This window comes from Georgenia sp. 311 (assembly GCF_006151955.1).
Classification (GTDB): domain Bacteria; phylum Actinomycetota; class Actinomycetes; order Actinomycetales; family Actinomycetaceae; genus Oceanitalea; species Oceanitalea wutianyii.
In genome coordinates, this window is sequence record NZ_VDFS01000038.1 from 104665 (window position 1) to 159803 (window position 55139).

Here is a 55139-nt window from a genome sequence, read left to right on the forward strand (position 1 = left end):
GACGTGGATGGCGGTGACCGTGTAGCCCGCCTCGTCGACGGCGGCGCGCAGCGCGTCCTGGTCCAGGACGGCGTCGGACACGACGGTGACCTCCGAGGTCCCGCCGTTGCGCAGCAGGACGCTGACCGTGGAGACGTCCTTGACGTCCTCCAGCTCCTTGGTCACCGCGGACACGCAGTGGGAGCAGGTCATGCCCTCGACGTCCAGCACGGTCGTGCGGTCGATGGGCGAGGGGTCGGTGCTCATGGGGTTCTCCTTCAGGGGTGGTGCCGCCCGCGGGTGCGGACGGTCAGGAGCGCACGAGCCGGGCGATCGCCTCGCTCGCCTCGCGGACCTTCTCGGCGCCCTCCTCGTGGGAGGAGCGGGCGGCGTCGACGACGCAGTGGCCGAGGTGCTCCTCGACCAGCCCGATGCCCACGGCCTGCAGGGCCTTGGTCACCGCGGAGATCTGGGTGAGGACGTCGATGCAGTAGACGTCCTCGTCGACCATGCGGGCGATGCCGCGGACCTGGCCCTCGATCCGTCGCAGACGGCGGGCGTAGTCCTCCTTGGTGCCGCTGTACCCGGCCATGCGGGCTCCTTTCGCTCCGGCCCAGGATATACCCCTAGGGGGTATCCCTGCGAGCGGGCCGCGTCACGGGAGCAGCGACGTGCCGTACTTGAGGATGATCGCGACGACGACCAGCCCCAGCCACCCGAGGACGACGACGCCGTCCCAGCCCGCGCGGATGAGCTCCACCGCCCGCTCGTGGGCGCGGGGGCGCAGGTAGAGGTTGTTCTCGCGCAGGTTGTAGTGGAGCAGCGTGGCGAAGACGAGCGTCGTCGAGAGCGTGACGAGCAGGCACCACGGGCACAGCGCCCCGATGTTGAACATCGACTGGTAGAAGAGCCAGTACGCGAAGACGAGGCCGAGGGTGTAGACCACCTGCGCGGCGCACATGAACCAGCGCGGGAAGCGCACCCCTCCGAGGCCGGCGACGGCGATCGTGATGACGACCGGCTCGGCGACGAGTCCGAGGAAGGCGTTGGGGAAGCCGAAGAGGCTCGCCTGCCACGCCGAGCCCACCGCCCCGCAGCTCAGCGTCGCGCTGATGTTGCACGACAGTGCGGCGTTCGGGTTCGCCGCCAGCTCGACGGCGTCGATCGCCAGCACGAAGGAGGCGAGGAGACTGATGCAGGCCGACAGGAGCATCGTGCCGAAGATCCAGCCGTCGGTGTGGCGGAGCTGCCGTAGGCCCGTGCGCGCGGTGGTGGTGGTCACCCGGTAATCGTCCGGGCGATCCGGACGTTTCGCCGCGGACCAAGGTCCCCCACGACACCCCCTCCCCTCCCTCAGCCCTCACCCCTCGCCGAGAGCGGAGTTCCGCACGAGAGCCGAGTTCCGCACGACACCCCTCCCCGCCGAGAGCGGAGTTCCGCACGAGAGCCGAGTTCCGCACGACACCCCCTCCCTCGCCGAGAGCGGAGTTCCGCGCGAGAGCCGAGTTCCACACGACACCCCCTCCCCGCCGAGAGCGGAGTTCCGCACGAGAGCCGAGTTCCACACGACAGCGCAGTTCCTTGCCATGCTCGCGCGGACTGTGCGCAAGTCGGCTCTCGCGCAAAAGTCCGCTGTCGCGCGCAAGTCGGCTCTCGCGCAAAAGTCGGCTGTCGCGCAAAAGTCGGCTGTCGGCGAGGGGGAGGAGCGGGCTGGGGGGGAGCTGGGGGGAGCTGGGGGTAGAGGGGGCGGGTGCTCAGTCGTCGAGGTGGGTGACGAGGGAGGCGGCGAGGCCGGTGTAGGTCGCGGGGGTGAGGGTGAGGAGCCGCTCCTCGACGTCCTTCGGCAGCCCGAGGCCGGCGATGAGCGCGCGCATACCCTCGGCGTCCACGCGCCGGCCGCGGGTGAGCTCCTTGAGCCGCTCGTACGGGTCGGCCATGCCCTCGGCGCCCGCGACGGACGCCGCGCGCATCGCGGACTGCACCGCCTCGCCGAGCACCTCCCACGAGTCGTCGAGGTCGCGCTGCATCGCGTCGGCGTCGACGTCGAGGCCGGCCAGGCCGCGGCGGACGTTGTCGAGGGCGAGCAGCGAGTGCCCGATCGCGACGCCGATGTTGCGCTGCGTCGTGGAGTCGGTGAGGTCGCGCTGGAGGCGGGAGGTGACGAGGGTGGCGCCGAGCGTGTCGAGCAGCGCGGAGGAGATCTCGAGGTTCGCCTCGGCGTTCTCGAACCGGATCGGGTTGACCTTGTGCGGCATCGTCGAGGAGCCGGTCGAGCCCTGCGCGGACAGCCGCTGGCGGAAGTAGCCGAGGGAGATGTAGGTCCAGACGTCGGTGCACAGGTTGTGCAGCACGCGGTTGAACCGGGAGATGTCGGCGTAGAGCTCGGCCTGCCAGTCGTGCGGCTCGATCTGGGTGGTGAGCGGGTTCCAGGTGAGCCCGAGGCCCTCGACGAAGGAGCGCGACACGGCCTGCCAGTCGGTGCCCGGCACGGACACGGCGTGGGCGCCGTACGTCCCGGTCGCGCCGTTCATCTTGCCCATGAACTCGGCGGTCGACACGCGCCGCAGCTGGCGGCGCAGGCGCGCGGCGAGCACGGCCAGCTCCTTGCCGAGCGTCGTCGGCGTCGCGGTCTGGCCGTGGGTGCGCGAGAGCATCGGCACCTCGGCGGTCTGCCGCGCGAGGTCGGCGAGGTCCCCGGCGAGGGCGAGGGCGGCGGGCAGCCACACCTGGCGGACGGCGTCGCGGACGGTCACCGCGTAGGAGAGGTTGTTGACGTCCTCGCTCGTGCAGAAGATGTGGACGATCTCCCCGACGGCGGGCAGCGGGCTGTCGGGCCCGACGGCGTCCGCGGCGGCGGCCAGGCGCCGCTTGAGGAAGTACTCCACGGCCTTGACGTCGTGCCGGGTCTCGCGCTCGATCTCGGCGAGCTCGGCGATCTCCGCCGCGCCGAAGGAGTCGACGACGCCGCGCAGGTAGGCGACGTCGGCGTCGCTCAGCGTCGGGGCGCCGGGCAGGGCGCCCGTCGTCGTGAGGTGGATGAGCCAGGAGACCTCGACGTCGAGCCGGGCGCGGTTGAGCGCCGCCTCGGAGAGGTGGTCGACGAGGGGGGCGACGACGGAGCGGTAGCGGCCGTCGAGCGGTCCGAGCGCGATGGGCGGCTCCAGCTCGGCGAGGGAGACGCGGTGGCGTCCGGGAGCCGCGCCGGCGCCCCCTGCCGTGCTCGCGGAGGACGGGCTGCTCAGGTTCTCGCTCATGGTCCCCCAGTGTCCCAGAGCCGCCGGGCGCGCGGTGCGCCGTCTCGCCGTGCGCCCGGTGCTCAGCCGGCGAGCGCCAGCTCCTCGCGCAGGTGGGCGACGACGCCCTCGCACGCCGGCAGGACCTCCTCGTAGGTCGTGACGAAGTCGGCGTCCTCCCCGAAGTACGGGTCGTCGACCTCGAGGGCGCCGGCCGCGACGGCGGCGGGGTCGAAGCTGCGCAGCAGCCGCACCTTCGCGCGGTCCTCCTCCGTGGGGGCGAGGCGACGCAGGATCTCCTCGTGGCCGCGGTCGAGGGCCAGGACGAGGTCGACCTCGCTGAAGCTGTCGCGGACGAACTGCTGGGCGCGGTGGGCGTCGCCGTCGAGGCCGAAGCGGCGCAGGGTGCTCAGTGCCCGCGGGTCCGCCGGCCCGCCGACGTGCCAGTCGCCGGTGCCGGCCGAGACGACGCGCACCCGGTCGGCCAGCCCCTCCCGCTCGAGGAGGTCGCGCAGGACGACCTCACCGATCGGGGAACGGCAGATGTTCCCGGTGCACACGAAGGAGACGACGAAGGGCGACATGACGGCATTCTCGCCCGCCCTGCAGGCGAAAGCCACCAGCCCTGCGCAACAGGCGCCCGCCGCGTCCCTCCCGTCCCCAGCGGGTCGGGCGACCCGCTCCGCACGACGGCGCGGGCACCTAGCGTCACCGCCACCGAGCCGAGGAGGGCGTGATGAGTGGGTCGAGCTGTACCCCGGTCGTCGTGGACGGGTGGGGAGGTGCCGGGGACGGGTGCGTCGCCGTCGGGACGGCAGGGCAGGTGCTCGGTGAGATCGAGGACGCCGTGCGCGCCGCCTTCCCCGAGGACTGGCAGTCGACCGCGGCCGACGAGTTCCGCGCCCGGCTCACCGACCTGCTCGGCCTCGCCGACGGCCTGCGCGGGCTGCTCGAGACGGCCCAGGAGCGGGCGGCCGCGCTGTCCGCCGCCGTGGCCGTCGCGTGGGGCGAGCAGTGACGGCACGGATCCACGCCCACGACGCCGACGGCGCGGCGGTCGCGCGCGACGGGCGCCTGCGCACCACGGTCCACGTGCGCGGCGGGGTCGGGGCGACCCGGGTGGACCTCGAGGAGCTGCAGGCGATCGACGTCCTGCTCGAGGGCGTCGTCCGGGAAGCCGGCTATCTCGAGTCGGCGCTGGACGCGGCGAGGCGCGCCCTCGCACTGGACGCCGGGTGGGCGCCAGCCGAGGCGGCGAGCGCGGAGTCGGCGGTGGACGAGGCCGTCCACGGCGCCCGCGGGGTGCGCCGGCTGGGGGAGGAGGCCTTCGCGCTCCTCATGTCCGTGCGGTACGCCCGCATCCTCTACGAGGAGGCCGAGCTGGCCGCCCGCACCCAGCTCGCGGCGCCGTCCTGGTGGGGCTTCCTGCGCGTGCTCCTCTCCCCGCAGGCCGCCGTCGGGGCGGTCGCCGACCGGCTCACCCTCGTGGGCCGCATCCCCGGCCTCGAGCCGAGCGGACCGGCCGGCGTGCTCGTCGACGGGCTCGCCGAGCTCGTCAACCTCGCCCACGGCGACGACGACCTGCCGCCCGACGGTCTCGCGCTCGACGTCGCGGTGCGCGAGCTCGGCGAGCAGGGTCAGTACCTGCTGCCGTGGGCGCTGCTGAGCGGGCCCTTCACCTACGACGGGCGGCGCATCGACCCGGACGGGCTCATGGCGGCCCAGCGGCTGCTCGTGCCGGTCGTCCTCACCTTCCACCGCCTCACCGGGCGCGGGCCGGCGCACACGCGCGAGCTCACCATCGCCGTCTCCCCGCCCCGGCTGGTCGCGCCGTCGCGGGACGTGGCGGCCGTCGTCGACAGCCTGCGCACCGTCCACCAGGACCACGGCGCGGAGCCGGGGACGGTCGAGGTCAGGCGCACCGACCACCCCGACGGGCGGCGGACCTGGACCGTCCTGCTGCCGAGCACGCAGGCGATGGTGCCCGGCGGGAGCAACCCGGTGGACAACCTCACCAACGGCGAGACCTACAGCGGGCTGGTGAGCGACGTCGAGATCGCCGCCGCCCGCGCGATGACGCTCGCCGGGATCGCACCGGGGGAGGCGGTGGCCGTCGTCGGCTTCAGCCAGGGCGGCCTGGTGGCGATGCGGCTCGCGGCCGACCCGGTGGTGCGGGCCCGGTTCGACATCCGTGCCGTCGTCACGGCCGGCTCACCGGTGGCGCACCTGCCCACCCCGCACGGGACGGAGGTGCTCCACCTCGAGCACCTCGAGGACCCGTTCATCGGGCTGGACGGCACGACGAACCCCGCGTCCCCCGAGCGCACGACGGTGAGCCGGTCGCTCGCCACCGGGACCACCGGTGAGGTGCGCTTCGAGGTGCCGCCCGGGGAGTCGCACTCGGTCGTCGAGTACGGGCGGACGGCGGCGCTCGCCCTCGCGGCGGGCGAGCCGTCGGTGGTCCATGCCTCGCAGCGGCTCGCCGAGATCACCGGCGGCGCGGGGGCGCGGGTGACGGCGACCGCCTACACGGTGGAGCGTGGATGAGCGGCCGGGCGGCTCAGTCGTTGGCGAGGACGAGGTTGAGCACCCAGCTGATCACCGAGATGATCACGCTCCCGATCAGCGCCCACCAGAAGCCGTCGACGAAGAGGCCGAACTCGGTGGTCCTCGTGAGCCAGCTCGTGAGCAGGAGCATGAGGGCGTTGATGACGAGGCTGAAGAGCCCGAGGGTGAGGATCGTCAGCGGCAGCGCGAACAGGTGCACGATCGGCTTGACGACGAGGTTGACCAGCGTGAAGACGAGTCCGACCACGACGACGACGCCGACCTGCCCCCACCCCGTCCGCTCGCTGAGGGAGATCCCGCTGAGCAGGAGGGAGGCGAGCCAGATGGCGACCGAGTTCACCGCGAGCCGGACGAGGAAGCGCATGCCGACATCGTCCCACGAGGGGTCCGCGCGGGGTGCGATCATGGGCGCATGGCTCCAGCGTTCCGCTTCCGCGCGGAGATCGACTCCCTGCCGGCCTACGTCCCGGGCCAGCGCCCGCCGGCCGGGCGCCCCGCCTACAAGCTCTCCTCCAACGAGAACCCGTTCCCGCCGTCGGCCGCTGTGCTCAGCGCCGTCGCCGACGCGGCCGCGGACCTCAACCGGTACCCGGACATCCACGCCACGGGGCTCGTGGCGGCGATCGCCGCGCACGTCGGGGTGGACGCCGAGCGCGTCGTCGTCGGCAACGGGTCGGTCGCGGTGCTCGAGACGGTCCTCCGAGCCGCGTGCCGTCCCGGTGACGAGGTGGTCCACGCCTGGCGCTCCTTCGAGGCCTACCCCATCGCGATCCAGGTCGCGGGCGCCACCGGCGTGCCGGTGCCGCTGCGGGAGGACGGCGGGCACGACCTCGCCGCGATGGCCGACGCCGTCACCGAGCGCACCCGCGTCGTCCTCGTGTGCAGCCCCAACAACCCCACCGGCACGGTCGTCCACGAGGACGAGATGCGCGAGTTCCTCGCCCGCGTGCCCCGGCAGGTGCTCGTCGTCCTGGACGAGGCGTACGTCGAGTTCGTCCGTGACGACGCCGCGGCCGACGGGCTGGCGCTGGCCCGCGAGTTCAAGAACGTCCTCCTCCTGCGCACCTTCTCCAAGGCCTACGGCCTCGCCGGGCTGCGCGTGGGCTACGCCGTGGCCCGCCCCCGGCTCATCCGGGGGCTGCGCACGGCCTCCACGCCGTTCGGGGTCAACGCCCTGGCCCAGGCGGCGGCGCTCGCGGCGCTGCGCGAGTCCGACGAGGTCGCCGCGCGCTGCGAGCGCATCGTCCAGGAGCGCACCCGGGTGCTGGCCGCGCTGCGCGAGCAGGGGTGGACGGTGCCGGAGTCGCACGGGAACTTCTACTGGCTCGACCTCGGGCGCCGGGCGACGCCCTTCGCCCGGGAGGCCGCCGCGAGCGGCGCGACCGTCCGCGCCTTCGACGGCGAGGGCGTGCGGGTGAGCATCGGCGAGATCGAGGGCAACGACGTCGTCCTCCGCCTCGCCGCGGACTGGGGCCACTTCATCGAGCAGCTCAGCCCGGCGACCCTCTAGCCCCGGCTCGTCGCCCCGCCCCCGCTGCCCGCGGCTCGCCTGCCGGCTCGTCCCACTGCCGCGCCCAGCAACCCTCTGGGACACCCCGTGGCGCCACTCGGACACCCCGTGCAGCACGCGCGGCGGCCGCAAAGGGGCGTCCCGGAGGAGGGGGGTTGTCCGGACCCGCAGGGTCCGGGCCGTGCCCGCACAACGAGGGTGCCGTCGTTCTGTAGGTCTCCTACAAGCGAAACTTACGGTTCCGTAGCCTACGCTGGCGTAGGTTCGGGGCCCGACCCCCCGGGCGCGAGGAGGCAGGACCGATGGAGGTGGTCACCACCATGGACACACTGACACCGCGACCGCAGACGAGCAGCACGGTCGATCCCGACACGCTCGTGCAGCTCCTCGACCCGGAGGGCCGTCGCCTCGACCACAGTCGTTACGACGCCTGGGTCGCCGACCTGGGTCCCGCCGAGCTCCGCGGGCTGTACCGCGACATGGTCCTGGCCCGCCGCTTCGACGCCGAGGCGACCGCGCTCCAGCGCCAGGGCGAGCTCGGCCTGTGGCCGCCGAGCCTGGGCCAGGAGGCCGCCCAGGTGGGCTCCGGCCGCGCGCTGCGCCCCCGGGACTTCGTCTTCCCCTCCTACCGCGAGCACGCGGTCGCGCACACCCGCGGCCTGGACATGCGCCGGCTCCTGCGCGTCTTCCGCGGGGTCGAGCACGGCGGGTGGGACCCGGCCGCGCACAACTTCCACCTCTACACCTTCGTCATCGGTTCCCACACGCTCCACGCGACCGGCTACGCCATGGGCGTCCAGCGCGACGGCGACGTCGGCACCGGCGACCCGGACCGTGACCGCGCCGTCGTCGTCTACTTCGGTGACGGCGCCACCTCCCAGGGCGACGTCCACGAGGCGATGGTCTTCGCCGCCGTGACCAAGGCGCCGGTGGTCTTCGTGTGCCAGAACAACCAGTGGGCCATCTCCGTGCCGACGAGCGGACAGACCACCGTCCCGCTCGCCCGCCGCGGCCCGGGGCTGGGCATCCCCTCGGTGCGGGTGGACGGCAACGACGTCCTCGCGAGCTACGCCGTCACCGCCGAGGCCCTCGAGCGTGCCCGCAGCGGCGGGGGCCCGACCTTCATCGAGGCCTACACCTACCGCATGGGCGCCCACACGACGTCGGACGACCCCACCCGCTACCGAACGAGCGCGGAGGAGGACTACTGGCGCGAGCGTGACCCGATCGCCCGCCTGCGGACCTACCTCACCGCGCAGGGCCACGCGGACGAGGCGTTCCTCGCCGAGGTCGAGGCCGCCGCCGAGGAGCTCGGGGAGTCCACCCGCGAGTACTGCCGCGCCCTCACCCCGCCCCCCGCCGAGACGATGTTCGACCACGTCTACGCCGCCGCGCACCCGCAGGTCGAGGCCGAGCGCGCGTGGTTCACCGAGTACCAGGCGTCCTTCGCGGAGGGGGTCCGGTGACCGCGACGACCGCCACCGCACCCATGCCGCTCGCCAAGGCCGTCAACGCCGGCCTGCGCGCCGCCATGCACCGCGACCCGAAGGTCCTCCTCATGGGTGAGGACATCGGCGCGCTGGGCGGCGTCTTCCGGGTGACCGACGGGCTGCAGAGCGAGTTCGGCCGTGACCGCGTCGTCGACACCCCGCTTGCCGAGTCCGGGATCATCGGCACCGCGATCGGCCTGGCGATGGCCGGGTACCGGCCCGTCTGCGAGATCCAGTTCGACGGGTTCGTCTTCCCCGGCTTCGACCAGATCACCACCCAGCTCGCCAAGCTCGCCTACCGCTCCCAGGGCCGGGTCCGGGTGCCGGTCGTCGTCCGCATCCCCTACGGCGGTGGCATCGGGGCGATCGAGCACCACAGCGAGTCCCCCGAGAGCCTCTTCGCCCACACCCCGGGCCTGCGCGTCGTCTCCCCGGCGACGAGCGCGGACGCCTTCACGATGATCCAGCAGGCGATCGCCTCGCCGGACCCGGTGCTCTTCCTCGAGCCCAAGGCCCGGTACTGGGACCGCAGCGAGGTGGACCTCGAGGCGCCGGTGGACCTCGGCGAGAGCGGCGTGACCACGGGCCTGCACTCCGCGCGCGTCGTGCGCCCCGGCCGCGACGCCACGCTCGTCGGCTACGGCCCCACCGTCAAGACACTCCTCGCCGCGGCCGACGCCGCCGCCCAGGAGGGCCACGAGCTCGAGGTCATCGACCTGCGCTCGGTCTCCCCGCTGGACGTGCCCACCGTCGTGGCGTCGGTGCGCCGCACCGGACGGCTCGTCGTCGCCCACGAGGCGCCGACGTTCCTCGGTCCTGCCGCCGAGGTCGCCGCCCGCGTCACCGAGGAGTGCTTCTACCACCTGCAGGCGCCCGTCCTGCGGGTCGGCGGCTTCCACACCCCCTACCCCGCGTCCGCGCACGAGGAGGAGTACCTCCCCGGTCTCGACCGTGTGCTCGACGCCGTCGACCGCGCACTCGCCTACTAGGAGACCCGTTGCCGAGCTACCAGCAGTTCAAGCTCCCGGACGTCGGGGAGGGCCTCACCGAGGCGGAGATCGCCGAGTGGCGGGTCGCCGTGGGTGACACCGTCACCGTCAACCAGACGATCGTCGAGATCGAGACGGCGAAGTCGCTCGTCGAGCTGCCGGCCCCGTGGGCCGGCGTCGTCACCGAGCTGCTCGCCCAGGAGGGGCAGACCGTGCCGGTCGGGACCCCGATCGTCGTCATCGACGTCGACCCGGGCGGGGCGCCGTCCGACGACTCCGCCGCCCCCGCGGCGGAGACGAGCGGTGACGTCCTCGTCGGCTACGGGACCAAGGAGGCGCCGGCGGCCCGGCGTCGCCGGTTCGCCGCCGACGGCGCGGCGACGGCCGTCGCGACGGCGCCCGCTCCAGCTGCCCCGGCCCCGGCCCGGCCCGCTGCCGACGTGGCGCGCGCCGCGGCCACCGGCGGCAACGGCCGCAGCTCGACCTCGCCCGCCGTCCTGGCCAAGCCGCCGGTCCGCAAGCTCGCCAAGGACCTCGGCGTCGACCTGACGGCGATCGCCGCGACCGGTCCGGGCGGGATCGTCACCCGCGAGGACGTCCTGGAGCACTCCCGGCGCTCGCAGGCCGAGGAGCTCGCCACCTACCCCGGCGACGACCAGCCGTGGCTCGCCGACGGCACGGTGTCGGCCAACGGGCGGCAGACCCGCGTGCCGGTGCGCTCGGTGCGCCGCCGCACCGCCGAGGCGATGGTGAACTCGGCCTTCACCGCCCCGCACGTCACCGTCTTCCACACCGTCGACGTCACCCGCACGATGCGGCTCGTCGCCCGGCTCAAGGAGGACCGCGCGTTCGCCGACGTGCGCGTGACGCCGCTGCTCCTCGCGGCCAAGGCGCTCGTCCTCGCGGTGCGCCGCCACCCGCAGATCAACGCCTCGTGGGACGAGGCCACCCAGGAGATCGTCTACAAGCACTACGTCAACCTCGGGATCGCTGCCGCCACCCCGCGCGGGCTCGTCGTGCCGAACATCAAGGACGCCCATCGCCTCGACCTCCACGAGCTGGCGACGGCGATCGCCGGGCTCACCGCGACCGCCCGGGAGGGCCGCGCCACCCCGCAGGACATGACCGACGGCACGGTGACGATCACCAACGTCGGCGTCTTCGGCATCGACACCGGCACCCCGATCATCAACCCGGGGGAGGCGGCCATCCTCGCCTTCGGCGCGATCCGCAAGCAGCCCTGGGTGCACAAGGACAAGGTCAAGCCGCGGTGGGTCACCCAGCTCGCGCTGTCCTTCGACCACCGGCTCGTCGACGGCGAGCTCGGCGCGCGGGTCCTCTCGGACGTCGCCCGGGTGCTGGAGAACCCCGACATGGGGCTCGTCTGGTCCTGAGGCTCAGACGGGCAGCACGGAGACCGAGGGGCGCGGCGCCCAGCTGAGCAGCACGACCGTCGCGTCGTCCTGGAGCGCCCCGTGCTGGTGGTCGACGATGTCGCGCACGATGAGCCGCAGCGTCTCCGCCGCCGGCCGCTGGTCGGCGCCGTGCTTGCGGACGAGGGCGGCCAGGCGGTCCACGCCGAAGAACTCCCCGTGCTCGTCGCGCGCCTCGGTGACGCCGTCGGTGTAGAGCACCACCTGGTCGCCCGGCTCGAGCTGGATCCGGGAGACGGACGCCTCCCGGCCACCGAGCCCGAACAGCGCCCTGCCCGAGCGGGTGAGGGGGTCGAGTGCGCTGCCGTGGCGCAGCAGCAGCGGGTGGGGGTGCCCGGCGTTGAGGTACTGGAGCTCACCGGTGCTCGTGTCCAGCCGCAGGAGCACGCCGGTGGCGTAGCCCGCCCCGTCCGTGTGCGTGGACAGCACTCGGTCGACGGCGCCCGCGCAGGCCACGAGGTCGTCCCCGCGCCGCCGGTGGTTGCGGTAGGTCGCCAGCACGACCGAGGTGAGCAGGCCCGAGCCGAGGTCGTGACCGGTGCCGTCGAAGATCGCGACGTCGACCGTGGAGCCCTCGACCGCGTAGTCGAAGGCGTCCCCGGCCACCTGCCCGCTGGGCTCGAGGAGGCCGGCGACGGCGACGTCGTGGGCGGCGAAGGTCAGCGGCGGCAGCAGGTTCCACAGCAGCTCGGCCTCGACCGTGCGGTCCCGGGCGCCGCGCGCGCGGCTGAGCGCGTCGCCGTGGGGCGTCATCACCGCGACGAGGTGGCCCACGAGCATCGCCACCCAGCGCAGCACGGTCGCCCGGTCGGCCGCGTCCTCGAAGTCGGGCAGCGGCACCACCCGCAGTGTCCCCACCCGCTCGGAGCCGTCGACGAGCGGCAGCCACGCGGTGCCGTCCACCTCCACCGGGCGCAGGTCGCGGAACGCGGCCGCCTCCGGGCCCTCCACCGGCAGCGGGTCGCCCACCGGGCCGAGCGGCACGAGCGAGCGCTGGTCGAAGGTCACGAGGAACACGGTGAGGTCCCAGCCCTGGAGCCGGCCGGCGAGGGCGACCACGTCGGCCAGCTCGTCCGGCGTCGCGTGGTGGGCGCCCTCGAGGAGGGTCCCGAGGCAGGCGAGGGCCTGCTCGGCCGCAGCGCCGGTGGGTGTCTCCACCGTCGGAGGATACGCCCGGAGGTGGCTCCCGCACCTGCCGGTGATCCCGGTGAGTTCCGGTCGAGTCCCGGTCAGGTCCCGAGCCCGAGCAGGGTGCCCATGCCCATGACCCCGGCGACGATGAGGATGATGCCGATGACGTCGAAGACGATCCCCGAGCGCACCATCTTCGTGATCGGCACCATGCCCGTGCCGTAGACGATGGCGTTCGGCGGCGTCGAGACCGGCAGCATGAAGCCGAAGGAGGCACCGAAGATCGCGGCCACCGCGGGGATCAGCGGGTTGACCCCGGCGGCGTCGGCGAGCGGGATGACGATCGGGACGACGACGCCGACGCTCGCGGTGTTGGACGTCGTCTCGCTGATGATGACGGCGATGATCGTGGCGAGCAGCGTGAGCCCCAGCAGCGACTGGACGCCGAGCATGTCGGACAGGGCCCCGCCCATGGCCTCGGCGAGGCCGGTCGAGCCGAGCAGGCCGCCGAGGGCGATGCCCGAGCCGAAGAGGATGATCGTGCCCCAGTCGATGCGGGCGGCGTCGTTCCACGTGACGGTGAACTTGCGGTGGGTGAAGTCGACCGGGAGGAGGAAGAGCAGGGAGGCGGCGACGATGGCGACGACGCCCTCGTTGAGCCGGCCCGCGACGAGGTCGTAGAACTCGCCCTCACCGCCGGTGAACAGACCGACGACGCCCGGGGTGATCCACAGCGTGACCGCGACGGCGAAGGCGATGAGCGTGTTGCGCCCGCCGGTCCCCATCTTTCCGAGCTTCGCGCGCTCGGTCCGGACGTACTCCTCCACGCCCTCGATCCGCTTGAACTCGGGCCGGTTGAGCATGATGAGGACGATCGACAGGGCGATGAACATGACCGCGACGATCGGGAAGGCGAGCAGCATCCAGGTGAAGAACGGGATGGTCTCGCCGGTCGCCTGCTCGATGAGGCCACGGCCGATGAGGTTGGGCGGGCTGCCGACCGGGGTGAGCAGGCCACCGATCGAGGCGCCGTAGGCGACCATGAGCATGAGCGCGGTGGCGAACCGCAGCCGGCGCGGGTCGATCTCCTTGCCCGTGTTGCGCGCCATGACGCTGGCGAGGAACCCGACGATGCCGGCGGCGATCGGCATCATCATCGCCGCGGTCGCGGTGTTCGAGACGAACGCGCTGAGCAGCGCGGTGATCGCGCCGAACGCGATGATGATGCGGGTCGTCGAGGACCCGACCCCGGGCAGCGCGAGGATGCTGAACGCGAAGCGCCGGTCGAGCCCGTACTTCTGCATGGACTCGGCGATGATGAAGCCGCCGATGAAGACGAACAGCGTCGGGCTGCCGAAGAGGGCGAAGACGTCCGCCCCGCCCGCGACACCCGTGATGACGACGAGCCCGAGGGCGAGCATCGCCGTCACCGGGATCGGGATCGCCTCGCTGATCCAGTAGACGATGACGAACGTGAGGATGCCGGCGAGCTTCTGCGCCGGGTCGTCCAGGCCAGAGGTGAGGAGGTAGACCACCACCCCCGCGATCGGGCCGACGAACAGCCCGACGGTGCGGCGCAGCTTCTCCAGCCGCTGCTCGTGCGGGCTGAGGACCTCCTCCACCTCGTCGAAGGTCCGGTACGTCCCGGTCTTGTTGGTCGGCGCCGCTGCCACCACAGATCTCTCCCGCTCACTCGTCGATTCGCTCATGATGTGCCCCCTCGCACCGTCGGAACGCACGCACAGTAGCGCGGTGCGTCCGACGGCGCAGCGAATCGCCGGGCAGTCGTCTAGCCGAGAGTTTCCGGCAGTGTCTGGGCCTCCTGTCCCAGGACGTGCTCGGCGAGGAACGCGAGGTTGACCTGGTACCAGACCTTGGCGTTCTGCGGCGTGAGGATCCAGTGGTTCTCGTCGGGGAAGTAGAGGAAGCGGTGCGGGCTCGTGCCGTCCTCGCCCGCGGGCAGCCCTGAGCGGGAGTTCAGCTCGTACCAGAGCCGCAGGCCCTCCCCGATCGGCACCCGGTAGTCCTTGTCCCCGTGGATGACGAGCATCGGGGTGCGGATCTGCTCGACGTGCAGGTGCGGGGAGTTGGCCAGCGCCATCTCCGGGGACATCTCCCGGCCCCAGTACCAGGCGGCGTCGGTGGTCGGGCCGAAGGCGTCCAGCGCCCACAGGCTCGCGTGCGTGACGACGGCGCGGAAGCGGTCGGTGTGCCCGGCCACCCAGTTGGCCATGTAGCCGCCGAAGGACCCGCCCATGGCGGCGGTGCGCTCGGCGTCGACGTCGGGGCGCTGCTCGACGGCGTCGGTGATGGCCATGAGGTCGGTGAACGGCGCGGCGCCCCAGGCGCCCCAGCCGCGCTGGACGAAGTCCTGCCCGTAGCCGGTGGACAGCGCCGGGTCGGGCAGGAGGACGGCGTACCCGCGGGCGACCATGAGCCACGGGTTCCACCGCCAGGACCACGCGTTCCACGAGCTCAACGGCCCGCCGTGGATCCACAGGAGCAGCGGTGCCGGGGACTCCGGGCCGGCGCCGTCGGGCAGGGCGAGCCAGGCGCGCACCCGCACGCCGTCCTCGGTGGTCGTCTCGACCTCGGTGAGCGTGCCGGGCAGCGCGGGCCGCTCCGCCGGGCCGCGCAGCACGGTGACCTCGGCCTCGCCCTCGCCGGTGAGGTCGATGCGCACGACCTCGGCCGGGTAGCCGTAGGAGGAGCGCAGCGCGTACGCCGCCGTCCCGTTCGGGGCGACGACGACGCCGTCGAGCGCACCCTCGTCGGTGAGCCGGGTGACGGCCGCGGTGTCGAGCGCGACGCGGAAGAGGCGTGAGCGGCCGTCGTCGTCGGCGACGACGAGCAGCCCCGAGCCGTCGGGCAGCCAGCGGATGTCGGCCGGCCAGCGGTCCCAGGCGCGCGTGTCCAGGCGAGGCTCCCCGCTCACGGCGTCGACGACCTCGAGCCACCGGCGCGGTGCGCGCTCGGCGGTGCTGCGCGACTGGCGGACGAAGGCGACGAGCGTGCCGTCGGGGCTGATGCGCGGGGTGTCGGTCTCGCTGGCGGTGTCGTCGACGAGGACGGTGGTGGCGCCGTCGGCGACCTCGACGCGGCGCAGCTGCGCGCGCAGGGAGCCGCGCTCCTCGGGCACGTTCCACGTCGTCACGAGGAAGGTGCCGTCCGCGGCGAGGTCGGCGTGCGTCTCGGTGAGCGCGGGGCCGGCGTGCGGGGTGAGGTCGCGAAGGGCGTGGGTGCCGCGCGGCGCGCGGGTCTCCTCACCCTCGGGGCGCTCGTCGCCGGCCGGCTCGGCGGCGTAGAGGCGGGGGCGGTCCGGGCCGAGGTCGTGGTCCCAGTAGCGCACGGGGTAGCCCGTGTGGAGGATCGCGCTCACCTTCTGCTCGCTGCGCGCCGTGCGCAGCCGGTGGTCCTCGTCGACGTCGCTCGCCGCGAGGAGGGCCGAGGCGGTCACCGTGACGACGTCGGCGCGGGCCGCGGCGCGCACCGCGGACACCCCGCCCGGGTGGGCGGCGAACAGGCACGCCTCACCGCCGGCGGCGGGCAGCGACCAGACGGCGGGCTTCGCGTCGTCGCCGCGCTTGGCGACGAACAGGAGGTCGCCACCGGCCGTGAAGGTCGGCTGGGACTCACTGGTCGACCCGTGGGTGAGTCGCCGCGCGGGGCGCTCGCCGGCCGGGTCCACCTCCCACAGCGCCGACCGGAAGGCGGTGCGGTCCTCGTCCAGCGTGCTTACGCCGACGACGAGCCGCGACCCGTCCGGGGACATGGCGAGGCCGCCGAGGCGGGGCAGGTCGAGGTAGTCGTCGAGGTCGTGGAACGGGGTGGTGGTGGTCACCTCCCTGTCCTACCACGCAGGTCCGTCAGAAGACCGCGTACACCGCGAGGCAGCAGAGGAAACCGGCCACCGACTGCAGCGACTGCTGGACCGTCCACGTCTTGAGGGTCGTCTTGACGTCCATGCCCATGAGCCGCCCGACGAGCCAGAACCCCGAGTCGTTGACGTGGCTGGCGAACACCGAGCCGGCCGCCGTCGCGAGGACGATGGCGACGACCTGCAGCGCGCTGAAGTCGCCGGCCTCGACGGCGGGTCCCATGAGGCCCGCGGCGGTGACGAGGGCGACCGTCGCCGAGCCCTGCGCGACGCGCAGGACGACCGCGGTGAGGTAGGCGGCGAGGATGATCGGCACGCCGAGGTCGCCGAGCACCCCGGCGAGGGCGTCACCGATCCCCGACAGCCGCAGGATCCCGCCGAACATGCCGCCCGCACCGGTGATGAGGATGACGGAGGCGACCGGGCCGAGGGAGGAGTCGACGATCTTCTCCAGGGCGGTGCCCCTCACCCCGCGCCGCCGGCCGAGCACGACGAGCGCGACGAGTACGGAGATGAGCAGGGCGACCGGCGCGCTGCCGAGGGAGACGAGGACCTGCACCCACGTCTCCCTCTCGTCGACGACGCCGGCGGTGCTGAGGAAGTCGAGCCCGGTGTTGAGGAAGATGAGCACGAGCGGGAGCAGCAGGATGAGGATGACCGTGGCCACGCTCGGCGGGTCGACCGTCTCGTCGTCGTCGGTGCTGCCGAACAGGGCGGGCACCGGCAGGACGAAGCGGTGGCCGACGAACAGCCCCCACCGGTAGCCGGTGAGGTACCAGACCGGCAGCGCGATGAGGACGCCGACGACGAGGACGAGGCCGATGTTCGCGTCGTAGAGCTCCGAGGCCGCCACCGGTCCGGGGTGCGGCGGGACGAACACGTGCATGACGGAGAACGCCGTGGCGGCGGGGAAGCCGTAGAGCAGCACGTTGTTCCCCAGCCGACGTGCCACCGCGAAGATGACCGGCAGCATGACGACGAGCCCGGCGTCGAAGAAGATCGGGAAGCCGAAGGCGAGGGAGGCCAGGCCGAGCCCGAGCGGTGCCCGCCGCTCCCCGAAGAGGGAGACCATCCTCTCCGCGAGCACCCGGGCCCCGCCGCTGTGCTCGACGAGCTTTCCGAGCATCGCCCCGAGCGCGATGAGCAGCGCCACCTGGCCGAGGGTCCCGCCGAAGCTCGAGACGAGCGCCGGGACGATCTGCGACGCCGGCAGCCCGGTGGCGAACGCCGTGAGCAGCGAGACGAGGACGAGGGTGAGGAAGGCGTGCATCTTGAGCCAGATGACGAGCACGAGGATGAGGGCCACCGCCCCCGCCGCGATGAGGAGGAGCGGCCCCGCTCCCAGCGTCTGGTCCCAGCCCTCGAGGTCAGGCATCGTCGTCCCCCCGTCCGTATCGCGGCGCCGCCCGCCGCGAGTGGCCCGGACACTACCCAGCAGGGTCGGCAGGCGCATCCGGGCCGGAATCGCCGGGTACCCCCTCGCTGTGGGCGGTCCGCGCGGCTAGCGTTGGTGTCGTGGCGGTCGCCGACGGCGTCCCGGAGGGGGAGGACCTCCTCGCCGCAGCCCAGGGCTCGGTCGAGGTGGAGCTGGCCCGCGCGCTGTCCGCGGCGCAGCGGCAGATCCACTGGCTGCGCGAGGAGCGCGCCCGGCTGCGCGCCGAGCTGCTCGGCGAGCCGGAGGAGCCCTGGGACGAGTCGACGCGGATGCTCGGTGACGTCGTGGAGCAGGTCGTGCCGGAGGCGGCGCGGCGCCTCGCGCTGCGTGAGGCCGCCGGCACCGACACGTGGGAGCGGCTGACCGAGAGCGTGCGCGAGCTGTACCTCACCCGGGCGCAGGCGGCCGTCGAGGCCGTCGTGCCCGTCTTCGAGGCGGCGGTGGCCGCCATCCCGGGGTTGGGGGAGGTGCGGCGCGCGCAGCTGCGCCTCGGACTGCCTCCCGAGGGTGACCTCGCCGAGCTGCTCGACCACGTCCGCGCGGAGGGCCGCGCCCGCGCCCTGCAGGAGGTCTCGGCCGACCTGAGCGCACGGCTGAGTGACACCGAGGTCACGAGCAGGGCGGTGCAGGCGGTCGAGCTCGTCATGGTCGAGGGCGAGCACATGGCCGGCGAGCACCCGTCGCCGGTGGCGGTCGAGGTGGCCGAGTGGTTCACCCGCCGCCTGCAGCAGGCGCTCGCGGCGTCCGACGTCACGCTCGGGGACGCCCTGGAGGCCGAGCGGGAGCAGGTGCTCCTCGCCGTCGCCGCCGAGCTCGGCCTGACGGGAATGGACGCCCTCGCCTGGTACACCGACATGAGCCACCGGCTCGACGCCGCCGACGACGCCGACGAGGAGTGACGCCGGGCGCGGATGCGGGGACCTGCGCCCTGCGGTACGAACGTCCCATGCCTACCGACGCGCCCGGTGCCGTGCTCCTCGACATCGACGGGACTCTCGCCGACTCCAACTACGTCCACACCTTCGCGTGGACGCGCGCGTTCCGGGAGGTGGGCCACCCGGTGGACGCCTGGCGCATCCACCGACGCATCGGGATGGGCGGCAGCCTGCTGCTCGCCGAGCTGCTCGGTGACCGCCTCGAGGAGCTCGGGGAGCGGGCGGAGGAGCTGCACACGCGCTACTACGCGGAGGCGGCCGACGAGCTCCACCGGTTCGACGGGGTCCCCGAGCTCGTCCGCGCGCTCAAGGAACGCGGCGTGCGCGTCGTGCTCGCGACCTCCGCCGCCCCGGAGGAGCTGGAGATCCTCGAGAGGGTGCTCGGCATCGTCGACGACGTCGACGCCGTCACCTCCGCAGGCGACGTCGAGGAGGCCAAGCCCGACCCCGACATCGTGAGGACGGCGCTGGACGCCGTCGACGTCCCGGCCGACCGCGCCGTCTTCGTCGGGGACACCGTGTGGGACGTCGAGGCCGCCGCCCGCGCCGGGGTGCCGTGCGTCGGCGTGCTCACCGGAGGAATCAGCGAGGCCGAGCTCACCGGCGCCGGCGCCGTCGCCGTCTACGACTCGGTCGCCGACCTCCTCGTGGACCTCGACGCCTCGCCCCTGCGCCACGCCTGGGAGGGGTGAGCGGACGGGACCCGCGGTCGAGAGGACCGCGGGTCCCTTCCGTCAGCCGGCCGTCGTGCGGCGGATGCCGAGCGTCTGGCTCCCGTCGCCGTCCCAGTCACCGACGTGCACCTCGTCCCCCGTCCTGCCGAAGGTGACGACGGTCGCTGCCGCCCCCGCCCGCAGCGAGTTGCTCACGTGGAACGTGCGGTCCCGTTGGACCGCGACGGTGTCGGTGCCGTTGCCGTCCCAGTCGCCGGTGAGGGCGATGTCCCCGGGGCGTCCGAAGGTGAAGGACACGGAGGCCGCGCCGCCGCTGAGGGAGTTCTTCACGTGGAAGTCGGCCCCGCGTCGCACGGCGAGGGTGTCAGTGCCGTTGCCGTCCCAGTCCCCGACGAGCACCGTGTCGGACGGCCGGCCGTAGGTGAGGACGACGTCGGCGTTCCCGCCGCGCAGGGAGTTCTTCACGTAGTAGGTGGCCCCCCGCCGGACGGCGAAGGTGTCCGTGCCGTCGCCGTCCCAGTCCCCCACGAGGACTGCGTCACCCGGACGCCCGTAGGAGAGGACCGCCTCGGCACCGGTGGGGTCCGGGACGTGGAAGGTGCTGCCCCGGCGCACGGCGACGGACTCGCTCCCGTCCCCGTCCCAGTCGCCGATGAGCACCTCGTCGGTGCGCTGCCCGTAGGGGAGGGTGGTGTGGGTCGTGCCGCGCCAGTCGTTGCTCAGGTGGAACGTCGCCGTGGGCCGCGGACCCGCCGGCGGGGGCGTGGTGCCCGGCTCGTCCGGCAGCGCGGGGAAGTCGGCCGGTGCCGTGCGGTGCTGCGTGCCCTGCTCGTAGGCGTAGGCCATCTCGAAGAGCACGGCTTCCGACCAGGGGCGGCCGAGGAGGTCGATGCCGACCGGGATGCCCGCGGTCGTGAAGCCAGCGGGGACCGCCAGCGCCGGGAAGCCGGTGACCGGGGCGAGGTTGCGGTTGCTGCCCTGACGCAGTCCCGCGGTCGCGTCCGGGTTGGTGAGCTGGTCGGCGGGGATGACCGGTGCCTCGTGGTCGAACGTCGCGTGGGCGATGGCGTCGAGCTCGTGCTCGTCCATCACGGCGAGGACCGCCTGGCGGAGCTCCTCGCGCATCTGCTCGCCCTCGAGGTACTCGGGGTCCTCGGTGGTCCGTCCGAGCAGGCTGCGCAGGCTCGCCTGCCGGGTCGGCGTCACGAGCGGCGAGGTCGCGATCTCCTCGAAGGTGGCGACGGGCGGGTCGGAGATGTCGGCGAGGTCGGCCAGGTAGGCGTTGGTCGCGGCCTCCGTCTCGGCGCCTCCGGCGGAGTAGGCCGCGAGGAGCTCGCGAAGCCGGGGGATCTCGACCTCGATCACCTCGGCGCCGAGCGCCTCCATGTCGGCGTACGCGGCGTCGACGACGGCCTGCACCCGGGCGTAGTCGGGGGCGGTGGTGTCGGTGTCGGCCGACATGGGCTCGCGGACCACGCCCACGCGCTTGCCCTCGAGGTCGTCGGCGTCCAGGCCGGCGGCGTAGTCGTCCACGTGCCCCTCGGCCTCGGCGGTGAGCGGGTCGTTCGGGTCCGGCCCGGCGATGACGCTCGTGACGATCGCGGCGTCCTCGACCGTGCGGGTGAGGGGGCCGAGGGTGTCGTAGGTCGGGTTGGCGGGCATCATCCCGTACCGGCTGATGAGCGGGGTCGTCGGACGCAGTCCGACGGCGTTGTTCCACGCCGCCGGACCGCGCGTCGAGCCACCGGTGTCCTCGGCGATCCCGACGGCACCGTAGTTGGCGGCCACTGCCGCGCCGGTCCCGCACGAGGAGCTGCTCGCGGCGCGGGAGAGGTCGTAGGGGTTGCGGCACACGCCGAAGGCAGAGCCGGCCCAGCCGCTGGCGAACTCGCCCATGTTGGTCTTGGCGAGGATGACGGCGCCTGCCTCGCGCAGGCGGGTCACCACGGTGGCGTCCCGGCCCGTCTCGAAGCCGGCGAAGATCGCCGAGCCGTACGTCGTCGGCATGTCCGCGGTCTCCACCTGGTCCTTGACGAGGACCGGGACGCAGTGGAGCGGCCCCGTGAGGCCGGTCCGCGCGTACTCGGCGTCGAGCTCCGCGGCCGCTGCCATGGCCTGGGTGCTGACGACCTGCACGGCGTTCGTCGTCTCGGCGTCGTAGGTCTCGATCCGGTCGACGTAGGCCGCGACGAGGTCGGTGCAGGACACGTCGCCTCCGGCCAGAGCCTGGTGGATGGAGGAGATGGTCGCCTCCACGACCAGGCTGTCGGCGGTGCCGTCGTCCGCGGCCGCGCTCGCGGGTGCGGTGACGAGCGTCAGCGCCATGGACGGGACGAGCGCCGCGAGAGCGATGCGGCGTGTGGCGGTTCTGCGGTGGTGCATATGCCTGCCTCCTGCAGTGAGGAACTGTCGTGGGAGTCGGACGCTACGGAGGTGGCGTTACGGAAACGTGACCTCGTCGTTACGAACTCCGCCTCGGCGCGCCGGTCCACAGTCGGACGCCCTGCACCCCGGTCCCCAGGGGCGGGGGTCCGTGCCGACGCCGCGACGGGCGAGGGTGCACGGTCATCGCATGGCGACCGTCCCGTTCCACGAGCAGGTGGGCCTCGTCCTGCGCGCGACCCGCCGCGAGCTGGGGATGAGCCAGCGGGCGTTCGCGGAGGCGGCCGGCGTCCCGAAGTCCACGCTCGCCCGGGTCGAACGGTCCGCGCTGGGGTGCTCTCTCGAGCTGGTGCTCGACCTGCTCGGGAGGACCGGTCACTCGCTGGGCGTCGTCGGGGCCGACGGTGAGCTCGTCACCCGGTGGACCCCGACGGACCTACGGGCCCGTGACCGCTCCGACCGTCGCTTCCCGGCACACAGGGAGGTCAGGGAGGTGCCGAGGATGGCGAACGAGCCGCTGTGGTGGGTGCTGCACGAGTTCCTGGGCACCGGACGCTGCGGACCTCAGCCGCGGTGGACGGCCGAGGGGTTCGCGATCCCGCCGGGGACGCGGTTCGGCCGGGAGCCTCGGCCCCGTGAGCCCGGCGAGGGGCTGCGCTGGCCCTACTGATCCCTGCTCGTCGCCGCCCACCCCCGCTCCGCCCACGCCCGCTGCGGGCCTGTGCTCCGCTGCGGCGGCGCCGACGGCGGGTGCTGAGGGCGGGACACGTCAGGTTGCCCCGTGTGGTGGGGCAGTCTGACCGGCCGAGGGGGCGGTGGTGTGTTCGCTGCACGTCAGGTTGCCCCGTGTGGTGGGGCAGTCTGACGTGTGCGGACGACGTACCTCCTCCCCGGTCCGCGGCCGACGTGGTCGGACAGGGGCGCGGCCGCGCCGACGCTCGAGCGACATGTCCGCGGGCGGCCCGGCCCGTACGGTTGGCCCATGCGTCGCGTCGCCACGGTGGTCCTCGTCGTCCTCGTCGTCCTCGGGGCGGCCTTCGTCGCCGTCGACCGGTTCGCCGTCGCGCAGGCCGAGAACCGGGTGCTCGCCGAGGCACGCGAGTGGGCCGAGCTCGCCCCCGGGACGGAGGTCGAGATCGACGGCTTCCCGTTCCTCACCCAGGTGCTGGCCGGCCGGCTCTCCGAGATCCGCGGCAGGGCGCCGAGCCTCGTCGCCGACGGGCTCGAGCTGCAGGACGTCCGTGTCGCGGCGCGCGGGGTCACGCCCCGGGAGCCCTACCGGGCCGAGACCGTCGAGATCAACGCGGACATCCCGGTGTCGACATTGCGCGACGCCTTCGGCCAGGGCGGGCTGCCCGGCCTGCCGCTGCAGGTGGAGGTCGCGGACGGGCTCCTCCAGGTCGGGATCGACGCCGGCGGGCTCGAGCTCGACGCGCGCGTGGAGCCGGTCATCGTCGACGGCGCCGTCGGGCTGCGTCTGGAGGACATCTCGGTGGGGACGGCGGACGTGCCGCAGGAGGTCATCGACCTCCTCGAGGGCGCGCTCCGGGACGTGCGGCTCGAGATTCCCGGGCTCTCCGACGGTCTCGAGCCGACCCGCCTCGCGGTCGGCCGGGACGGGCTCGAGCTGCGGCTCGAGGGCAGGGACGTCGAGCTCGGCAGCTGGATCGGCTAGTCGCGCGGCTCCTCGCGCGACCCCCACGGGTCGAGCAGACCGGCGAGGGCGATGAGCGCCGCGCCGGTCGCGATGCGCAGCGCGTTCTGGGTGGGCTCGGCCAGCCCGTCGACCCAGGCCGCACGGTCGAGCGCGACGAAGGCGCCGACGGTGAAGGTGACGGCAGTCGTCCACCACCCCGCCCGCAGCGCACGCTGCGTGAGGGGCGCGCCGCCCCCGCGTGCCGTGGGCCGGTTGAGGGTCGCGGTCTTCTGCTCGTCCATACCTCCATGCTGGCCGGGACCGGCCGCGCGCGAATCAGCCGCGGGGCTGCTCGTCCGGCCCGTCACGTCGGCCCGCAGGGGGACGGGGGTCAGACCCAGGTCGTAGACGCGCGTCGGAAGTCGGCTCCCGCGCGGAAGTCGGCTCTCGCGCGGAAGTCGGCTGTCGGCGAAGGGAGGGGGTGAGCGGGTCAGCGGTCGTGGTCGGCGAGCTGGGCGAGGCGGGCGTTGTAGGCGGTGAGGGCGGCGTCGTCGTCCCGGTCCGCCTGGCGGTCCTGGCGACGCGCGGTGCGGTCCTCGTCGCGCGACCACGCGATGGCGACGGCGACGGCGAGCACGAGCGTGGGCAGCTCCCCGATCCCCCAGGCGAGCGCGCCGCCGAGCTCCTGGTCGGCCAGCGCGTCCACGCCCCACGGCAGCCCGAGGCGGCCGAAGTGGTCGGCGGCGAAGAGCGTCGTCGCCTGCATGACCGAGACGCCGAAGAACGCGTGGAACGCCATCGTCGCGAAGAGCAGGAGCAGCCGCATCGGGTAGGACGGGCGGCTCGGTCCGGGGTCGATGCCGATGAGCGCGTTGGCGAACAGGTACCCCGCGAGGGTGAAGTGGACGACCATGAGCACGTGCCCGATGTGCAGGTCCATGTCGAGCGCGAAGGCGAACAGCGGGGAGTAGTAGAAGACGATCATCGAGCCCGCGAAGTTGATCGCCGCGACCACCGGCCGGGCCAGGAACTGCGCCCACCGGGAGTGGACGAGCGCGAGCAGCCACTCCCGCGGCCCGCGCGAGCCGTCGGTCCGCGCCGGGAGCGCCCGCAGGGCCAGCGTCACCGGCGCGCCGAGCACGAAGAGGATCGGCACGACCATGGCGAGCAGCATGTGCTGGAGCATGTGGGCGCTGAACAGGACGAGCCCGTAGACGGCCGGCCCGCCGGAGGTCACCCAGGCGAAGAGCACCACGCCGGCGACCCAGGAGACGGTCCGCAGCGCCGGCCAGTCGTCCCCGCGCCGGCGCAGCCGCCGCGCCCACGTGAGGTAGACGGCGACCGCGGCGGCGGCGGCGACGGCGAAGAGGATGTCCACCCGCCACTCGCTCAGCCAGGCGGCGAAGGACGGCGTCGGCGGCGCCGGGTACCCGGTGACCGCCTCGACCGGGCTGGGCCGCGTGGTCGGCTCCTGCGGCACTGGCGGCGGGCTGGCCGCCAGGGCGACCGAGACGCCGATGACGGCGGCCATGAGGAGAACCTCGACGGCCGCCACCCGCCAGAACAGGCCCGGCCGCTGCGCCACCTGCGGCACCGTGCGCCGACGGTGCAGCCAGCCGACGACGCCGAGCACGAGGAACGCGCCGGTCTTGACGAGGACGAGCTGCCCGTAGGGCGTGCCGAGGCCCGCCAGCGAGCCCACCCGGACGATCCCGTTGGCCAGGCCGGAGATCCCCACGAGCGCGAAGCTCCACCCGGCGAGGGCGGAGTAGCGCCGCACCGCGGCGTCCCGGTCGATCCCCAGGCGCCGCCCGACGAGGCAGAGCACCCCCAGGCCCCCCGCCCACAGCGACATCGAGCCGATGTGCAGCCACATCGACGACACGGCGAGCCCGTGGTCCGCGGCCCCGGCGGCGTGCCCGGTGAGCGCGATCGGGACGAGCGCGACGAGCGCGAGCACCGAGGCGAGGGCCGCGCCCGTGGGCGTCACGACGGCGACGCACACGGTGGCGAGCACCGCGGTGAGCACGGTCGCCACCAGGTAGTGGCGCCCCACGGGGATCTGGGTGACGAAGTGGGCGAGCTCGGGCCCGAAGCTCGGCTCGGTGAGCCCGCGACCGGAGGTGCGGGCGTAGGTGAGGACGATGCGCACGACTCCCGCGAGCGTCCAGAGCACCGCGGCGACGGCGGCGACCCGGGCCGAGAGCAGCCACGCAGTCCCGTCGACGGCGGTGTGCCGGGAGGCCGCCCGGCGGGCAGCCGCACCGCCGGCGCCCGGGCGGGCCGGGGCGGGCAGGACGAGCGCGCACAGCGCGAGGGCGCCGATCGTCGCCGCCGCGGCGGCGTCGGCGAGCACGGTGGTCGCGGGCACGCCCCAGCGCACGAGCGCCCCCGGGTCGAGCACGCCGCTGGGGGCGACGGCGCCGGAGAACAGCAGCCCGAGGACGAGCGCGGCCCCCGCGGCGACCGCCGCCAGCGGCAGACCGAGCGTGGGCCGGGGTGGGGCGGTGGGGGGCGTGGGGCTCACGCGTCCAGGGTAGATCCGCCCGGCGCGGCCCCACACAACCCCCGGGCCGCCCCCAGGCGTGGATGGCATACTCGCGCAGGTACACGGCGCAGGCCGGGCCGGCCGCGGCCGGCTTCGAGGACAAGGGGAACGATGACCACACCGACCGGCACGGGCCTCGCGCCCAGCGCGGCGACCATCGACCAGACCGACCTGCGACGCTCCGCCGAGCTGCTCGGGCGCGTCAACGACATCTTCGGCCAGCGGGTCATCGGCCAGGAGGCGCTGCGCGTCGCCCTCGTCTCCACGCTGCTCGCCGGCGGGCACATCCTCCTGGAGTCGGTGCCGGGCCTGGCCAAGACGACGGCGGCACAGACGCTCGCGTCGTCGGTCTCGGGCTCCTTCCACCGGATCCAGTGCACCCCCGACCTCATGCCGAACGACATCGTCGGCACGCAGATCTTCAACTACGGCACCGGGACGTTCACCACCCAGCTCGGCCCCGTCCACGCCAACCTCGTGCTCCTCGACGAGATCAACCGGTCCAGCGCCAAGACGCAGTCGGCGATGCTCGAGGCGATGCAGGAGAAGCAGACCTCGATCGGCGGGGAGGTCTACCCGCTCCCCAAGCCGTTCATGGTGCTCGCGACGCAGAACCCCATCGAGGAGGAGGGCACCTACGTGCTGCCCGAGGCCCAGATGGACCGGTTCCTCGTCAAGGAGGTGCTCACCTACCCGACGCCGACCGAGGAGATCCGCATCCTCGACGGCATCAGCTCCGGCTCCTTCGACGCCCCGCTGCGCAGCGAGCCGATCACCCTGGAGGACGTCATGTTCCTCCAGCGGCTGGCCTCCCAGGTGTACGTCGACGCGTCGATCAAGCAGTACGTCGTCGCCGTCGTCAACACCACCCGCGGCGGTGGACCGCGGCCCCTGCCGAAGTTCTCCCAGCACGTGCGCGTCGGCGCCAGCCCGCGCGGTGCGATCGCGCTCATGCGCATCGCCCAGGCGCACGCGCTGCAGCAGGGGCGCACCTACGTCGTGCCCGACGACGTCAAGGCGCTGAGCCACAGCGTCCTGCGCCACCGGCTCGTGCGCACCTACGACGCCCTGGCGAACAACGTCGCGCCCGAGGCCCTCATCGACGCCGTCTTCGCCGCGGTCCCCGCCCCGTAAATGTCGAGCGCGTCGCGGCTGGCGAAGATCCGAGCGCGCCTGGACCTGCCCACGGTCCGGCGCGCCTCGGGCCTGCTCGACGGCCAGCACCGCTCGATCTTCACCGGGCACGGGCAGGACTTCGACGACATGGTCGAGTACCACCCGGGCGACGACGTCAAGGACATCGACTGGAAGGCCTCGGCGCGCACGGGCCACCCGGTCATCCGCCGCTTCGTCCACGAGTCGAACCTCGCGATGGTCCTCGCGGTCGACACCGGCCGCTCGATGGCGGCCACCGCCCCGAGCGGGGAGCGCAAGTCGGAGATCGCGCTGTTCGCCGCCGACGTCGTCGCCTACCTCGCCCGCGCCCGCGGCGACCTCGTCGGGCTCGTCGCCGGCGACTCGCGTCGCATCACCCAGGTCCCGGCGCGCGGCGGGACCGGCCACATGGAGATGCTCCTGCGGATCCTCGAGCGCGACCTCACCCGGGAGGCGCCGTCCTCGGACCTGTCCCGCGTCCTGGACCGGATCCTCACCTCGGCCACCCGGCGCACGCTCGTCGTGCTCATCACCGACGAGGCCCGTCCGGCCCTCACCGACGAGGAGGCGCTGCGCCGGCTGCGCACCCGCCACGACATCATGGTGATCTCGGTGGCCGACGCCGTGCCCACCACCCCGGGCCTGGGCCCCGTCGCGGACGTCGAGGGAGGGCTCGTCCTGCCCCCCTTCCTCCAGCGCGACCGCCGCCTGCACGCGGCCGCGACCACGGCCGTGGCCAACCGCAAGAAGCGGGTGCGCGACATGCTGCGCCGCCGCGGGATCGAGCACGTCGTCGCCTCGAGCTCCGACGACGTCGTCGACGCCCTCCTCGACCTGTTCCGGAGGCAGCGACGTGTCCGGGCTTGAGGACCTGCTGCCCCCCGAGGCCTACTCGGCGTGGGTGCCCGTGCTGGGCGGCGTGCTCCTGCTCGCCGTCGCCGGCTGGTACGCCTTCGTCCTGCTCTCCACCCGCCGCGCGCGGCCCACCGAGGCGGGCTCCGTGTCGCCCGACGGGCGGGCGCGCTTCGCCGCGGACGTCGACGCCGCCCTGGAGTCCTACCGGCGGGGTGAGGAGGACCTGCGCGGGCTGCACCTCGAGCTCGCCCGGATCATGCGCGAGTTCGCCTCCGAGCGGATCGGGCGGGACGTGCGGTCGTGGACGGCGGGGGACATCGCCGGCTACGACCCCACCGCCCGGCTCGGTGACCTCCTGCGCCTGTGGGAGGAGCCGTCCTTCGCGCGGCGCAGCGACGCCGAGGCCGTGACGGCCGCCGAGCGCGCCCGGGAGGTGATCCGCCAGTGGTGATGCTCATGACGTGGCTCATCCCGGTGGTCCTCGGGCTCGTCCTCGCCGCCGCGGTGCTCGGCTGGTTCATGCCGCGCGAGGGCCGCCCGGCCCGGCAGGTGCGCTGGCTGGCCAACACCGGCTACCTGCGCCGCCTGCCCACCTACCGCAGGCGGATGCGCCTGTACCAGGTGGCCCTCGGCGGGCTCGGCGTCTTCACGCTCGTCGCCTCCCTCGGCACCGCCCTGCTCCTGGCCCGGCCCGCCGACCGCGACGTGCGCGCCGAGGTCATGGCCACCCGCGACATCGTCCTGTGCCTCGACGTGTCCGGCTCGATGATCGAGTTCGACAGCGAGATCGTGCGGACCTTCTCCCAGATGGTCGAGTCCTTCGACGGCGAGCGGATCGCCCTGTCGGTGTGGAACTCCACGTCCCGCTCGGTCTTCCCGCTCACCGACGACTACGCCCTCGTCACCGAGGAGCTCGACGCCGCCGCCGAGGCGCTGGACTTCGACCTCGACGCCCTGTTCCACTCCCCGGAGGCCCTCGAGCAGCTCGAGGAGTTCGTCGCGGGGACGATGTCCCACGACCCGGACTCCTCCTCGCTCGTCGGTGACGGGCTCGCCACGTGCGCCTTCGCCTTCGACGCGTCGGACACCGAGCGGTCCCGCTCGATCATCCTCGTCACCGACAACCAGGTGCTCGGCGCGCCGATCTACGGCCTGCAGGAGGCCGCGGACCTCGCCGCCGAGCGCGACATCCGCCTCTACGGCCTGTTCGCCTCCTCCGACGAGTCCTACTCCCGCGAGAACGAGCAGGCCTTCCGCGAGGCGGTCACCGGCCACGGCGGGCTGTTCTACCAGGCCGACGACCCGGCCGCGGTCGACGCGATCGTCGCCGACATCGACTCCCAGCAGGCCGTCGAGCTCGACGCCGCCCCCGAGGTCGTCATCACCGACCGCCCCGAGACGGTGCTGTGGCTGGCCGTCGCCGGGGTCGCCGGGCTGGTGCTCGCGGCATGGAGGCTGCGCTCATGATCCTGCGTCTCGTGTGGCCCGCGTGGGCCGTCGCCGTCGTCATCCTCCCGCTCCTGACCGTGTGCGTCCTCGCCGCCGTGCGCGCGCGCCGCAGCGGCGACGGCTCGTTCCCCTCCTGGCTGCGCCGCGGCGGGATGGTCCTCGCCCTCCTCGTCGTCGCGCTCGGCCCGGCGGTCCCGAGCACGACGACGACGGTCGCGACGAACGTCGAGGTCTTCTTCGTCGTCGACCGCACCGGCTCGATGGCCGCGGAGGACTACGCGGGCGGGCAGCCCCGCCTGGACGGGGTGCGGCACGACGTCGAGGCGATCGTCGAGGCGATGCCCGGCGCGCGGTACTCGGTCATCACCTTCGACTCCCAGGCCGCCCGCCAGCTCCCGCTCACCACCGACGCGCGCGCCGTGCGCACGTGGGCCGACACCCTCGTCCAGGAGATCACCGCCTACTCGGCGGGCTCGGCGGTCGACCGGCCGCTGCCGACCCTCACGGCGGCGCTCGAGGGCGCCGCGGAGCGCAACCCGGAGAACGTGCGCGTCGTGTTCCTCCTGTCCGACGGCGAGAACACGAGCGGCGACGGCAGCGAGGAGGGCGAGCCGCAGTCCTTCGCCGACCTCGCCCCGCTCGTCGACGGTGGCGCGGTCCTCGGGTACGGCACCGCGCAGGGCGGGCAGATGCGCGTCTACGACGGGACCGACGAGACCGGCGCGGGCACCGACGCCGAGTGGATCCTCGACGAGACCCAGCCCGGGTCCCCGCCCGCCGTCTCACGCATCGACGAGACGCAGCTGCGGCGGGTCGCCGAGCAGCTCGGGCTCGACTACGTCCACCGCAACCAGCCCTCCGACGTCGGCGGGCTCGTCGCCGGGATCGACGCGGAGACCATCGCCGCGGACGGCCGGCGCGACGTGTCGGTCTACGAGGACGTCTACTGGCCCGCCGCGGCGGTGCTCGCCGTGCTCCTGGCGTGGGAGGCGTGGCACCAGGCGCGCCACTTCCCGCGGCCCGGCGCCCCCGTGCGGCGTGAGAGGAGCGCGGCATGAGCCGGACCCGCGAGCGCCCAGCGCTGCCGCCGCACCTGCGCCTGCGCCGTCGCCTCCTCGCGTGGTCGGCGCCCGTCGTCCTCGCCTTCCTCGTCGTCGGCTCGCTGCTCCTCGGGACGTGGGCCGGCAACCTCCTCGGCACCCGGGACTACGACGCGCTGCGCTTCCCCGAGGCCGCGGACCAGTACGAGGCGCAGCAGCGCTGGACCGGCTTCGCCGAGCAGTGGAAGGCCTGGTTCAACCGGGGGACCGCGCTGTACCGGGCCGAGGAGCACTTCCTCGCCGTGGAGGACCTGCGGGTGGCCCTCGAGCGCGTCCCGGAGGCGGGGCCGCTGCCCGGCGGTCCCGAGGGCAGCAAGGCGCCGGAGTCCCCCGAGTGCCGTGTGCGCACCAACCTCTCGCTGGCGATCGAGGCGCTGGGCGACGTCGCGGCGACCGGCGACGGCGACCCGGGCATCGCCGAGGCCTACTACGCCGAGGCGCAGGAGGTCATCGCCCCGTGCACGACCTCCCCGCAGAACGAGCAGACCTCCGAGCGTCAGCAGGACAAGGAGGACCAGGCCCGCGAGGACCGCCAGAACCCGCAGGACCAGCCCACCGAGGAGCCGAGCGGGGAGCCCACCGACGAGCCGTCCGAGGAGCCGAGCGAGGAGCCGACGTCGGGTGAGGAGCCCAGCGCGGAGCCGACCCCCGAGCCCACCCAGGACCCCCGTCAGGAGGAGCTCGAGGAGCGCAACCGCGACGCCGAGCGCGAGCGCCAGGAGGAGCAGGAGCGCGGCGGCGGCGGCTTCGGCGGCGGACAGAACTGGTAGCCCGTCCGCCTGCGCCGGCCGGCCGCAGGCCACACAATGAGGTGGTGCCGGGTTCCAGGGAGACACGCGACGTCGTCGTCGTGGGCTCGGGACCCAACGGCCTGGCGGCCGCGGTGACGATGGCGCGGGCCGGACTGGGCGTCCTGCTCCTCGAGGCCGAGACGACCGTCGGCGGCGGTGCCCGCACCCTGGACCTCGGGCTCGGCGAGGGCCTCGTCCACGACGTGTGCTCCGCCGTCCACCCGCTCGCCACCGCGAGCCCGTTCCTCTCCGCGTTCGACCTGCCCGCCCGCAGCGTCGAGCTCGTCGCCCCCGAGCTGTCCTACGCCCACCCGCTCGACGGTGCCCGCGCCGGGCTCGCGTGGCGCGACCTCGAGCGCACCGTCGCGGGCCTGGGCGCCGACGGCGGGGCGTGGCGGCGCACCTTCGGCCCGCTCGTGCGGGACGCGGAGGCGGTCGTCGGCGCCACGCTCGGGGACATGCGCAGCATCCCGTCCCAGCTGCGCTCGCCGCAGGGGATGCGCGGCGCCGTCGCCTTCGGCCTGCGCACGCTCGTCGAGGGGACGGCGCTGTGGAGCCTGCCCTTCGCCGGGGAGGTGGCGCCCGCGATGCTCGCCGGGGTGGCCGGCCACGCGATCGCCCCGCTGCCCGCGCTCGCCCCGGCCGGGGTGGCGCTCATGCTCGGCACGCTCGCCCACACGACCGGGTGGCGGATCCCGGTCGGCGGCTCGCAGGCCATCGCCGACGCGCTCGTCGCCGACCTGCGTGCCCACGGCGGGGAGGTCCGCACCGGGGTGCGGGTGCGCAGCTGGCGTGAGCTGCCCCGCGCCCGCAGCTACCTCCTCGACACCTCGACGGCGGTGGCCGCGGAGATCTGGGGCGAGCGGCTGCCCCCGGCGGTCGCCCGCCGGCTCACCCGCGCCCCGCGGGGCGGGGCGGCGGCCAAGGTCGACTTCGTGCTCGACGGGCCGGTCCCGTGGGCGGTGCCCGACGTCGGGCGCGCGTTCACCGTCCACGTCGGCGGCACCCGCGCGGAGGTGGCGGCCGCCGAGGCGGACGTCGCCCGCGGCGTCCTGCCCGAGCGTCCGGTCGTCCTGCTCTCCGACCCCTCGGTGGCCGACCCGGGCCGCGCCCGCGACGGGCGGCGCCCGCTGTGGACCTACGCCCACGTGCCCGCCGGGTCCACCGTCGACCCCACCGAGCACGTCATCCGCCAGATCGAGCGCTTCGCGCCCGGCTTCCGCGACGTCGTCGTGCGCAGCCGCGGCATCCCGGCCGCGCGGATGGTCGAGCACAACCTCAACCTCGTCGACGGCGACATCGCCGGCGGGGCGGTGACGATGGGGCGTGTGCTGCGCGGTCCGACCGGCCGCTGGGACCCCTACGGCCTCGGCGTCCCCGGCGTCTACCTGTGCTCCTCCTCGACGCCGCCCGCCCCGGGCGTGCACGGGATGAACGGCTTCCACGCCGCCCGGCGTGCCCTGCGGCAGCGGTTCGGGCTGCCCGTGCCCTCCCTGTCGCCCTGACCGACCGGCTCCCGGGCCGGTGTGACCCCCGCCGCGGGCTTGTCGGTAGTGTGCTCCCGGTGCCGAGCGGAGGAGAGGTCCGGATGAGTGCGGTCGTGCGTCTGCGCGGCGTGCCCGTGGGGGAGGGGCGCGCCAAGGTCGCGGCCTCCCTGAGCTCCCCGCGCGCTGCGGACCTGCTCGCCGAGGCCGGGCGCGTGCTGGCCGCCGGCGTCGACGTCGCCGAGTGGCGGGCGGACCACGCCCTGGCCGCGGGCACCCCGGTCACCGGGCTGCCGGCCGCGCTGCGCGAGCGCCTGGGCGACACCCCGCTCCTGCTCACCGTGCGCAGCGCGCACGAGGGTGGCGCAGCCACGCTCGACGACGCCGCCTACGCCGCCGCCGTCACCTCCCTCCTCGAGCCGGGCGGCGGGGACGCCGTGGACCTCGAGGCCGCCCGGCACGCGGTGCTGCCCGACCTGCTCGCCCGTGCCCGCGAGGCCGGCCTGCCGGTCCTCGTCTCGGCGCACGACGTGCACGCCACCCCCTCAGCCGCCGAGATCACGGACCTGCTCGCCGCGATGGCCGCGGCAGGAGCCGACGTCGTCAAGCTCGCCGTCACCGCCCGCGGCCCGCGCGACGTCCTCGCCCTGCTCGAGGGGACGCTCGCGGCGCGCGAGACGCTCGACGTCCCGGTGGTCACCATGGCCATGGGCCCGGCCGGCCTGGTGAGCCGGCTGTGCGGGGAGGTCTTCGGCTCGGCGCTGACCTTCGGTGCCGTTGACCGGCCCTCCGCGCCGGGCCAGATCGACGCCCGGGCGCTGCGCGAGGTCGTCGACCTCGTCCACGAGCACGGGGGAGGCGGGCGATGACGTTCACCGTCTACCAGGCGACGAACCCGGCCACGCCCCCGGAGACGCTCGCCCGCATGGCCGCCGACCGGCCCGACCTGCGCCAGTTCGTCGCGGCCAACCCGGCCACCCCGCCGGGCGTCGTCGAGTGGCTCGGCACGCTGGGGGACCACGCGGTGGACGCCGCGCTCGCTCGTCGCCGGCCCGCCGGCTACCCGCCGCCCTCGGGGCCCCCGAGCGGGTCGGTCCCTAGCTCCCCGCGCCCCCTCTCCCCGCAGACCGGGCCGTGGGCGTCCGGCGGGTCCCCCGCACCGGGCGCGCCTCCCGCCGGTCGTCCCGTCGCGAACTCCTACGCCCCACCGGGCGCCAACCCCTACGCCCCACCGGCCGGCCCTGGCGCGCCCGGCCCGGGCGGGTACGGCGGCACCCCGGCACCCTCCGGCCACACGGCACCGTCCGGCTACGGCGCCCCGTCCGGCTACGGTGCGCCGTCCGGCTACGGTGCGCCGTCCGGCTACGGGCCCGTCTCCGGCTCCCCGCTCGACGCCTACGGCTACCAGCTGCCCGAGCCGCGCGGCCGACGCGTGGGCCTCGTCGTGGCGATCGTGGCCGCCGCCGTCCTGCTCGTCGGGGCGCTCGTCTTCGCCGCGTCCTCGATCTTCGGTGCGGTCGGCGATGACAGCACCTACGGCGACGACCCCTACCTCGACCGGCTGTGGGACGCGTGCGAGGCCGGGGACGGCCAGGCGTGCGACGACCTCTACCTCGAGTCGCCCCTCGGCTCGGGCTACGAGGAGTTCGGTGACACGTGCGGACACCGGTTCGACGAGCAGTCCGTGTGGTGCGCCGAGGTCATGTGACCCGTGCCCACCCCGGCGGGCTCAGCGCGCCAGGCCCACGGCGGCGACGACCGGCCCGTCGGCCGGCAGCCACCTCAGCCCGGCGGCGCCCGGGGCGTCGACCCACAGCACGTCGTCGTGGTCGAGGAGGGGCCGCGGCTCCCCGTCGGTGAGGGCCAGCCACACCCGCAGCCGCAGCCGGTCGTTGATCGGCCAGTCGCCCGCGAGCGGACCGGGGAGCGGCGGGCCGAGGGTGAGGCCGACGCCGAGCTCCTCGCGGATCTCCCGGTGCAGCGCCGCCGCGGGGTCCTCGCCCGGCTCGACCTTCCCGCCGGGCAGCTCCCACATCCCGGCGAGGTCGCTCGGGGCGGAGCGGCGCGCCGCCAGCAGCCGGCGCGGCGCGACGAGGTCGTCGACGACGGCCGCCGCGACGACCAGCCTGGGCGCTGTCTCCACGGCCGAAGGCTACCCGTGGCGTGACCCGCGCCGCGGCGACGGGCACGATGGCGGGGTGGACCTCCTCGACGTGTGGACGGCGGTGGCCGACCGGACGCGCCCCGGCCCCGCGCTCGCGACGCTCGGGCTGCCTGCCGCCGCGGTGTGGGCGGCGCTCGCGGCCGGGCTGCTCGTCGTCGCCCTCCCGCCGCTGTGGCGGGCGCTGCGCGTCGTCGTCACCGTGGTGCACGAGCTCGGGCACGCGGTCGTCGGCGTGCTCGTCGGTCGCTCGTTCACCGGGCTGGTCCTGCGACCGGACATGTCCGGGCACGCGGTGACGGTGGGCCGTTCCCGCGGGCCGGGCAGGGTGGCGACGACGTGGGCGGGCTACCCGGCCCCGGCGCTCGTCGGCGCCGGTGCCGTCCTCGCCGGGACCTCCGGGTGGGCTCCGCCGGTCCTCCTCGTCACGGCCGGCGTCCTGCTCGTCGGGCTGCTCCGCTCCCGCTCGGCCTACACGGTCCTCGTCATGCTCGCCGCCCTCGGGGCGACCGGCTGGCTGTGGTGGTCCGGCGACGGCGAGGCCCAGGGGCTGGCCCTCCTCGCCGTCGGTGTCATGCTGGTGCTCGGGGCGTGGCGCCACCTCGGCGCCGTCACCCGGGAGCCGGGCAGCGGGTCGGACCCCGCCGTGCTCGCCCGGATCACCCCGCTGCCCCGCGCGGTGTGGACCGTGTCCTTCGTCCTCGCGCTGGCGGGCGCGACCTGGGTGGTGGCCGACCGGCTGTGGACGCTCGTGGGACGTTGACAGCCGCGCTCCCGGGCGGGACACTTGAAGACTCAACTATGAGACATGAGGACGCACCATGAGCGACGACGAGCCGCGCTGGCTCACCCCGGTCGAACGGACCACCTGGCTGAGCATCAGCGAGCTGTTCATGACGCTCCCGGGCGCCCTCGACACGCGGCTGCAGCAGCACGCCGGCATCACGTTCTACGAGTACATGGTCCTCGCGATGCTCTCCGAGCAGGAGGACCGCACGCTCCAGCTCAGCGAGCTCGCCGAGCTCACCTCCGGCTCGCTGTCCCGTCTGTCCCACGTCCTCACCCGCCTCGAGCGGCACGGCTGGGTGGTGCGCGAGCGCTCCCCGCACAACGCCCGGGCGCGGATCGCCCGGCTCACCCCCGAGGGTCTGGCCAAGGTCGTCGCGACGGCGCCGGCGCACGTCGACGACGTCCGTGAGCTCGTCTTCGACGCGCTCGGCGAGCAGGACGTGCCCGCGCTCGCGGCGATCCTCGCCCCGGTGCTCGAGCGGCTGCAGCCCGGCGGGCGGCCGGCGCGTCCGGGCCGCGGCGTCGGGGTCTGACTCAGACGGCCGCGCCGCCGATCTGCGGGCGCCACATCTCCGGCCGGCGGCCGAGGCGCAGGGCGTCGGCAGCGGAGCGGACCTGGTCGATCTCGGTCGGGCTCAGCGACTGCGCGAGCGTGTCGAGCAGCCGGATGCGGATGGCCTCGGACTGCCCGAGGACGGCCTGGCCCTTGGGCGTGAGGTGGACGAGCGTGGGCTCGGCCGCGGAGTTCGGCTCGGCCGGGTGGTGGTGGCGGCCGAGGAGCGCCTTGCGGACCAGGCCGTCGACGGTCGCGGCGGCAGCGGCGTCGGCCTGCCCCGTGTAGCGGGCGATCGCCCGGTAGTGGTCCACGCCCTCGGCGACGGCGGTGAGCGCCTGCAGCTCCCCGAGGCGCAGGCCGGTGAGCTCCTCGACCGCGCCGATCATGAGGTGGCGGGTCTGGTCGAGCTGGGTGGTGCCCGCCCCGAGGTCGAGGATCGTGGCCAGGCCGGTGCCGGGGGTCGTCGCGCGCAGCACCCGCCGGATCTCGGTGACAGGGGCGCGGAGGTCGTCATCGCCGCCGCCGACGACGACGGACATTGGCGGGGGTTCTGCCTGAGTACTCACAGTTGGACAACGGTACGTGAGGCTGCGAGGTTCCACCCGTCGGGCGCGTGCCGCGTCGCTCACCGTGCCGGAGTTTTACGAACCGGGCACGGCGATGGCTATACTCGGACTCCGGCAGCGCCTGCGGCACTGCCACGCGGGTGTAGTTCAATGGTAGAACTTCAGCTTCCCAAGCTGACGGCGCGGGTTCGATTCCCGTCACCCGCTCCACCGGCTCGGCCCCTCCGGGGTCGGGCCGTTCGTGTTCGTGAGGCACAATCTTTGCGTGCTTCTCTCCGACCGTGACATCCGGGCCCAGATCGACGCCGGGCGGGTCCAGCTCGACCCGTACGACCCCGCGATGATCCAGCCCTCGAGCATCGACGTGCGCCTCGACCGCTGGTTCCGGCTCTTCGACAACCACCGCTACGCCGTCATCGACCCGGCGCAGGACCAGTCCGAGCTCACCCGCCTCATCGAGGTCGCGCCCGACGAGCCGTTCGTGCTCCACCCGGGCGAGTTCGCCCTCGGCGCCACCTACGAGCTCGTCACGCTCCCCGACGACGTCGCGGCCCGGCTCGAGGGCAAGTCCTCCCTCGGCCGTCTCGGCCTGCTCACCCACTCGACCGCCGGCTTCATCGACCCCGGGTTCACCGGCCACGTCACCCTCGAGCTGTCGAACACCGCGACCCTGCCGATCACGCTGTGGCCGGGGATGAAGATCGGCCAGCTGTGCTTCTTCCAGCTCTCCAGCCCGGCCGAGCACCCGTACGGCACCGGGGTGCGCGGCTCGCGCTACCAGGGCCAGCGCGGCCCGACCGCCTCCCGCTCCCACCTCAACTTCAGCCGTACCCCACTCCGGTGAGCGACCTCCCCCTCCTCGACCGCGGCCTGGCCGCTCCCCGACACCTGCTCGTGCTCTCCGCCGAGGTGTCCCCGGAGGAGGTGGAGGCGCTGGCGGTCTCGCACTTCGACGACGCCGGCTGGGTGGCGCCGAGCTCGCTGCGGCTCACCGGTGACGCCCTGCTCACCGGGCCGTGGGAGGTGGACGACACCGTGCGCGCCGCGCTCGACCTGCCCTCCTGGGCCGCCTCGGCGATGCTCCTGCGCTGCCCGGTCCAGCGCGGCGGCGCCGTGCCGCCCGAGCTGCGGGGCCTGGGCGGGCTGCTCGACGCGTTCCCCGAGGGGGAGCCGGTCGGGCTGGAGCGGCGCGTCCTGGACCATCTCCTCGCCCAGGCGCGACGGCTCGCCGGCGCGCTGCGGGTCGCGGGCACCGGCACCGTCCTCGTGCCCGACCCCGCCTCCGCCGTCGACCTCACCGTCCACACGACGGTGTGGCTCGAGCCGGACGCGTGCCTCAAGGTCCTCGCCCCGGTGCTGCCCGGGATCACGACCGACGAGGAGGTCGACCCGCCCGCGCACGTGCCGTCGCTCGACGCCGGCGTCGCCCCGCAGCGGGCGGCGGCGGTCGCCGAGCTGGACGAGGGCGAACGGGCCTGGCTGCACGCCGAGGCCGACGCGCTCGACGAGGCTGTCCTCTCCCAGCCGCAGGTCCTCGACGGCTACGCCTGCGCGGCCCCGGCGCCGGGCGGGCTGCTCGAGGTCGGTGTCGCGGGCAGCGAGCACACCCCGCTCGTCCTGCGCGGCGAGCCGTGGGCCCGCGGCGGGGTCATCACCTACGAGGTGCGCTGGCGGCCGGACGACCCGGCCACCGCGCTCGGTCCTCGCCCGCCCCTCGCGCTGCGCCGGCAGCGGGAGCAGGCCGCCCGGCTCGTCGAGCGCGTGACCCTCGCCCTCCACGCGGCCGTGGGCGGCGCGATCGTCGACGACGACGGCTTCCTCGTCGCCCCCGAGACGCTCGGCTGACACGGATCGCACGACCCCGGGCCCTCCTGCCGCAGCGGCAGGAGGGCCCGCGGTGCGTCGGGTGTCAGTGCTCGTCGCGGACCTCGTGGGCAGAGTCCTGGGCCTGCGAGCGGACCTCACCGGCCTTCTCCTGGGCCTGGGTGCGCACGTCCTGTGCGGCCTCCTGGGCGTGGGAGCCGACGTCCTGCGCTGCCCCGGTGCCCTCCTCGCGCACGCGCTGGACCCCTTCCGTAGCGGTGTCCTTCACGTCCTGGACGGCCTGCTGGGCGGGCTCCCTGAGCCTCTCGGCGCTCTCCCGCGCGACCGTCCTGACCTCCTCGGTCGCCTGGCCGACGGCGTCGCTCGACCTCGCCTGCTCGACGAGCTCACGCTCCTTGCGGGAGGAGGGGATGAGCCCGGCGAGCAGCAGACCGGCGCCGAAGGCGACGAGGCCGGCGGCCAGCGGGTTGCCCTCGGCCCTCTCCTTCGTCCGTGCCGGGGCGCCGGTGGCCATGCCGGCGACGTGGCCGGCCTGGTCGCGCACCGAGCCGGCGGTGTCGGACGCCGCGCCGAAGATCCGGTCCTTGGCGTCGGTCACGGCGCCGCGCACCTTCTCCTTCTGGCGCTCGGCGATGTTGGTCGGGCTCACCTTGTCGGTGAGCGCGTCGACGTTCTGGCTGAGGTCGCTGCGGGTGCCCTCGATGTCCTGACGGATCTGGTCCGGGTCGTTGGTGGCCATCAGTGGTCCTGTCCTCTCACTGCGTCCGGGATCTTCTTCACGGTCTGCGAGGTAAGGGGGAGCCCCTCGACCTCCTTCATCTCCTTGCGGCCCGTGAGCGCGAGCACGGCCGCGACGACTGCCCAGATCGCCGCGACGATGAGCGCGGACCAGCCCAGGGCCGGCACCGTGTCCTCGTCGGCGATCAGCGTCCCCAGCGCCCACCACAGGGCCAGGGAGAGGAAGAGCAGGGTGAAGTACCCCGCCAGGCCGGCACCGCCGAACATGCCGGCGCCCTTGCTCGCCTTCGAGACCGACTGCGTCAGCTCCGCCTTGGCGAGATCCATCTCCTGGCGGACGAGGGTGGAGAAGTCCTGCGTGATGTTGCTGACCAGCTCCCCGATGCTCGTGTCGGAGGAGGGCAGCGGCTCGGAGGTCGGGACCTCCGGGACGGTGACCGCCGGGACGGCGGCCCCCAGGTGGCCAGGCGGGACGGTCCCAGGGGGAGGCGCCGCGCCGCCGGGGGGCGGGGGACCGGGTGGCGTGGTCATCGCAGCCCACCCTGCTCGTCCGTGCCGTAGGTGAGGCCGGGCGGACGGGCGTCCGGAGTCGTCCCGGTCGGGGTCGCGGTCCCGTAGCCGACGGGGCTGCCGGTCGGCGGGAGACTGGTGGTGGTGGCGGTGGGCGAGGTGTCGTACCCGCCGGCCGGCTCGTCGTCCCCGGTGTCCTTGAGACTGCGGGCGATCCGCCCGACAGCCAGCCCCAGCCCACCGGCGATGAGCACGAAGGTCCCGGGGCTGCGGCGGGCGTAGCTGCGCACCTCCGCGAGCACCGCGGACGGCTCACGGCCCTCGAGCCACCGGCCGGCGTCGCCGGTCGTCTCGGCCGCCCAGCGGGCGAGGTGGGTCGCCATGCCCGGCTCCTCGGCGCCCTCGGCCAGCTGGCCCATCTCGGCGGAGAAGGCGCGCAGGCCCTGCGCCAGCCGCTCCTGCTGGGTGCCGGCCTGGGTGGACAGCTCGGTCTGTCCCTCGTGCAGCAGGGTCTGTGCCTGCCTCCTGGCCTCGCCGACCGCGCGCTGCGCCTCCTCCTTGGCCGTGCCGGCCACCTGGGTGGCCTGGTCCTTGGCGTTGCCGGCCACCTGGGCGGCCTGGTCCTTGGCGTTGCCGGCCACCTGGGCGGCCTCGTCCTTGGCGCTGCCGGCGACCTTCGAGGCCTCCTCCTTGGCGGCCTCCTTCGTGCCCCCGCCGGAGTGCCTCCCGGACTCGACGGGCGTGGTCGACACGGGGGACGGGGCCCCGGCGGGCGGCGGTGGCGTCACCGGTGGCGTCGCCGGCGGACCGACCGGCGGCCGCGCCGGGGCTGGTGGGCCCTGCCCGAGTGTCGAGGGGTCTGTGGGTGGGCGACGGAATTCCTCGGTCATGGTTCAGTCCTCCCGGTGCTGATCCGGCCACGGCTCGACGCCGAGGCTCGCGCCCAGAGTGCTCCCGATCGGACCGTCCCGCCTCTCGGGACAGCCGGTCCGGGTGAATGACATCCGCGAGATTCCGCCTCGAAGTGCGGTCGGGCGAGTCAGTGCGACCCGTGCCGGACGCGGTCGGGGGACCTCGGGACAGCGGGACGTGCGGACGCCCTGTCGGGAAACGTCGGTGTGTCGTTGTTAGACTGCGGGTGTCCCCGTCATGCTGCCGCGTTCGGCGTGCGGGCGTGATGTCCGGCGTGGCCGTTTCGCCGCCCAGGGCCTGTCTTGACCGTTGACAACACTGGAGCGGCCTGTGCTGCAGCTGCTGATCCTCCACCTCGTGGTGGCTGTGGTCGCGCCTGCATGCATGAAGCTGTGGGGGCGCCGGTTCTTCCTCGCCCTCGCGCTCGTCCCCGCCTCGGCGGCGGTGTGGGCCGGGATGCAGACCCAGGAGGTCCTCGCCGGGAACCACCCCGCGGTCTCCGTGGCGTGGGTGCCCACGCTCGACCTCAGCCTCACCTTCCGGCTCGACACCCTGTCGTGGCTCATGGTCCTGCTCGTCGGCGGGATCGGTGCGCTCGTCCTCGTCTACTGCGCGGCCTACTTCTCGGCCACGGCCAAGGGCCTGGGCCGCTTCGCGGGCGTCTTCGTCGCCTTCGCCGGCTCGATGCTCGGGCTCGTGACGACGGACAACACCCTGCTGCTCTACGTGTTCTGGGAGCTGACGACGATCACGTCGTTCCTGCTCATCGGCCACTACCACGACCGGCAGAGCTCGCGGCGCGCCGCGGTGCAGGCCCTCGTCGTCACGACCTTCGGCGGCCTGGGCATGCTCGCCGGCTTCATCGCCCTCGGTGAGGTCGAGGGCGGCAGCTACTCCCTGCGTGAGCTCGTCGCGAACCCCCCGACCGGCGGGATCGTCCCGGTCGCGGTGGCCCTCGTCCTGCTCGGCGCGGTGACGAAGTCGGCGCTCATCCCCTTCCACTTCTGGCTCCCCTCGGCCATGGCCGCGCCGACCCCGGTCAGCGCGTACCTCCACGCCGCGGCGATGGTCAAGGCCGGCGTCTACCTCGTCGCCCGGCTCGCGCCCGGCTTCGCCGACGTCCCGCTGTGGCGGTGGACGCTGCTCCTCCTGGGCGCCGGCACGCTCCTGCTCGGCGGCTACCGGTCCCTGCGGCAGCACGACCTCAAGCTGCTCCTCGCCTTCGGCACCGTGAGCCAGCTCGGGTTCATCATCCTGCTCGTCGGGTTCGGGACCAACGCCGCGGCCCTCGCCGGGCTCGCGCTGCTCGGCGCCCACGCGCTGTTCAAGGCCTGCCTGTTCCTCGTCGTCGGCACGATCGACTGGTCGGTCGGCACCCGTGACCTGCGTGAGCTCACCGGGATGGCTCGGCGCATGCCGCTGACGGCGCTGAGCGCGGCGATCGCCACCGCCTCGATGGTGGGCCTGCCGGTCACGGCCGGCTACCTCGCCAAGGAGGCGGCGCTCGAGTCGATGCTCCACGGGGACGGCTTCGGCAAGGCGGCGCTCGTGGCGATCGTGCTCGGCTCGATGCTCACCTTCGCCTACGGGGTGCGGTTCATGTGGGGCGCGTTCGCCTCCAAGCCCGGGGTCGAGCCCCCGACGGCCCAGCGCGCCTCGCGGGTCATCACCACGCCGGCGGCCGTCCTCGCCGCCGCCACCGTCGCCGTCGGCTTCCTGCCCGGCAGCCTCGAGCACGTCCTCGCGCCCTACGCCGACACCTACCCCGGCGAGCCTGGGCACCTCACGCTGTGGGCCGGTCCCGGTCCCGCGCTCTACCTCACCCTGCTCGTCGTGGCCGTCGGCACGCTGATGTTCCTCGCGCGCCGGCCCATCGAGCGGGCCCAGGACTCGCTGTGGGACTTCGGCGGCGCGGCTGCCGCCTACCGCAAGATCGTCCTCGGCACCGAGCGCCTCGCGGCCGACGTCACGGCCGTGACCCAGCGTGGTTCGCTGCCGGCCTACCTCTCGACGATCCTCGTGACGACCGTCGGCCTCGTCGGCGGCGGCGCGATCGGCTTCGCCACCCTCCCCGCCGACGTCCGGCTGTGGGACAGCGGGGTCCAGGCCGCCGTCGTCGTCGTCATCTGCGTCGCCGCCTTCCTCACCGCGCGCGCCCGCCGCCGCCTCAAGGCGGTGCTCCTGGTCGGCGTCACCGGCTACGGCGTCGCGCTCATCTACGAGCTCCAGGGCGCCCCGGACCTCGCGCTCACCCAGGTGCTCGTCGAGACGATCACGCTCGTCGTGTTCATCCTCGTCCTGCGCCGCCTGCCCGCGTACTTCTCCAACCGCCCCCTCGTCGCCTCGCGGTGGCTGCGGGCCGCGATCGGCGCGGTCAGCGGCATCACCGTCGCCGGGCTGGCGATGGTCGCCGCCGGGTCGCGCGTCCACGCGCCGGTGTCGGTGGACTTCGCCGAGGAGGCCTACGAGTACGGCTACGGGCGCAACGTCGTCAACGTCACGCTCGTCGACATCCGCGCGTGGGACACGATGGGCGAGATCTCGGTGCTGCTCGCCGCGGCCACCGGCGTCGCCTCGCTCATCTTCCTGCGCGCCCGCGCCTCGAAGATCGACCGCGCCACCAAGCTCAGCGCCGACCAGCAGGCCAAGGTGTGGCGCACGCCCGCCCCCGAGCGCAACGCGCAGCTCTACCAGCGGCTCGCCGCGCAGGCCCAGGAGCCCGAGGGCGACCGCGGCCGGCAGTGGCTGAGCGCGATCCCCACGCTCGCGCCCCAGCGCCGCTCGGTGATCTTCGAGGTCGGCACGCGCCTCATCTTCCACACGATGGTGCTGTTCTCCATCTACCTGCTCCTCGCCGGCCACAACCAGCCCGGTGGCGGGTTCGCCGGCGGCCTCATCGCGGGCATCGCGCTCACCGTGCGCTACCTCGCCGGCGGTCGCTACGAGCTCGGTGAGGCGCTGCCCGTCCAGGCCGGCTGGCTGCTCGGCTCGGGCCTCTTCCTCTCCGCCGGCGCCGGCGCGATCCCGCTGTTCTTCGGCGGCGACGTGCTGCAGTCCGTGCTCGTCCAGGCCGACCTCGGGATCATGGGCGAGCTCAAGCTCGTCTCGACGATCTTCTTCGACGTGGGGGTCTACCTCGTCGTCGTCGGGCTCGTCCTCGACATCCTGCGCACCCTCGGCGCCGAGATCGACCGGCAGGGCGAGCGGGAGGGCGACGCCGCTCCCGACGTGCCGTTCGACTCCCCGGAGGTCACGTCCGACGACGTCGCCCCCGAGGCGGCCCCTGCCGGCCGCACCGGCGCGACCCGACCCACCGACGGAGGTGCCCGGTGATCGACACCTCTCCGAGCCTCGCGCTCGTCCTGCTCGTCGCCGTCCTCGTCGGCTGCGGCGTCTACCTGCTCCTCGAGCGCAGCCTCACCCGCGTCATCGTCGGGATCGCGATGATCTCCAACGGCGTGAACATCATGTTCCTCATCGCCGGCGGCCGGGCCGGCGGCCCGCCGCTCGTCGGGACCACCGAGCCGGAGAACATGAGCGACCCACTTCCCCAGGCCATGGTGCTCACCGCGATCGTCATCACCCTGGGCCTCACCGCCTTCCTGCTCTCCCTCGCCTACCGGGCGTGGCAGCTCAACGGCCACGACGAGGTCCAGGACGACCTCGAGGACCGCCGCATCGCCCGCCTCGCGCAGTCCGACGAGGTGCCCGCCCGCAGCGTCGACGACGCCGGGACCACGCTCGCCGAGGACGCCCTCCTGTCCCGCGACGAGACCTCCGTCCTGCCCGACCGCGCCGGCCGCGCCCGGCGCGCCCGGATCGGCGCGGGCGACGAGGAGCTGCGATGAGCTGGCTCCTCCCGCTGCCCGTCCTCATCCCGCTCATCGGGGCCGGGCTCGCCCTCGCCCTCGCCCGTTTCCCGCGCGTCCAGCGGATCGTCACCGTCACGGCGCTCACCTCGGTGCTCGCGATCGCCATCGCGCTGCTCGTCCTCGTCAACGACGGGCCGATGGCGGTGGACATCGGCGGCTGGGCGGCACCGGTCGGGATCGTCCTCGTCGCGGACCGGCTCTCCGCGCTCCTGCTGCTCGTCTCGGTGAGCGTGACGCTCGGGGTGCTCCTGTACTCCCTGGCCCAGGGCAACGCCGACGGCGACGAGGGCGCCCCGGTCGCGATCTACCACCCGACCTACCTCGTGCTGTCCGCGGGTGTCTCCAACGCCTTCCTCACCGGGGACCTGTTCAACCTGTACGTGGGCTTCGAGATGCTCCTCGTCTCGAGCTTCGTGCTCATCACGCTGGGCGGCTCGCGGGAGCGGGTGCGGGCGGGGACCGTCTACGTCGTCGTCTCGATCCTCTCCTCGATCATCTTCCTCGCCGCGATCGCGCTGGTGTACGCCGCCGTCGGCACGGTGAACCTCGCCCAGCTCTCCCAGCGCATGGGGGAGATCGACCCGGGCACCCAGCTGGTCCTCCAGCTCATGCTGCTCGTCGCCTTCGGGATCAAGGCCGCCGTCTTCCCGCTCCACGCGTGGCTGCCCGACTCCTACCCGACCGCGCCCGCGCCGGTCACCGCGGTGTTCGCGGGCCTGCTCACCAAGGTCGGCGTCTACGCGATCATCCGCACCCAGACGCTGCTCTTCCCCGACGGCCGGGTGGACGACCTCCTCATGGTCGTCGCGCTCGTCACGATGGTGATCGCGATCCTCGGCGCCGTCGCGCAGCAGGACGTCAAGCGACTGCTGTCCTTCACCCTCGTCAGCCACATCGGCTACATGGTGTGGGGCGTGGGGATGTCGAGCACGCTGGGCCTCTCGGCGGCGATCTTCTACGTCGTCCACCACATCACCGTCCAGACCGCGCTGTTCCTCGTCGCGGGTCTCATCGAGCGCAGGGGCGGCACGACCTCCCTCGCCCGCCTGGGCTCCCTCGCGCGGGTCGCGCCCCTCCTCGCCGTCCTCTACCTCGTCCCGGCGATGAACCTCGCCGGCATCCCGCCGATGTCCGGGTTCCTCGGCAAGGTGGGACTCATCGAGTCCGGCATCGCCCGCGGCACGGGGCTGGACTGGGCGCTCGTCGCAGGCTCCCTCGTCACCAGCCTGCTCACCCTCTACGCCGTGACCAAGGCGTGGAACCAGGCGTTCTGGCAGGAGGCGCCGGAGCCGCTGCCCGACACGACCATCCCGCGCTCGATGATGGGCCCGACGGCGGCGCTGGTCCTCATGTCGCTCGCCTACACCGCCGTCGCCGGCCCGCTCTTCCAGTACACCGACCGTGCGGCCCGCGACCTGCGCGCCCAGACTCCCTACATCCTCACCGTGCTCCCCGACGGGCAGCGCGGCTCGGGCCAGTCGCCCGAGGTCACCGAGGAGAACCGGGAGGACGGCTCGGTCGAGGCGCCGACGGACCGTGAGACGGGGGAGCGGGTGCCATGAGCCACGACAAGCACGTGGAGACCTCCCGCGAGCACCCCCGGCCGCGCCGGTTCCGGCTCCGGGCGAACTGGGGCGTCCTCCTGTGGCTCACCGTCGTGTGGGTCTTCCTCTGGGGTGACCTCACCGTCGCCAACGTCGTCATCGGCGCTTTCCTCGCCGTGCTCGTCACCGCGGTCCTGCCGCTGCCCGCGACGCCGTTCAACGGCCGGTTCCGCCCCTGGGGCGTCGTCCTGCTCGTCTCCTACTTCCTCCGGGACGTCGTCAAGGCATCGATCGAGGTCGCGGCGATCGCGCTGCGACGCGAGCCGCCCCGCGGCGCGGTCATCCGGGTGCGTCTGCGCAGCCACAACGACGTCTACCTCACCATGGTCGCCGGGATGACCACCCTCGTGCCCGGCTCCGTGGTCATCGAGGCGCACCGCGTCACCGGCACGCTCTACCACCACATCCTCGACGTCGACATGCACGGCGGGCTCGAGCGGGCCCACGACGCCGTGCTCGAGCAGGAGGAGCGGATCCTGCGGGCCTTCGCGACCAAGGAGGAGCTCATCGCCGCCGGGCTCGTGCCGGGGAGCTCCCCGCGCGCCGGCCGGCTGAGCGGACGGGCCGCGGCCGGCACCGGCCGGGAGGGGGACGCATGACCGTCGTCTACGTCATCTGCTTCGCCGTCCTCCTCGCGGCGGCCGTGCTCGCCCTCACCCGCATCGAGCGCGGGCCGAGCATGTTCGACCGCATCGTCGGCATCGACGTCATGACCGCCATCCTCATCGGATCGGTCGCCCTGGTCGCCGCCGTCACCAAGCGCTCCGACCTCGTGCCCGTCCTCATCGTGCTCGCGCTGGTCGGGTTCATCGGCTCCACCTCCGTCGCGCGCTTCGCCGCGGCCGAGTCCGCCGAGGAGGGCCGCATCCTCACCCGCGAGGAGCTCGACGCGATCCTCGCCGAGCGGGAGCGGCAGCCCGACGACGCCCCCGCCGTGCACGACGTCGACGACGACAGCGGGGCGGTCATCGTCTCGGTCTCCGACGACGACGACCCGACCGAGCGGAAGGAGGGCCGATGACCGAGACCGTGCTCGACGTCGTCGCCGCGGCGCTGCTGCTGGGCGGGTCGCTGCTCGCGTTCATCGCGGGCCTCGGCATCGTCCGTTTCCCCGACCTGCTCTCCCGCATGCACGCGGCGACCAAGCCGCAGGTGCTCGGGCTCATGCTCCTCATGACCGGGCTCGGCATCGAGCTGCGGAACTTCACCGCCGGAGTGACGCTGCTGCTCGTCGTCGCCTTCCAGCTCGTCACCGGGCCGATCTCGGCCCACATGCTCAGCCGCGCTGCCTACCGCACCGGCAAGGTCGACTCCTCGACGCTGCTCGTCGACGAGCTCACCGAGGACCTCGCGCGGGCCGCGAAGCTCGACGAGCTCGACCGGCTCGAGCTCGAGCGCAGGACCGCCGCAGCCCGCGGGGAGGACTGAACCCGCGGGCCGCGGGGATCAGCCCAGCGTGCCGGTCTGCTCGACCGGGCCGCCGTACCACTTGGCAGCACCGCGCTGCGCGAGCTGGCGGGTGAGCCCGACGACCGCACCGCTCACCGCGGCGAAGACGACGATCTCGGTGAAGCTCACCGACGGGTCGCCGTCGTCGTCGCCCGGAGGGGCGTGGCCGGTGACGGCCTTCCACCCGAGGTCGAGCAGCTTGTTGGCGAGGATCCCGGCGACCACAGCCGACCCTGTGCTGACGATCTTCCAGCCGATGTCCATGTCTCTCCGTCCGTGGGGGATGGGGACCAACCTAACGAAGCGCGTGGTGGCGCGCACACCTGCCGTGGGTAGCATTGTCGGTGAACGACAGGGGAGCACCCCACGGTGCTGAGAGTGCGGCAAGGGCCGCAGACCCTCGAACCTGCTCCGGTTAGCACCGGCGAAGGAAGTCGGGAATTCTCTCCCCGGGCACGTGCGCCCGGACCCCTCCTTGAAGCCGAGGAGGACCACGCATGACCACGACACACCGCACCGCTGCCGCCCTGGCCGCCGTCCTCGCGCTGGGCGCGTGCAGCGCCACCACCGGCGCGGACGGGCAGCAGGAGGACGTCCTGCGGGTCGTCACCCACGACTCCTTCCACCTGAGCGACGGGCTGCTCGCCGACTTCGAGGAGGCCACCGGGTACACGGTCGAGCTGATCGCCCCGGGGGACGGCGGCGCGCTCGTCAACCAGCTCGTGCTCACCCGGGACAACCCGCTCGGTGACGTCGTCTTCGGGATCGACAACTCCTTCGCCGCCCGCGCGGTCGAGGAGGGGGTGCTCGCGCCCTACCGCTCCCCGGACGCCGCGGAGACCGCCTTCGACGACGCCCTCACCGCCGTCGACTACGGCGACGTCTGCGTGAACATCGACCGCGCCTGGTTCGCCGAGGAAGGGCTGGCCGAGCCGCGGACGCTCGCCGACCTCGCCGACCCGGCGTACGCGGACCTCCTCGTGGTCACCAACCCGGCGACCTCCTCACCGGGCCTGGCCTTCCTCCTCGCCACCGTCGCGGAGTTCGGCGAGGACGGGTGGGAGGACTACTGGCGCGACCTCACCGCCAACGGGGTGCGCGTCGTCGAGGGCTGGTCCGACGCCTACTACGTCGACTTCTCCGGCTCCGAGGGTGCCGGGCCCCGCCCGCTCGCCCTGTCCTACTCCTCCTCCCCGGCGGCCGAGGTGCCCGGCGACGGCTCGGCCCCCAGCACCGGCGCGCTGCTGGAGACCTGCTTCCGCCAGACGGAGTACGCCGGGGTCCTCAGCGGCGCGCGCAACGTCGAGGGTGCGCAGGCGTTCGTCGACTTCCTCCTCTCCCCGCAGGTCCAGGCCGACATCCCCGGCAGCATGTACATGTACCCGGTCCAGGAGGGCGTCGAGCTGCCCGCCGAGTGGGCCGAGCACGCCCCCGCCAGCGAGGAGCCGCTGGACCTGGCCCCCGAGGACATCACCGAGAACCGCGACCGGTGGGTCGAGACGTGGACCGAGATCGTCGTCGGCTGACGGCCGTGCTCGACCAGGCACCCGCGCCCCTCGCCCCCGCCCGCCCGGCCCCGCCGGCGCCGCGGCGCCGGCGGCGCGGGCCGGGCGCCGGGACCGCGCTCGCCTGGGTCCTCGCCGCCGGGGTCCCGCTCGCCTTCCTCTCCGTCTTCTTCCTGTGGCCGGTGGCGACGATGGTCGGCCGGGGTTTCCTCACCGACGGCGCCCTCGACCTCAGCGGGATCGCCGAGGTCCTCGACCGGCCACGCACCTGGCGCGTCATCGGCGTCACCGTCGGGCAGTCGCTCACCGCGACGGCGGTCTCCCTCCTCCTCGGCGTGCCGGGCGCCTACGTCCTGTACCGCTGCCGCTTCCGCGGGCGGCGCCTCCTCCGCGGCTTCATCACGGTGCCGTTCGTGCTGCCGACCGTCGTCGTCGGCGTCGCCTTCCGCGCGCTGCTCGTCGAGACGGGGCCGCTGGGCTCCCTCGGCCTCGACGGGACGTTCGCCGCGGTCGTCGCGGCGCTCGTCTTCTTCAACTACGCCCTCGTCGTGCGCACGGTCGGGTCGCTGTGGGAGCGCCTGGACCCGCGCGCCGAGGAGGCCGCCCGCGCCCTCGGCGCCTCGCCCTGGCGCGCCTTCCGGACCGTCACCCTGCCGGCGCTCGCCCCGGCGGTCGTCTCGGCCGGCGCCGTCGTCTTCCTCTTCTGCGCGACCTCCTTCGGCGTCGTCCTCACGATGGGCGGGATGCGGTACGGCACCATCGAGACCGAGGTGTGGATCCAGACCACCCAGTTCCTCGACCTGCGCGCCGCCGCCGTCCTGTCGGTGCTCCAGCTCGTCGTCGTCGGGTCGGCGCTGCTCCTCGCGGGCCGCGCCCGCCGGCGCTACGACCGGTCCCTGCGGCTGCGGACCGACCGCTCGACCGCCCGCCCGCTGCGCCTGCGCGGCCCGGGCCTGCGCCCGGGCCCGGACCTCCCGGCAGCGGCGGTCACCGCCGCCACGGTCCTCGGGCTGCTCGTCACGCCGCTCGCCTACCTGCTCGTCGGCTCGCTGCACGCCCCGGAGGGCTGGGGGCTGGGCAACTACCGCCGCCTCGCCACCACCGGCGGGTCGAACACCCTCACCGTCACCGTGTGGGAGGCCGCCGCGAACTCGCTGCGCGCGGCGGTCGACGCGACGTTGCTCGCCGTCGTCGTCGGCACGCTCGTCGCGCTCGTCGTCTCCCGCCGCCCGCGCTCGGCCGGCGGCCGGCGTGCGCTCGGCGTCCTCGACGCGGTCTTCATGCTGCCGCTCGGGGTCTCGGCGGTGACGGTCGGCTTCGGCTTCCTCATCACCCTCGACTCCCCGCCGCTGGACCTGCGCGGCTCCCCGCTCATCGTCCCGGTCGCCCAGGCGGTCGTCGCCGTGCCGATCGTCGTGCGCACCGTGCTGCCGGTCCTGCGCGCCGTCGACCCGCGGCTGCGCGAGGCCGCGGCCGTCCTGGGCGCCGCCCCCGGCCGGGTGCTCGCCACCGTCGACGGGCCCTTCCTCGCCCGCGGGCTCGGGCTCGCCGTCGGCTTCGCCTTCGCCGTCTCGCTCGGGGAGTTCGGGGCGACGGCGTTCCTCGCCCGGCCGCAGGCCCCCACGCTGCCGGTGGTGATCTTCCGGCTCATCGGCCGGCCCGGCGCGGAGAACTACGGGATGGCGCTCGCGGCGTCCGTCGTCCTGGCCGTCCTCACCGCGACGGTGATGATGCTCGCCGAGAGGCTCCGAGGGGACAGGATGGGGACGTGGTGAACGGTCTGGAGGTCCGCGAGGTCGTCGTCACCTACCCCGGTGGCCCGACGGCGGTGGACGGGGTGAGCCTCGACGTGCCCGAGGGGGAGGTGCTCGCCCTCCTCGGCCCGTCCGGCTGCGGCAAGTCCTCCCTGCTGCGCGCCGTCGCCGGCCTCGAGCCGCTCGCCGCCGGGGACCTGCGGTGGGACGGGCGGTCGGTGGCCCACCTGCCCGTGCACCGGCGCGGCTTCGGGCTCATGTTCCAGGACGGGCAGCTCTTCCCCCACCGGCACGTCGCCGGGAACATCGCCTACGGCCTCGCCGGCCGGCCGCGCGCCGAGCGCGCGGAACGGGTCGCCGAGCTCCTCGACCTCGTCGGGCTCAACGGGTACGGCGACCGGCCGGTGACGACCCTGTCCGGCGGGGAGCAGCAGCGGGTGGCCCTGGCCCGCTCCCTCGCGCCGCGACCACGCCTGCTCCTCCTCGACGAGCCGCTGTCCTCCCTCGACCGCTCGTTGCGCGAGCACCTCGCCGGGGAGCTGCGCGACATCATCCGCGCGGCCGGGACCACCGCCGTCTACGTCACCCACGACCACGACGAGGCCTTCACCGTCGCCTCCCGCATCGCCGTCATGTCCCGCGGCAAGGTGCTCCAGGCGGACACCCCCGAACAGCTGTGGCGCGCCCCGGCGAGCGAGGAGGTCGCCCGGTTCCTCGGCTACGGGCCCGTGCTCGACGCCGTCGCCGACGGCGGTGCCCTGCGCACCCCGGTCGGCACCGTGGCGGCGCCGGCCGGCACGGGGGAGCGGGCCGTGCGGCTCGCGCTCGGTCCCCGCGCGCTCGTCCCCGACGACGCCGGCGCCCGGCTGCCCGTGCGCGGGTGGCGGATGCGGCGCGGGGAACGCGAGCTCGACGTCACGCTGCCCGACGGGCAGGGCGCCGTCGTGCGCGTGCCGGGCGAGGACCGCGCCCCCGCGGAGGTCGGCGTCCGCCTCGCGGCCGAGCACGTCGCCGTCGTCCCCGGAGGTGGCCGGTGAACGAGCCGCTCCTGCCCCTCCTCCTGCTCGCCGTCCTCCTCGTGCCGACGGTGCTCGTCGCCCGCTCGGCCAAGCGCCTGGGCCGCGGCGCCCGGCGCACCGAGCGGCTGGCGCTGTGGGCCGAGCCGCGCGGCTGGCGGGTGCGCGGCGCGGCGCCGGAGATGGTGGGCCGCTGGCAGGTCGCGCCCTTCACCGCCGTCGACAAGGACGTCACGGACGGGCTCGTGGGGGAGTACCGCGGCCGCGAGGCCACGTCCCTGCGGCTCGAGGCCCCGCCGGGGGAGGTCCACCACGTCATCACCCTCGAGCTGCGCGCCGCGCTGCCCGTCGTCCAGGTGATGACCGACGGCGTCCCGGCCCCGGAGCTCGGCGCCGCCGGAGGTGCCTGGCTGCTCGAGCGCGCGCCCGCGGGGATGTCGCTGCGGGTGGAGCGCGGCGTCGTCCTCGGGTGGCTCCCGGGTGAGCCGCTGCTCACCGAGCTCGACCGCTACCTCGAGGTCCTCGACGACGTCGCCGAGCACATGGAGCGGCTGGCCCGCTGACCCGTCCCGTACCCGGCGCCGGCCGGACGACCTGCGGGCTGGGGTGACGGGGGTCACAATGGGCGGGCGGGGTCCGCGGCTGGGACCCGAGACGACGAACGGAGACGACGTGCTCGGACTTCCCGACACCGTGAGGGTGCTCCTCTTCGACCTCGACGGCGTGCTCACGGAGACGGCGGAGCTCCACGTCCGGGCGTGGAAGGAGACCTTCGACGCCTTCCTCCGCGACCACGCCGAGCGGGTGCACGAGGAGTACGTCCCCTTCGACCCGGTGGCCGACTACGCGCGCTACGTCGACGGCAAGCGGCGCGTCGACGGCGTCCGCGACTTCCTCGGCAGCCGTGACATCACGCTGCCCACCGGCACCCCGACGGACGGTCCCGAGCGCGAGACGCTCAACGGCATCGGCAACCGGAAGAACGAACGCGTCCTGCAGCTCATGCGGGACGAGGGCGTCAAGGTCTTCCCGGGGTCCCGGCGCTACCTCGAGGAGGCTCGCGCACGGTCGCTGCCCTGCGCCGTCGTCTCCTCCAGCGCCAACGCCGCGCTCGTCCTGGACGTCACCGGGCTCGAGTCGCAGATCGACGTCCTGGTCGACGGGTCCCTCGCCCACGCGCTCGGGCTGCCGGGCAAGCCGGCGCCGGACACGTACCTCGAGGCCGCCCGGCGGATGGGCGTCCCGCCCGCCGAGGCAGCCGTGTTCGAGGACGCGCTCGCCGGGGTCGCCGCGGGCCACGCCGGGCACTTCGGGTACGTCGTCGGGGTCGACCGGCTCGGTCAGGGCGAGGCCCTGCGCGAGCAGGGCGCCGACGTCGTCGTCACCGACCTGGAGGAGCTGCTGTGACCACTCCGGCGCTGCCAGTCGAGCCCTGGTGCCTGCGCGAGCAGGGGGAGCACGGGGAGTACCTCGGCCAGCTCGAGTCGCTCTTCGCCCTGTCCAACGGGCACCTCGGTCTGCGGGGGAACCTCGACGAGGGCGAGCCGGCCGCCCAGCACGGCACCTACCTCGCCGGCTTCTTCGAGGAGCACCCGCTCCCGTACGCGGAGGCCGGCTACGGCTACCCCGAGTCGGGGCAGACGATCGTCAACGTCACCAACGGCAAGCTCATCCGCCTGCTGGTCGACGACGAGCCCTTCGACATGCGCTACGGCGAGGTGGTCTCCCACGAGCGGGTGCTCGACCTCCGCGCAGGCACCCTGCGGCGGGTGACCGAGTGGATCTCCCCCGCCGGACGGCGGATCATCGTCCGCTCCACCCGGATGGTGTCCTTCACCCACCGGGCCGTCGCCGCCATCGACTACGAGGTCGAGCCGGTGGACGGGCGCACCCGCATCATCGTCCAGTCGATGCTCGTCGCGAACGAGGAGCCGCCGGACCACCCCGGGGACGACCCCCGGGTCGCCGCGGCCCTGCGCGACCCCCTCGTCCCGATCGCCCAGGACGTCGAGCAGGACGGTGTCGTCCTCCTCCACCGCACGCGCGCCTCCGAGCTGACGATGGGCGCCGGCATGGACCACGACATCGAGTGCCCCAACCAGTACGAGGTGGAGCACGAGGCCCGGGAGGACTGGGCGCGCACGAGCGTCGTCACCGTGCTCGAGGCCGGGCAGACGCTGCGCGTGGTCAAGCACCTCGCCTACGGGTGGTCGGCGACGCGCAGCCTGCACGCCGTGCGCGACCAGGTGGCGGCCGCGCTCACGAGCGCCCGCTACGCCGGGTGGGACACGCTGCTGCGCGACCAGCGTCAGTACCTCGACGACTTCTGGAGCGTGGCGGACGTCGAGGTCGAGGGCGACCCGATCCTCCAGCAGGCCATCCGGTTCAGCCTCTTCGAGCTGCTCCAGGCCGGCGCCCGCACCGAGGGCCGGGCGATCGGCGCCAAGGGGCTCACCGGGACCGGCTACGACGGCCACACCTTCTGGGACATCGAGGGCTTCGTCATGCCGGTGCTCATCATGACCGCCCCGGAGGCCGCCGCCCACGCGCTGCGCTGGCGGGCCTCGACCCTGCCGCTGGCACGGGCGCGTGCCAGGACCCTCGGGCTGAAGGGGGCGACCTTCCCGTGGCGCACCATCCGGGGTGAGGAGACCTCCGCCTACTGGCCGGCCGGGACGGCTGCGTTCCACGTCAACGCCGACATCGTGCGCGCCTTCGAGGCCTACCGCTTCGTCACCGGGGACGACAGCCTCGAGCGCGAGTGCGGCGCCGAGGTGCACATCGAGACGGCCCGGCTGTGGATGTCCCTCGGCCACCACGACCGCGACGGCGTCTGGCACATCCAGGGCGTCACCGGCCCGGACGAGTACACCGCGGTCATCGACTGCAACGTCTTCACCAACCTCATGGCGGCCCTCAACCTGCGGGTCGCCGACAACGCGTGCGGACGCCACCCGGAGGTCGCCGCGGCACACGGGGTGACCGAGGACGAGCGTGCCGCCTGGCGGACCGCCGCCGACGCGGTCCACGTGCCCTACGACGAGACCCTCGGCGTCCATCCGCAGTGCGAGCAGTTCACGACGTATGCCGAGTGGGACTTCGACAGCGGCACGCAGTACCCGCTCATGCTCCACGCGCCGTACTTCCAGCTCTACCGCACCCAGGTGATCAAGCAGGCCGACCTCGTCCTCGCGCTCCACTGGCGGGGCAGGATGTTCACCCCCGAGGA

At 74.1% G+C, this 55139-nt stretch carries 54 protein-coding genes, 1 tRNA gene and 1 riboswitch (1 of these 56 running past the window's edge); of the genes, 36 read left to right on the forward strand and 19 right to left on the reverse strand.

From position 1 onward, the window contains the following. From FHE66_RS07355 to FHE66_RS07375, 5 genes are all read right to left on the reverse strand, one after another. The coding region (locus tag FHE66_RS07355) for a heavy-metal-associated domain-containing protein (protein ID WP_139072431.1) at window positions 1-246 on the reverse strand (246 nt) is incomplete at its 3' end. Between the two features lie 43 nt (window positions 247-289). Continuing rightward, window positions 290-571, reverse strand: coding sequence for a metal-sensitive transcriptional regulator (locus tag FHE66_RS07360; RefSeq protein ID WP_139072311.1), 282 nt, complete (start codon window positions 569-571; stop codon window positions 290-292). A 63-nt stretch (window positions 572-634) separates the two neighbouring features. After that, the gene (locus tag FHE66_RS07365) at window positions 635-1261 is read right to left on the reverse strand and encodes a vitamin K epoxide reductase family protein (RefSeq protein WP_230976462.1); all 627 of its coding nucleotides are present in this window, start codon (window positions 1259-1261) and stop codon (window positions 635-637) included. Window positions 1262-1733: 472 nt separating this feature from the next. Next, complete coding sequence (gene purB / locus FHE66_RS07370; RefSeq protein WP_139072312.1) at window positions 1734-3233, reverse strand: adenylosuccinate lyase; 1500 nt, start codon at window positions 3231-3233, stop codon at window positions 1734-1736. Window positions 3234-3295: 62 nt separating this feature from the next. After that, window positions 3296-3796 (reverse strand): low molecular weight protein-tyrosine-phosphatase, encoded by a 501-nt coding sequence (locus tag FHE66_RS07375; RefSeq protein WP_139072313.1) that lies wholly within the window; start codon window positions 3794-3796, stop codon window positions 3296-3298. Window positions 3797-3948: 152 nt separating this feature from the next. On the opposite strand from FHE66_RS07375, the gene FHE66_RS07380 reads away from it, so the two are divergent. Together FHE66_RS07380 and FHE66_RS07385 are read left to right on the forward strand one after the other, a co-directional pair. Next, window positions 3949-4230, forward strand: coding sequence for a hypothetical protein (locus tag FHE66_RS07380; RefSeq protein ID WP_139072314.1), 282 nt, complete (start codon window positions 3949-3951; stop codon window positions 4228-4230). After that, window positions 4227-5759, forward strand: a complete 1533-nt coding sequence (locus FHE66_RS07385) for a hypothetical protein (RefSeq protein ID WP_139072315.1) — start codon at window positions 4227-4229, stop codon at window positions 5757-5759. The genes FHE66_RS07380 and FHE66_RS07385 overlap by 4 nt, the downstream gene beginning before the upstream one ends. Window positions 5760-5772: 13 nt before the next feature. Here FHE66_RS07385 and FHE66_RS07390 read toward each other — a convergent pair whose 3' ends face one another. Continuing rightward, complete coding sequence (locus FHE66_RS07390; protein ID WP_230976461.1) at window positions 5773-6186, reverse strand: phage holin family protein; 414 nt, start codon at window positions 6184-6186, stop codon at window positions 5773-5775. A 6-nt stretch (window positions 6187-6192) separates the two neighbouring features. On the opposite strand from FHE66_RS07390, the gene hisC reads away from it, so the two are divergent. The 4 genes from hisC to FHE66_RS07410 all read left to right on the forward strand — a co-directional run bounded on the left by hisC (window position 6193) and on the right by FHE66_RS07410 (window position 11163). Continuing rightward, a complete protein-coding gene (gene hisC, locus FHE66_RS07395) occupies window positions 6193-7290 on the forward strand; it encodes a histidinol-phosphate transaminase (RefSeq protein ID WP_139072316.1) in 1098 nt (365 codons plus the stop codon). A gap of 320 nt (window positions 7291-7610) precedes the next feature. After that, window positions 7611-8756, forward strand: a complete 1146-nt coding sequence (pdhA, locus tag FHE66_RS07400; RefSeq protein WP_139072317.1) for a pyruvate dehydrogenase (acetyl-transferring) E1 component subunit alpha — start codon at window positions 7611-7613, stop codon at window positions 8754-8756. 23 nt (window positions 8757-8779) lie between these two features. Next, window positions 8780-9769: an alpha-ketoacid dehydrogenase subunit beta gene (locus FHE66_RS07405; protein ID WP_139072434.1), complete on the forward strand. Its 990-nt coding sequence runs from the start codon at window positions 8780-8782 to the stop codon at window positions 9767-9769. A gap of 8 nt (window positions 9770-9777) precedes the next feature. Next, window positions 9778-11163, forward strand: a complete 1386-nt coding sequence (locus tag FHE66_RS07410; RefSeq protein WP_139072318.1) for a dihydrolipoamide acetyltransferase family protein — start codon at window positions 9778-9780, stop codon at window positions 11161-11163. A 3-nt stretch (window positions 11164-11166) separates the two neighbouring features. Here FHE66_RS07410 and FHE66_RS07415 read toward each other — a convergent pair whose 3' ends face one another. The 4 genes from FHE66_RS07415 to FHE66_RS07430 all read right to left on the reverse strand — a co-directional run bounded on the left by FHE66_RS07415 (window position 11167) and on the right by FHE66_RS07430 (window position 17585). Further along, window positions 11167-12360 carry a PP2C family protein-serine/threonine phosphatase gene (locus FHE66_RS07415; RefSeq protein WP_139072319.1) on the reverse strand — a complete coding sequence of 398 codons (1194 nt, stop codon included), beginning with the start codon at window positions 12358-12360 and terminating at the stop codon, window positions 11167-11169. A gap of 71 nt (window positions 12361-12431) precedes the next feature. After that, window positions 12432-14042 carry a DASS family sodium-coupled anion symporter gene (locus FHE66_RS07420; RefSeq protein WP_139072320.1) on the reverse strand — a complete coding sequence of 537 codons (1611 nt, stop codon included), beginning with the start codon at window positions 14040-14042 and terminating at the stop codon, window positions 12432-12434. A gap of 80 nt (window positions 14043-14122) precedes the next feature. Then, window positions 14123-16105: a prolyl oligopeptidase family serine peptidase gene (locus tag FHE66_RS07425; RefSeq protein WP_139072435.1), complete on the reverse strand. Its 1983-nt coding sequence runs from the start codon at window positions 16103-16105 to the stop codon at window positions 14123-14125. Between the two features lie 94 nt (window positions 16106-16199). After that, on the reverse strand, window positions 16200-17585 hold the full coding sequence (locus FHE66_RS07430; RefSeq protein ID WP_139072321.1) for a GntP family permease: 1386 nt from the start codon (window positions 17583-17585) through the stop codon (window positions 16200-16202). 140 nt (window positions 17586-17725) lie between these two features. On the opposite strand from FHE66_RS07430, the gene FHE66_RS07435 reads away from it, so the two are divergent. After that, complete coding sequence (locus tag FHE66_RS07435) at window positions 17726-18544, forward strand: hypothetical protein (protein ID WP_139072322.1); 819 nt, start codon at window positions 17726-17728, stop codon at window positions 18542-18544. A 47-nt stretch (window positions 18545-18591) separates the two neighbouring features. Continuing rightward, a complete protein-coding gene (locus FHE66_RS07440; RefSeq protein WP_139072323.1) occupies window positions 18592-19272 on the forward strand; it encodes an HAD family hydrolase in 681 nt (226 codons plus the stop codon). A gap of 42 nt (window positions 19273-19314) precedes the next feature. Here FHE66_RS07440 and FHE66_RS07445 read toward each other — a convergent pair whose 3' ends face one another. After that, window positions 19315-21636: an amidase gene (locus tag FHE66_RS07445; RefSeq protein WP_139072324.1), complete on the reverse strand. Its 2322-nt coding sequence runs from the start codon at window positions 21634-21636 to the stop codon at window positions 19315-19317. 190 nt (window positions 21637-21826) lie between these two features. On the opposite strand from FHE66_RS07445, the gene FHE66_RS15460 reads away from it, so the two are divergent. Continuing rightward, window positions 21827-22306: a helix-turn-helix domain-containing protein gene (locus FHE66_RS15460; protein ID WP_176554692.1), complete on the forward strand. Its 480-nt coding sequence runs from the start codon at window positions 21827-21829 to the stop codon at window positions 22304-22306. A 312-nt stretch (window positions 22307-22618) separates the two neighbouring features. Then, window positions 22619-23311, forward strand: a complete 693-nt coding sequence (locus FHE66_RS07455) for a DUF2993 domain-containing protein (protein WP_139072326.1) — start codon at window positions 22619-22621, stop codon at window positions 23309-23311. Here the strand turns inward: FHE66_RS07455 and FHE66_RS07460 are convergent. Further along, window positions 23308-23574 (reverse strand): hypothetical protein, encoded by a 267-nt coding sequence (locus FHE66_RS07460; protein WP_139072327.1) that lies wholly within the window; start codon window positions 23572-23574, stop codon window positions 23308-23310. The two genes, FHE66_RS07455 and FHE66_RS07460, sit on opposite strands and share 4 nt — an antisense overlap. A 188-nt stretch (window positions 23575-23762) precedes the next feature. After that, complete coding sequence (locus FHE66_RS07465) at window positions 23763-25799, reverse strand: cytochrome c oxidase assembly protein (RefSeq protein ID WP_255303643.1); 2037 nt, start codon at window positions 25797-25799, stop codon at window positions 23763-23765. A gap of 132 nt (window positions 25800-25931) precedes the next feature. Between FHE66_RS07465 and FHE66_RS07470 the strand changes: the two genes are divergently transcribed. From FHE66_RS07470 to FHE66_RS15995, 9 genes are all read left to right on the forward strand, one after another. Continuing rightward, complete coding sequence (locus FHE66_RS07470; protein ID WP_139072329.1) at window positions 25932-26954, forward strand: MoxR family ATPase; 1023 nt, start codon at window positions 25932-25934, stop codon at window positions 26952-26954. Beyond that, window positions 26955-27842, forward strand: a complete 888-nt coding sequence (locus FHE66_RS07475) for a DUF58 domain-containing protein (protein WP_139072330.1) — start codon at window positions 26955-26957, stop codon at window positions 27840-27842. Beyond that, window positions 27829-28281, forward strand: coding sequence for a hypothetical protein (locus tag FHE66_RS07480; protein WP_139072331.1), 453 nt, complete (start codon window positions 27829-27831; stop codon window positions 28279-28281). The genes FHE66_RS07475 and FHE66_RS07480 overlap by 14 nt, the downstream gene beginning before the upstream one ends. A 5-nt stretch (window positions 28282-28286) precedes the next feature. Then, window positions 28287-29297, forward strand: a complete 1011-nt coding sequence (locus FHE66_RS07485; RefSeq protein WP_168202757.1) for a VWA domain-containing protein — start codon at window positions 28287-28289, stop codon at window positions 29295-29297. Next, window positions 29294-30337, forward strand: coding sequence for a VWA domain-containing protein (locus FHE66_RS07490; protein ID WP_176554693.1), 1044 nt, complete (start codon window positions 29294-29296; stop codon window positions 30335-30337). Before FHE66_RS07485 ends, FHE66_RS07490 begins: the two co-directional genes overlap by 4 nt. Next, a complete protein-coding gene (locus tag FHE66_RS07495) occupies window positions 30334-31149 on the forward strand; it encodes a hypothetical protein (RefSeq protein WP_139072334.1) in 816 nt (271 codons plus the stop codon). The genes FHE66_RS07490 and FHE66_RS07495 overlap by 4 nt, the downstream gene beginning before the upstream one ends. Window positions 31150-31193: 44 nt before the next feature. After that, entirely contained in the window at window positions 31194-32675 is a 1482-nt protein-coding gene (locus tag FHE66_RS07500; protein ID WP_139072335.1) for an NAD(P)/FAD-dependent oxidoreductase, read from the forward strand. Window positions 32676-32758: 83 nt separating this feature from the next. Beyond that, window positions 32759-33523: a type I 3-dehydroquinate dehydratase gene (gene aroD, locus FHE66_RS07505; protein WP_139072336.1), complete on the forward strand. Its 765-nt coding sequence runs from the start codon at window positions 32759-32761 to the stop codon at window positions 33521-33523. Then, window positions 33520-34362, forward strand: coding sequence for a hypothetical protein (locus FHE66_RS15995; RefSeq protein ID WP_304364100.1), 843 nt, complete (start codon window positions 33520-33522; stop codon window positions 34360-34362). The genes aroD and FHE66_RS15995 overlap by 4 nt, the downstream gene beginning before the upstream one ends. 21 nt (window positions 34363-34383) lie before the next feature. Here FHE66_RS15995 and FHE66_RS07515 read toward each other — a convergent pair whose 3' ends face one another. Beyond that, a complete protein-coding gene (locus tag FHE66_RS07515; RefSeq protein WP_139072337.1) occupies window positions 34384-34797 on the reverse strand; it encodes a (deoxy)nucleoside triphosphate pyrophosphohydrolase in 414 nt (137 codons plus the stop codon). Window positions 34798-34852: 55 nt separating this feature from the next. Here FHE66_RS07515 and FHE66_RS07520 point away from each other — a divergent pair, with 55 nt between their 5' ends. Further along, window positions 34853-35578, forward strand: coding sequence for a M50 family metallopeptidase (locus FHE66_RS07520; protein WP_139072338.1), 726 nt, complete (start codon window positions 34853-34855; stop codon window positions 35576-35578). Window positions 35579-35636: 58 nt separating this feature from the next. Next, the gene (locus tag FHE66_RS07525; protein ID WP_139072339.1) at window positions 35637-36137 is read left to right on the forward strand and encodes a MarR family winged helix-turn-helix transcriptional regulator; all 501 of its coding nucleotides are present in this window, start codon (window positions 35637-35639) and stop codon (window positions 36135-36137) included. Between the two features lies 1 nt (window position 36138). Here the strand turns inward: FHE66_RS07525 and FHE66_RS07530 are convergent, their stop codons facing one another. Beyond that, entirely contained in the window at window positions 36139-36699 is a 561-nt protein-coding gene (locus tag FHE66_RS07530; protein WP_139072340.1) for a hypothetical protein, read from the reverse strand. A 163-nt stretch (window positions 36700-36862) separates the two neighbouring features. On the opposite strand from FHE66_RS07530, the gene FHE66_RS07535 reads away from it, so the two are divergent. The 3 genes from FHE66_RS07535 to FHE66_RS07545 all read left to right on the forward strand — a co-directional run bounded on the left by FHE66_RS07535 (window position 36863) and on the right by FHE66_RS07545 (window position 38571). Next, a tRNA-Gly gene (locus tag FHE66_RS07535) sits at window positions 36863-36936 on the forward strand. Window positions 36937-36991: 55 nt separating this feature from the next. Further along, the gene (gene dcd / locus FHE66_RS07540) at window positions 36992-37570 is read left to right on the forward strand and encodes a dCTP deaminase (protein WP_139072341.1); all 579 of its coding nucleotides are present in this window, start codon (window positions 36992-36994) and stop codon (window positions 37568-37570) included. After that, window positions 37567-38571: a hypothetical protein gene (locus FHE66_RS07545; protein WP_139072342.1), complete on the forward strand. Its 1005-nt coding sequence runs from the start codon at window positions 37567-37569 to the stop codon at window positions 38569-38571. Before dcd ends, FHE66_RS07545 begins: the two co-directional genes overlap by 4 nt. Window positions 38572-38635: 64 nt before the next feature. On the opposite strand, the gene FHE66_RS07550 is transcribed toward FHE66_RS07545, so the two are convergent. Genes FHE66_RS07550 through FHE66_RS07560 form a run of 3 tightly spaced genes read right to left on the reverse strand, consistent with a single transcriptional unit; the run spans window position 38636 to window position 40550 of the window. Further along, complete coding sequence (locus FHE66_RS07550; RefSeq protein WP_139072343.1) at window positions 38636-39289, reverse strand: DUF3618 domain-containing protein; 654 nt, start codon at window positions 39287-39289, stop codon at window positions 38636-38638. Continuing rightward, window positions 39289-39819: a phage holin family protein gene (locus FHE66_RS07555; RefSeq protein WP_139072344.1), complete on the reverse strand. Its 531-nt coding sequence runs from the start codon at window positions 39817-39819 to the stop codon at window positions 39289-39291. Before FHE66_RS07555 ends, FHE66_RS07550 begins: the two co-directional genes overlap by 1 nt. Further along, window positions 39816-40550 (reverse strand): hypothetical protein, encoded by a 735-nt coding sequence (locus tag FHE66_RS07560; protein ID WP_139072345.1) that lies wholly within the window; start codon window positions 40548-40550, stop codon window positions 39816-39818. Before FHE66_RS07560 ends, FHE66_RS07555 begins: the two co-directional genes overlap by 4 nt. A gap of 490 nt (window positions 40551-41040) precedes the next feature. Between FHE66_RS07560 and FHE66_RS07565 the strand changes: the two genes are divergently transcribed. The 6 genes from FHE66_RS07565 to mnhG are packed head-to-tail and all read left to right on the forward strand — an operon-like array spanning window position 41041 to window position 47614. Next, window positions 41041-44043, forward strand: coding sequence for a Na+/H+ antiporter subunit A (locus tag FHE66_RS07565; RefSeq protein WP_139072346.1), 3003 nt, complete (start codon window positions 41041-41043; stop codon window positions 44041-44043). Then, the gene (locus FHE66_RS07570) at window positions 44040-44558 is read left to right on the forward strand and encodes a Na(+)/H(+) antiporter subunit C (protein ID WP_176554695.1); all 519 of its coding nucleotides are present in this window, start codon (window positions 44040-44042) and stop codon (window positions 44556-44558) included. Before FHE66_RS07565 ends, FHE66_RS07570 begins: the two co-directional genes overlap by 4 nt. Further along, entirely contained in the window at window positions 44555-46144 is a 1590-nt protein-coding gene (locus FHE66_RS07575; protein ID WP_139072347.1) for a Na+/H+ antiporter subunit D, read from the forward strand. The genes FHE66_RS07570 and FHE66_RS07575 overlap by 4 nt, the downstream gene beginning before the upstream one ends. Continuing rightward, window positions 46141-46785 (forward strand): Na+/H+ antiporter subunit E, encoded by a 645-nt coding sequence (locus FHE66_RS07580; protein WP_139072348.1) that lies wholly within the window; start codon window positions 46141-46143, stop codon window positions 46783-46785. The genes FHE66_RS07575 and FHE66_RS07580 overlap by 4 nt, the downstream gene beginning before the upstream one ends. Continuing rightward, a complete protein-coding gene (locus FHE66_RS07585) occupies window positions 46782-47207 on the forward strand; it encodes a monovalent cation/H+ antiporter complex subunit F (protein ID WP_139072349.1) in 426 nt (141 codons plus the stop codon). The genes FHE66_RS07580 and FHE66_RS07585 overlap by 4 nt, the downstream gene beginning before the upstream one ends. Continuing rightward, window positions 47204-47614, forward strand: coding sequence for a monovalent cation/H(+) antiporter subunit G (gene mnhG, locus FHE66_RS07590; RefSeq protein ID WP_139072350.1), 411 nt, complete (start codon window positions 47204-47206; stop codon window positions 47612-47614). The genes FHE66_RS07585 and mnhG overlap by 4 nt, the downstream gene beginning before the upstream one ends. A gap of 18 nt (window positions 47615-47632) precedes the next feature. Here mnhG and FHE66_RS07595 read toward each other — a convergent pair whose 3' ends face one another. Beyond that, window positions 47633-47899 (reverse strand): DUF4235 domain-containing protein, encoded by a 267-nt coding sequence (locus tag FHE66_RS07595; RefSeq protein WP_139072351.1) that lies wholly within the window; start codon window positions 47897-47899, stop codon window positions 47633-47635. A 79-nt stretch (window positions 47900-47978) separates the two neighbouring features. Then, a riboswitch (TPP riboswitch) is annotated at window positions 47979-48085 on the forward strand. 47 nt (window positions 48086-48132) lie between these two features. On the opposite strand from FHE66_RS07595, the gene FHE66_RS07600 reads away from it, so the two are divergent. The 6 genes from FHE66_RS07600 to FHE66_RS07625 form a co-directional block, all read left to right on the forward strand. Next, window positions 48133-49161: a thiamine ABC transporter substrate binding subunit gene (locus FHE66_RS07600; RefSeq protein ID WP_139072352.1), complete on the forward strand. Its 1029-nt coding sequence runs from the start codon at window positions 48133-48135 to the stop codon at window positions 49159-49161. A 5-nt stretch (window positions 49162-49166) separates the two neighbouring features. Continuing rightward, window positions 49167-50915 (forward strand): iron ABC transporter permease, encoded by a 1749-nt coding sequence (locus tag FHE66_RS07605; RefSeq protein ID WP_255303644.1) that lies wholly within the window; start codon window positions 49167-49169, stop codon window positions 50913-50915. Further along, window positions 50909-51931 carry an ABC transporter ATP-binding protein gene (locus FHE66_RS07610; protein ID WP_139072353.1) on the forward strand — a complete coding sequence of 341 codons (1023 nt, stop codon included), beginning with the start codon at window positions 50909-50911 and terminating at the stop codon, window positions 51929-51931. The genes FHE66_RS07605 and FHE66_RS07610 overlap by 7 nt, the downstream gene beginning before the upstream one ends. Beyond that, window positions 51928-52473 (forward strand): hypothetical protein, encoded by a 546-nt coding sequence (locus FHE66_RS07615; protein ID WP_139072354.1) that lies wholly within the window; start codon window positions 51928-51930, stop codon window positions 52471-52473. The genes FHE66_RS07610 and FHE66_RS07615 overlap by 4 nt, the downstream gene beginning before the upstream one ends. Before the next feature lie 109 nt (window positions 52474-52582). Further along, window positions 52583-53317 carry an HAD family phosphatase gene (locus tag FHE66_RS07620; RefSeq protein WP_230976457.1) on the forward strand — a complete coding sequence of 245 codons (735 nt, stop codon included), beginning with the start codon at window positions 52583-52585 and terminating at the stop codon, window positions 53315-53317. Further along, window positions 53314-55139: the 5' portion of a glycoside hydrolase family 65 protein gene (locus FHE66_RS07625; protein WP_139072355.1), read on the forward strand. It continues 550 nt past the right edge of the window; 1826 of the gene's 2376 nt are visible here — the first part of the coding sequence; it begins with the start codon at window positions 53314-53316; its stop codon lies off the right edge, out of view. Before FHE66_RS07620 ends, FHE66_RS07625 begins: the two co-directional genes overlap by 4 nt.

What these genes read in the sequence shown, in the direction of transcription:
- FHE66_RS07360 (WP_139072311.1), bottom strand. Translation starts at nt 571, where the DNA reads ATGGCCGGGTACAGCGGCACCAAGGAGGACTACGCCCGCCGTCTGCGA.
- purB (WP_139072312.1), bottom strand. Translation starts at nt 3,233, where the DNA reads ATGAGCGAGAACCTGAGCAGCCCGTCCTCCGCGAGCACGGCAGGGGGC.
- FHE66_RS07375 (WP_139072313.1), bottom strand. Translation starts at nt 3,796, where the DNA reads ATGTCGCCCTTCGTCGTCTCCTTCGTGTGCACCGGGAACATCTGCCGT.
- FHE66_RS07380 (WP_139072314.1), top strand. Translation starts at nt 3,949, where the DNA reads ATGAGTGGGTCGAGCTGTACCCCGGTCGTCGTGGACGGGTGGGGAGGT.
- FHE66_RS07390 (WP_230976461.1), bottom strand. Translation starts at nt 6,186, where the DNA reads ATGATCGCACCCCGCGCGGACCCCTCGTGGGACGATGTCGGCATGCGC.
- hisC (WP_139072316.1), top strand. Translation starts at nt 6,193, where the DNA reads ATGGCTCCAGCGTTCCGCTTCCGCGCGGAGATCGACTCCCTGCCGGCC.
- pdhA (WP_139072317.1), top strand. Translation starts at nt 7,611, where the DNA reads ATGGACACACTGACACCGCGACCGCAGACGAGCAGCACGGTCGATCCC.
- FHE66_RS07405 (WP_139072434.1), top strand. Translation starts at nt 8,780, where the DNA reads ATGCCGCTCGCCAAGGCCGTCAACGCCGGCCTGCGCGCCGCCATGCAC.
- FHE66_RS07420 (WP_139072320.1), bottom strand. Translation starts at nt 14,042, where the DNA reads ATGAGCGAATCGACGAGTGAGCGGGAGAGATCTGTGGTGGCAGCGGCG.
- FHE66_RS07425 (WP_139072435.1), bottom strand. Translation starts at nt 16,105, where the DNA reads ATGTCCCCGGACGGGTCGCGGCTCGTCGTCGGCGTAAGCACGCTGGAC.
- FHE66_RS07430 (WP_139072321.1), bottom strand. Translation starts at nt 17,585, where the DNA reads ATGCCTGACCTCGAGGGCTGGGACCAGACGCTGGGAGCGGGGCCGCTC.
- FHE66_RS07440 (WP_139072323.1), top strand. Translation starts at nt 18,592, where the DNA reads ATGCCTACCGACGCGCCCGGTGCCGTGCTCCTCGACATCGACGGGACT.
- FHE66_RS07445 (WP_139072324.1), bottom strand. Translation starts at nt 21,636, where the DNA reads ATGCACCACCGCAGAACCGCCACACGCCGCATCGCTCTCGCGGCGCTC.
- FHE66_RS15460 (WP_176554692.1), top strand. Translation starts at nt 21,827, where the DNA reads ATGGCGACCGTCCCGTTCCACGAGCAGGTGGGCCTCGTCCTGCGCGCG.
- FHE66_RS07455 (WP_139072326.1), top strand. Translation starts at nt 22,619, where the DNA reads ATGCGTCGCGTCGCCACGGTGGTCCTCGTCGTCCTCGTCGTCCTCGGG.
- FHE66_RS07460 (WP_139072327.1), bottom strand. Translation starts at nt 23,574, where the DNA reads ATGGACGAGCAGAAGACCGCGACCCTCAACCGGCCCACGGCACGCGGG.
- FHE66_RS07470 (WP_139072329.1), top strand. Translation starts at nt 25,932, where the DNA reads ATGACCACACCGACCGGCACGGGCCTCGCGCCCAGCGCGGCGACCATC.
- FHE66_RS07475 (WP_139072330.1), top strand. Translation starts at nt 26,955, where the DNA reads ATGTCGAGCGCGTCGCGGCTGGCGAAGATCCGAGCGCGCCTGGACCTG.
- FHE66_RS07485 (WP_168202757.1), top strand. Translation starts at nt 28,287, where the DNA reads ATGACGTGGCTCATCCCGGTGGTCCTCGGGCTCGTCCTCGCCGCCGCG.
- FHE66_RS07490 (WP_176554693.1), top strand. Translation starts at nt 29,294, where the DNA reads ATGATCCTGCGTCTCGTGTGGCCCGCGTGGGCCGTCGCCGTCGTCATC.
- FHE66_RS07495 (WP_139072334.1), top strand. Translation starts at nt 30,334, where the DNA reads ATGAGCCGGACCCGCGAGCGCCCAGCGCTGCCGCCGCACCTGCGCCTG.
- aroD (WP_139072336.1), top strand. Translation starts at nt 32,759, where the DNA reads ATGAGTGCGGTCGTGCGTCTGCGCGGCGTGCCCGTGGGGGAGGGGCGC.
- FHE66_RS15995 (WP_304364100.1), top strand. Translation starts at nt 33,520, where the DNA reads ATGACGTTCACCGTCTACCAGGCGACGAACCCGGCCACGCCCCCGGAG.
- FHE66_RS07525 (WP_139072339.1), top strand. Translation starts at nt 35,637, where the DNA reads ATGAGCGACGACGAGCCGCGCTGGCTCACCCCGGTCGAACGGACCACC.
- FHE66_RS07530 (WP_139072340.1), bottom strand. Translation starts at nt 36,699, where the DNA reads ATGTCCGTCGTCGTCGGCGGCGGCGATGACGACCTCCGCGCCCCTGTC.
- FHE66_RS07550 (WP_139072343.1), bottom strand. Translation starts at nt 39,289, where the DNA reads ATGGCCACCAACGACCCGGACCAGATCCGTCAGGACATCGAGGGCACC.
- FHE66_RS07555 (WP_139072344.1), bottom strand. Translation starts at nt 39,819, where the DNA reads ATGACCACGCCACCCGGTCCCCCGCCCCCCGGCGGCGCGGCGCCTCCC.
- FHE66_RS07575 (WP_139072347.1), top strand. Translation starts at nt 44,555, where the DNA reads ATGAGCTGGCTCCTCCCGCTGCCCGTCCTCATCCCGCTCATCGGGGCC.
- FHE66_RS07580 (WP_139072348.1), top strand. Translation starts at nt 46,141, where the DNA reads ATGAGCCACGACAAGCACGTGGAGACCTCCCGCGAGCACCCCCGGCCG.
- FHE66_RS07585 (WP_139072349.1), top strand. Translation starts at nt 46,782, where the DNA reads ATGACCGTCGTCTACGTCATCTGCTTCGCCGTCCTCCTCGCGGCGGCC.
- mnhG (WP_139072350.1), top strand. Translation starts at nt 47,204, where the DNA reads ATGACCGAGACCGTGCTCGACGTCGTCGCCGCGGCGCTGCTGCTGGGC.
- FHE66_RS07595 (WP_139072351.1), bottom strand. Translation starts at nt 47,899, where the DNA reads ATGGACATCGGCTGGAAGATCGTCAGCACAGGGTCGGCTGTGGTCGCC.
- FHE66_RS07600 (WP_139072352.1), top strand. Translation starts at nt 48,133, where the DNA reads ATGACCACGACACACCGCACCGCTGCCGCCCTGGCCGCCGTCCTCGCG.